Source organism: Bradyrhizobium sp. Bra78 (assembly GCF_024519855.1).
In the GTDB taxonomy this organism is placed as follows: Bacteria; Pseudomonadota; Alphaproteobacteria; order Rhizobiales; family Xanthobacteraceae; genus Bradyrhizobium; species Bradyrhizobium japonicum_G.
The window spans coordinates 193207-248668 of sequence record NZ_JALJRE010000005.1 but is presented as its reverse complement, the minus strand read 5'-3'; the positions used below and the strand labels follow the sequence as shown (position 1 = coordinate 248668).

The window sequence follows — 55462 nt, the reverse complement described above, 5'->3', positions numbered from 1 at the left end:
CCGGCTTCCGCGCGAAAGTCTGCAGCCTGTTACCGGTCGTGTGGCCCGATACGTCGATGAGGATGTCGACATTGTCGGCCTGAATGCGATCGGCGAGCTCGTCGTCCGAAAGCCCCCAGGCGTCAACCCAGACGTCCGCCATTGGCTTGAACATGGCGGTATACTCGTCCGCTCCCGGCCAAGTGTAATAGCAGATGATTTCAAATTTCGTGTGATCGTGATGGCGCAACACCGGCAGCAGAGAGAGCCCCGCCGAGTGCTGCCGGAATTCGGCAGCGACATAGCCGACAACAATCCGCTTTTCCGGATCGAGCGGCCGCTTCGGCAGCGTCCGCCGCGGCAGCTTGGAGCCGATCAGGTCCCACCAGTCTCGTCGCACCGCCTGCTGGACCACGAAATCGGCTTCCTCGCGGTAGTCCTGCAGGAAGATTTTTCCCCTGATCGCATCGCCATAGTCGGGCCTTATCGCCAGCGCGCGATCGAGATATTCGATTGCGGTGTCCATCTCTCCCTGGTTCGAATACGCGAAGCCCATCAACGCCAACCCAATTTCGGAGCGCGGATTTCGCTCGATCAAGGTCGTTGCGGCCGCGATCGCCTGCGCGGTCTTTCCGACGACGAGGCAGGCCTGCGCCTTGCCCCGGAGGGCTAGTTCGAGCTTGGGCGAGATCGCAAGTGCCGCCTCGAAATCCGCAAGTGCCTGCTCCACGCGCTGCAATTCGTAGCTAAGCCGCCCACGCTGAGCCAGGATTCGCGGCGAGCCGGGCTTGATCGCGAGCGCCATGGCAAGCTTGGCTGCCGCATCGTCGTGGTGCCGGAGTTCCATGCTGACCATGCTGTTGCCGACGATTGCCTCGGCATGGCGCGGCTGAAACAGCAGGGCGCGCTCGAAACTTTCCCTCGCGCGCTCGACTTGTCCAAGCAGGATCTCGATCATGCCCCGATTGCAGAACGCATCGGCATAGTCCGGCTTCAACTTGATGGCGCGTTCGTGCAGCTCGAGGGCCTGCCCATACAGCCCCAGATGCATCAGCGTGTTGCCAAGATTGGTCAGCGCGACCGCGAAATTCGGCTTCAGCGCGATGGCTCTCTCCTGGCACCGCCGCGCCTCTTCGTAATTGCCGAGGTCGAAATGCACGGTAGCGAGGTTGTTGTGGGCATCATGCAGGCGCGGATCGAGTGCAATCACGCGCTCGAGCAGCTCTTGCGCCTCCTCCAGTCGCCGGCCGTCATGCGCGCACATGCCGAGCAGGTGCATGGCGTCGACATGATCTGGAAGCGCTTTCAGGATCTCACGGCAGAGCGCCTCGGTCTCCGCATATTTACCCTGGCCATAGGCGCTTGCCGCGGCGGAGAGGACGGCATCCACCTGCTTCTTCAACTTCTTCTGCAATCGCGCGTTCTGGAACGCGCGCGCGCCGGCGCTGCTCTGCAAGGTTGCTCTCCGAAGGGTGACCCGGGATGAGTCTAACTGATTCGCAAGCCTTCCCGGCCGGTCGGCAGGACCGGCGGCACCCCCGGAATTTCCCGGTGCTCAGTGCAGGATCTGGCTCTGGAACAGCCGACCGGCCTACACAGCATCTCCGCCTTCCGGGGCCGCGGCACAATAGTCGCGCCAGAACTTGCGATAACCCGCTTCGACCTCGCGCGTGTAGCGTTCGACGTTGCCGGCGGGCGAAGCTGCGATCCGAGCCGGCAACTCCGCGCGTAACTTCGCCAGATGGTCAGGCTGCGCTGCGTATTTGCAGGCGATTGCAGCATAGCCCTCGTCATCCCCGGCGACCCAGTCGTCGAGGCCGACGGCGGCCACGATGGAGCCGCTGGCGCGCGACGAGGAACCGTTGCCGAGCTTGGCGACGACCGGAACACCAGCATAAAGGGATTCCCAGGTGCTGATGCCGCCGTTTTGCGGGAAAGTATCGAGTGAGATGTCGACATTCGCAAACGCCAGCAGATGCTCGCGGCGCGAGGTCGAGCCCAGGCAGATGACGTTCTCCTCGGCAATGCCCTCGGCCGCGAACCGCGCGATCAGCCTGTCGCGCAGCAATGCATCGTCAAGCAGCCCGTGCTTGATGACGATCTTCGATCCGGTCACCTCTCGCATCACTTTCGACCAGACGCGGATGGCCTCGTCCGAAATCTTGTAGATGCGGTTGAACACGCCGAAGGTCACATGGCCGTTGCGGACCATGGGAAGCTCCGATGGGGGCATATCCATAATCGGCTCGATCGTGATCAGGCACGGCAGATCATGGACCTTTTCGGCAAGCAGATGGCGCGCCGATTCCGGAATGAAGATTGGATCGGCGAGCACGTAGTCCATGGTCTGAAGGCCGGTCCCTGTGGCGTGTCCAAAACCCGTGACCTGGATGGGGGCCGGCTTGCAGGCGAAAACAGGAAGCCTGTTGCCGGTCGTATGCCCGGACACGTCGATCAGAATATCGATCCCGTCGGACTGAATACGATCGGCCAGTTCGTCGTCCGAAAGCTGCCCGGCATCGACCCAGACGTCTGCGAGAGACTTGAATCTCTCGGTAACCTCATCCTGCAACGGCCAGCAGGAATAGCAGACGATCTCGAACCTGGCATGATCATGATGGCGCAGCACCGGGAACAGAGCGAACGCGGCCGAGTGGTTCCTGAATTCGGAAGCGACATATCCAATCACGATCCGTTTGTCCGGATCGAGCTTGCGGGGCGACAACGCCCGTTGCTTCAGTTTGGCGCCGATCGCATCGCCCCAGGATCTTCGCACCGCCTGCTGGACCACGAAATCGGCCTCCGGCAGATAATCCAGCAGGAAGATCTTGTATCCGATGGCATCCGGATAGTCCGGCGAGATTTCCAGCGCCGCGTCGACGTGCGCGAGCGCCGTCGCGATGTCTCCCTGGTTCACGTAGCAGGAAGCCAGAAGCGTCATTCCGATGTCGGATCGCGGATTTTCCTCGAGCATGGTCTTGACCGCCGCAATCGCCTGCGCCGTGTTTCCCAGGAGAATGTTGACTTGCGCCTTCCAGCGCAGCGCGAGGTCAAGCCTCGGCGATTGCGCCAGCGCCGCATCGAAGTCCGCTGCCGCCTGCTCGTGCCGGGACAGGATCAAATTGAGCCGTCCGCGCTGCACCAGAATCCTCGGTGAACCTGGCTTGATCGCGAGCGCTGCCGCGAGGGCGGCCGCCGCCTCTTCGTAGTGCCGGAGCTCGATGCACACCATTCCCTTGCCGGCGATCGCTTCGGCATGACGCGGCTGAAACAACAGGGCGCGATCGAAACTCGCCTCGGCGCGCTCGAACTGACCCATCGTCAGCTCCGCCATGCCACGATTACAAAATGCATCGGCATAGTCCGGCCTCAGATGAATGGCGCGGTCGTGCAGTCCGATCGCCTGCTCGCCGAGGCCCATGTGCAGCAGCGTATTGCCGAGATTGGTCAGGGTGATCGGACAATTCGGCTTGAGCGCGATGGCCTTCTCCTGGCTTGCGCGGGCGGCCTCAAATTTCTGAAGATCGAAATAGACGATCCCGAGATTCCCATGGGCGTCGGGCGAGCGCGGATCGAGCGCAATCGCGCGCTCCAGCAGTTGTCGCGCCTCCTCCAGCCGCCGGCCGTCGTACGCGCGCAGGCCGAGCAGGTGCGTGGCGTGGAAGTGATCCGGAACTTCCTGCACAATCTGGCGGCAGAGTGTCTCGGCCTCCGCGTACCTGCCCTGCCCGAGCGCCTGAATCGCGACGGCCATAACGGCGTCCGCCTGCTTCCTCAGCTTCTTTTCCAAGCGCGCGTTCTGGTATGCGCGCGCGCCGACACTACCCTGCAAGGTCTCTCTCCGGAGTATGGCCCGAAGAGAGACTGGCTGATTCGCATGGTGCCAAGCTGACCGGTCAGTTAGACCGGCGATTCCAGCGAATAGCCGGTGCTCACCGCAAAATCTGGCTCAGGAACAGTTTTGTGCGGGCGTGTTGCGGGCTGGCAAAGAATTCGTGCGGGGTGTTGGCCTCGATGATCTGGCCGGCATCCATGAACACGACGCGGTTGGCGACCTCGCGGGCAAAGCCCATCTCGTGGGTCACGACCAGCATCGTCATGCCCTCCTCGGCGAGGTCGACCATGGTGTCCAGCACCTCCTTGACCATCTCGGGGTCGAGGGCCGACGTCGGCTCGTCGAACAGCATCACCTTCGGGTTCATGGTCAGGGCGCGCGCGATCGCGACGCGCTGCTGCTGGCCGCCGGACATCTGCCCCGGAAACTTGTTGGCCTGGTGCGGAATCTTGACCCGCTCCAGGAATTTCATTGCGGCCGCCTCGGCGTCCTTCTTGGGGATGTTGCGTACCCAGATCGGCGCCAGCGTGCAATTGTCCAGCACGGTCAGATGCGGGAACAGGTTGAAGCTCTGGAACACCATGCCGACTTCGCGGCGCACGGCATCGACATGCTTGAGGTTCGGCCCGAGCTCGATGCCGTCAACGACGATCTCGCCTTCCTGAAACTCCTCGAGCGCGTTGATGCAGCGGATCAAGGTCGACTTGCCCGAGCCCGAGGGGCCGCAGATCACGATGCGCTCGCCCTTGTGGACATCGAGGTCGATGTCGCGCAGCACGTGAAACTCGCCGTACCATTTGTTCAGGCCGGAAATCTTGACGATGGGGTCGGACATGGTGAGCTCGATCAGTTGCGGCGGTGAGCATTGAGGCGGTGCTCGACAAAAAGCGAGTAGCGCGACATTCCAAAGCAGAAGATGAAGTAGATGATGCCTGCGAAGGCGAAACCGGTGAACGCGGTCGACGGCGTCGACCATTTCGGGTCCGAGAACGACGCCCGGAGCGAGCCCAGCAGGTCGAACAGAGCCACGATCGAGACCAGCGAGGTGTCCTTGAACAGCGAGATGAAGCTGTTGACGAGGTTCGGAATGACGTGACGCAGCGCCTGCGGCAGCACGATCAGCGAGGTCGTCTTCCACCAGGACAGCCCGAGGGCCGCCGCGGCCTCGCCCTGCCCGCGCGGGATCGCAGCCAGCCCGCCGCGGACGTTCTCGGCCTGATACGCGCCGGTGAACAGCGCGATGCCGATCAGCGCGCGCACCAATCCGTCGATCGTGAAATTGCCGGGCAGGAACAGAGGCAGCATGTAGGTCGCGAAGAACAGCACGGTGATCAGCGGCACGCCGCGCCAGAACTCGATGAAGGCGATCGAGAAGATCCGGATCAGCGGAATGGTCGAGCGACGGCCGAGCGCCAGCGCGATGCCGATCGGCAGCGAGGTGACGATGCCGGTGACGGAGACCACTAGCGTCACCAGCAGGCCGCCCCACAGATTTGTCGAGACGACCGGCAATCCGCCGTGGTCGAGACCCATCAGTTTGATCACGATCGCAATGGCGACGAAGGTGGCGATGCTGGATGTCAGCGCCCGCCCGCCGGTGCGAACGCCGCCGCCGAGAACGAAGGCGATCAGGGACACGATCGCGGCCGTGATGGCGAAATCGGCCCAGACCGACTGTCCCGTCCCCTGGAGCTGGTCGCGGAGCCAGGTCAGCGGAAAGATCAGCCAGTAGATCGCGGTACCGACCAGCACGATCAGATTGCCGGCCACCCACAGCAGCGGCCCGATGGCCGAGCTCTTGCTGAGAGCGAGCACGGCCCGCCCCGCGCCGATGATACTGTCGTCGAACAATTGCAGCAGGCCGGCCGTCCAGCTCAGGCCGAAGCCGGTGATGCCGCCGCCGTACAGCAGAAAGAATGCAACCACCGGAAAAGCGAAGAAAAACAGGCCGGCGTTCAGTCCTTTCGACGGCAGGCGCGGAATCAGCAACGGCAACAGCAGAACCGCCGCCAGGACGAGCGTGAGGTTGACCCGCCAGCGTTCGGCCTCGGGATAGAAACCGTAGATCAGTTGCGGCAGCTTGGCCTGGATGTAGGGCCAGCAGGCACCGACGGCAAAGCCGGCGGTCTCGGTCAGGCATGCCGTGCGATCATGACCGGTCCAGACCGCATCGACCATCAGGAACTTGACGCTGGGAATGATGGTGAACCACAGCAGCAGGGCGCCGACGATCGTGAGCAGGATATTGGTCGGCGAGTTGAACAGGCGCGTGCGCACGAGGCCGATGAAGCCCGTGGTCTTCACCGGCGCGGGACGCTCATTGAGAAGGTCCTGGCGGACGAAACTGGACGAGGTGATATCGCTCATGCGCCGAGGCTCCGGCTGACGCGCCAACCGTAGACGCTCATGACGGCGCTGGTGAGCAGCGAGATCAGGAGATAGACGCCCATCGTCATGGCGATGATCTCGATCGCCTGCCCGGTCTGGCTCAGCGACGTGCCGGCGAACACGGAGACGAGGTCGGGATAGCCGATCGCGACCGCCAGGGAGGAGTTCTTGGTCAGGTTGAGATACTGGTTGGTCAACGGCGGAACGATCACGCGCATCGCCTGCGGCACGACGATCAGGCGGAGCGTGGTGCCGCGGCTCAGGCCCAGCGAGGATCCGGCCTCCATCTGGCCGCTGTGGACGGAGAGGATGCCCGCGCGCACGATCTCGGCGATGAAGGAGGCCGTGTAGGTCGACAAGGCCAGCGTCAGTGCCACGAACTCCGGGATGATCCGCGAGCCGCCGGCAAAATTGAAGCCCTTGAGCTGCGGCAGCTCGAAGCTGAAGGGCAGACCGAAAATCAGCATGGTGACGAGCGGAAGGCCGAACAGAAGGCCCAGCACGTAGGGCCAGATGCGGATCACCTGGCCCCGCTGGAACAGCGCCCGGCGTGCATGGACGCGGAGCGCCAGCGAAGCCACGATGCCGAGCGCCAGCACCACAACAAACGCCTCGAAGCCGCTCTCGCCGATCGGGCGCGGGATGACGAGACCGCGATTGCTGACGAAGGCAAGCCCGAACAGCGAAATGCTTTGCCGCGGATTGGGCAAGGCCGCGAGCACCGCCAGGTACCAGAACAGGATCTGGAACAGCAGCGGCAGGTTGCGAATGATCTCGACATAGAGCTCGCCGATGCGCGACAGCAGCCAGTTGGGCGACAGCCGGCACAGCGCGACGATGAATCCGATCACGGTGGCAAAGAAGATGCCCACCACCGAGACCACGAGCGTGTTGAGGAGCCCGACCACGAACACGCGCAGGAACGTGTCCGAGCCGGTATAGGAGATCAGGGTCTGGTTGACGTCGAAGCCGGCATTGTTCCTGAGGAAGCCAAACCCTGCGGCTATGTGCTGGTTCTCGAGGTTGGCGCGGGCATTGGAGACGATTTCATAGGCAATCCAGCCGAGGACCGCAGCGAAGACAAACTGGACGGCGATGCCGTTCCAGCCTGTCTTGCCGCCCAGCACGCGCCTGATCTTCAGCGCGATCTGGGTCGGCGGTTTTCGGGCCTCGGTGCTCATCGCCGCTATCAGGCGGGATCAGCGGATCGGCGGCGCGTACTGGAGACCGCCCTTGTTCCAGAGATTGTTGAGGCCGCGATTGATGGCGAGCGGCGAGCCGGCGCCGACGTTACGGTCGAACACCTCGCCATAATTGCCGACGGCTTTCACGATGCGCACCACCCAGTCCTTGGTCAGTCCGAGCTGTTCGCCGAAATTGCCGTCGGTGCCGAGCACGCGCTTCAGCTCCGGGTTTTCCTGCTTCGCCTTCTCGTCGACGTTCTTCGAGGTCACGCCGAGCTCTTCGGTGGTGATCATTGCGAACAGCGTCCATTTCACGATGTCGAACCACTGGTCGTCGCCGTGGCGAACCATCGGCCCGAGCGGTTCCTTCGAGATGATTTCCGGCAGCACCATGTGATCGCCGGGGTTGGCGAGCTTGAGGCGGTTGGCGTACAGGCCCGACTGGTCGGTGGTGAAGACGTCGCAGCGCCCGGCCTCATAAGCCTTCACGGTTTCGTCGTTGGTGCCGAACGCGATCACCTCGTACTTCATGTTGTTGGCCTTGAAGTAGTCGGCGAGGTTCTGCTCTGTGGTGGTTCCGGTCTGGACGCAGACCGAGGCGCTGTTGAGCTCGAGCGCCGAATTCACCTTCAGCGACTTCTTCACCATGAAGCCCTGCCCGTCATAATAGGTCACGCCGGTGAAGTTGGCGCCGAGCGAGGTATCGCGCGAGAGGGTCCAGGTGGTGTTGCGCGACAGCACGTCCACTTCGCCGGATTGCAGCGCCGTGAAGCGGTCCTTGGCGGACAGCGGCACGTACTTGACCTTGGTCGGATCGTTGAAGATCGCGCCCGCGATCGCGCGGCAGACGTCGACGTCGAGGCCGGTCCAGTTGCCCTTGTCGTCGGGCGAGGAGAAACCAGGGAGGCCCTGGCTGACACCGCAGGCCAGCATGCCGCGGTCCTTGATGGTCTTGAGCGTTTGGGCATCGGCGGCTTGGGCGGAGAGGCCGGCGGCGAGAGCAAGAGTGAGAGCCAGGGTTACGCGTTTCATGGGCTTTGGGCCTTTCAAAGTCGTCTCAAGGTCAGGAACGTTATCTTTGGGATCGTCTCTGCCAGGGCTAGCCGTATCAAGACCAGCCTTGCAAGAGTCATGCTGGAAACCTTGCCGAACACCCGCCGATCCAGGGAGGCCACACCTTAATCCCCGCCGAGAGGCGCCCGCCGCTTATGGCTATGGCGCAAGGTCCGGTCAGGCGATGGATCGAAGGTCGCAGCAGGCCCCTCAACATGCGGCGACTGAATAGCACCTGCGCATCACAGAACGACTGGCGAGCCGGGTCAAGGGGTTGACGGGACTCTTCTGTGATCTGTTATTAACGAGGACGGCCTCCGGCCGGCCCGCAAGGTCGCCTCGCGCCAAGCGGAAACGCGGTTTTGAAAGCAGACGCATGGATTCCTCGCACCCCACCGAGCAGCAGGCCGAGACCCGGCTGGTCACCTCCGGCCGCGACACCAAGGCGCAGAAGGGGTTCGTCAATCCGCCGGTGTTCCACGGCTCGACCGTGCTCTATCCGACCGCCGAGGACCTCCATGCCCATCGCGGCGAGTTCACCTATGGCCGCCACGGCTCCCCCACCACCAAGGCTTTCCAGGAGACGCTGATGGCGCTGGAGGGGCCGCAATGCGCCGGCGTCGGCATCGTGCCGTCGGGCCTGTCGGCGATCTCCACCACCCTGCTCTCGGTGCTGAAGACCGGCGATCATCTCCTGGTCTGCGACAACGTCTACCGGCCCTCGCGCAATTTCTGCAACGCCATGCTCGCCCGCCTCGGAATCGAGACCACCTATTTCGATCCGATGATCGGCGCCGGCATCGACAGGCTGTTCAAGCCGAACACCCGTGCGGTGCTGGTGGAGGCGCCGGGCTCGCAATCGTTCGAGATGCCTGATATCCGCGCCATCGCCGAGATCGCGCATGCGCGCGGCGCGCTCGTCATCGACGACAACACCTGGGCGACGCCGCTCTACCACCGCTCGCTCGAGCAGGGCGTCGACATCAGCATGCAGGCCGCGACCAAATATATCGGCGGCCATTCCGACATCATGTTCGGCACCGTCTCGGCCAACGCCAAGGCGTGGCCGATGGTGGCCGAAGGCATCCGCCTGCTCGGTGTCTGCGCCGGTCCGGACGACGTCTTCCTGGCGCTGCGCGGCCTGCGCACCCTGTCGGTACGGCTCGCGCAGCATCATCGGTCCGGGCTCGACATGGCGCGCTGGCTCGCAGCCAGGCCCGAGGTCGCGCGCGTGCTGCATCCGGCACTCGAAACCGATCCGGGGCACGCGATCTGGAAGCGCGACTTCACGGGCGCCTCGGGCCTGTTCAGCATCGTGCTGAAGCCGGCGCCACGGGAGGCCGTCGACACCATGCTGAACACGCTCAAGCTGTTCGGCATGGGCTTCTCCTGGGGCGGCTTCGAGAGTCTTGCGATTCCCTTCGACTGCGACGGCTATCGCACCGCGACCAAGTGGGCGCCGGGCGGCCCTACCCTGCGTCTCCACATCGGGCTCGAGAGCACCGACGACCTCAAGGCCGATCTCGACCGCGGTTTCGCTGCCCTCAAAGCGGCAATGTGAGCCTGCTCACAAGGCATTCCGCCTGAGGACGCGGCACCGCGTCCCGGGGAACGCGCAGCCGCCCAAGGGCGTTGACGCCCACGCGCCAACAAAGGGTTGATCCGCTGAAATTTGGCGCTAGCCTCACCAATCGACTCCAATCCGGACACGGAGCATGGGAACGTTGGTTCTGCTCGATCTGATGGGCGGCGTGGCGCTGTTGCTGTGGGGCCTGCACATGGTCCACAGCGGAATTCTGCGCGCCTTCGGCCCGGATTTGCGGCGGCTGCTCGGCAGGGCGCTCGGCAACCGCTTCAACGCGTTCGCCGCCGGCCTCGGGCTGACCGCGCTGCTCCAGAGCAGCACCGCGACCGCGCTGATCACCAGTTCGTTCGCAGCAGAAGGACTCGTCAGCCTCGCCGCCGCACTCGCCATCATGCTGGGGGCCAATGTCGGCACGACGCTGATCGTGCAGGTGCTGTCGTTCAACATCGCAGCCATCGCGCCTGTCCTGTTCGTGCTCGGGCTGGTCGCCTTCCGCTCCGGTCCGCGCTCGCGCATCAAGGACATTGGCCGCGTCCTCATCGGCCTCGGCCTGATGCTGCTGTCGCTGCACATCCTGCTCGACACGCTGGCTCCGGCCGAGAACGCGCCCGGCGTCCGCGTCATCATGTCGGCCATCACCGGCGATCCCATTCTGTGCATCGTGATCGCCGCACTCATCACCTGGGCCGTCCATTCGAGTGTCGCCAGCGTGCTCTTGATCATGTCGCTGGCCTATTCGCAGTTCATCACGCCCTATGCAGCGCTGGCCCTCGTGCTCGGCGCCAATCTCGGCAGCGCCATCAATCCCGTGTTCGAGGGCGCCAGGCGCGACGATCCCGCCAGCTATCGCCTGCCGCTCGGCAATCTCGTCAACCGCGTGGTCGGGATTGCGCTGGTTCTGCCGTTCCTGAACGGGATCGCAGCGCACATGCACGCATGGCAGCCGGATCTCGCCAGGATGACGGCAGCCTTCCACATCGCCTTCAACGTCGGCACCGCCGTCATCTTCATCGGGCTGCTCGACACCATGTCCCGGCTCCTGACCCGGCTGCTGCCCGATCGGGTCCAGGAAGACGATCCGGCCCGGCCGCGCTATCTCGACGAGAGCGCACTGGAGACGCCGTCACTGGCGCTCGCCGATGCCGCCCGCGAGACGCTGCGGATGGGCGACTTCGTCGAGGTGATGCTGCGCAAGGTCATGGCCGCGATGATGACGGGCGACCGCACCTTGGTCGACCAGGTCACGAAGATGGACAATGTGGTCGACGGCCTGGATGAAGCCATCAAGCTCTACGTGACGAAACTTATGCGCGGCAGCCTCGACGAGAGCGAGGGACGGCGCGCGATGGAGATCATCTCCTTCGCCATCAATCTCGAGCATATCGGCGACATCATCGACAAGAGTCTGAGCGAGCTTGCGACCAAGAAGATCAAGCGCCGTTTCCAGTTCTCGGCCGAGGGCGCCGACGAACTCGCCGCCTTCCACAAGCGAACGATGGAATCGTTGCGGATCGCCTTCGGCGTCTTCATGTCGGGCGATGCCAACGAGGCAGGCAAGCTGCTGGTGGAGAAGACCACGCTGAAGAACGCCGAGCTCGCCGCCGTCGAGCACCATCTCGACCGCCTGCGCGAGGGCCGCCCCGAAACCATCGAGACCACGTCGCTGCACCTCGACGTGCTGCGCGACCTGCGCCGGATCCATTCGCACATCTGCTCGGTCGCCTATCCCGTGCTGGATGCCGCGGGCGAGCCGTATCGCAGGACTGAGACGGAGACCGCCGCCCTGCCCGCATCGGGCGCGGCGTCGGCGCTGCCGCGCTAAGGTTCCTGGTCAGCGCTCCAGCGTTTTCGACGTGCGGCCGCGGTTCTTCCAGATCAGCATGATGTTGCGGACGTAGATGATGGTCGCGAGCGACTGTCCGAGGATGATCACTGGCTCGCGCTTCACGACGCCGTAGACCAGCGTCATCAGCCCGCCGCCCATCGAGCAGAACCAGAACGCCACCGGCACCACGCTGTTGCCGGCCCGCTCGCTCGCGATCCACTGCACCAGGAAGCGCGCGGTGAAGAACAGCTGCGCGACGAGGCCGAATGCCAACCAGAAATCGAACTTGGCGACGAAGACGTCGTAGAAATAATTGCTCAGCGCCTGACCGTATTGGATGATCATGCCGTCACCTCAGTCACATCCGGTGTCGGCTTCTTGCGGCGGATCAGCCACCACACGCCGGCGAGATCCATGATGCCGATCCACAATCGGTCGAAGAAACCGTAATTCGACACGCCGGAGTGGCGCGGCCGGTCGATCACGTCGACATAGGCGATCTCGTGGCCTTCCCGGCGGACCAGCGCCGGCAGGAAGCGATGCAGGCCGTCGAAATAGGGCAGCGCCAGAAAGACGTCGCGACGGAACGCCTTCAGTCCGCAACCCGTGTCGCGTGTGCCATCGTTCAGGATCGCATTGCGGACCTTGTTCGCCACGCGCGACTGGAATTTCTTGAAGCCGGTGTCCTTGCGCCCGACCCGCTGGCCCGCGGCGAGACCGACATGGGCGCCCTTCTCCACCGCCGCAATCAGGTCGGGCAGGAAGGCCGGATTGTTCTGTCCGTCGCCGTCGAGCGTCGCCACGATCGCCCCGCGCGCCGCACGCACGCCGCTGCGCACCGCCGCCGACTGACCGCCTGACCTGGCATGGCGAAGCTGGCGCAGATTGTCCCGCTGCTTCATGATCGCGCTGAGCCGTTCGCCGGTCGCGTCGGTCGAACCGTCATTGACGTAGATGATTTCATAGGCCCAGCGGCCGTCGAGCGCCGCGCCGATCTCCGCGATCAGGGGAGCGATGTTGTCGGCTTCGTTGCGCACGGGAACGACGATGGAAACCGCAGGCTGGGAAACCGAAGGCTGGGACGACGACAAATCGAAAGCTCGTGGTTGGAATTGGCCTGCCCCTGGGGAACCGGGCGCCCCGGCAGGCAGCCGCTTTTATGGGGCGGATGGCCCGTGGGCAACCCTTTTGAGGCCGCCCGAGACCGCCCCTGCAAGAGGCACAATGGTGCCGTCGGCACGGATCGCAAAGCCGAGCCTCCGGGCCGCGAACCAGTAGCGCACCGCCATGGCGCCGACCATGCCGACCAGGGCGCCGGCCACGACGTCGCTGGGATGATGCGCGAGCAGCACCAGCCGCGTCAGCAGGATCACGATTGCGTAAGTGAACATGAACACGCGCAGGCGCGGCCACAGTGCCGAGACTGCAAACGCCAAGGCGAACGCCGTCACGGCGTGGCCCGACGGCAGGCTGGCATAAGCCCCCGTTCCCTCGAACGGGATGAAGTTGAACGGATTGGGCTTGCCTCCGACGAACGGACGTCCGCGGCCGATGAGATATTTCAGTATCTCGGCGACGAACACGGACAGGGCAACAGACAGAAACATGAACTGGAGCCGCGTGCCGAGGCCGAGCAGCAGCGTGCGGCGGGTGCCGTGCAGCCCGGCCGCAACGAGCGCAACGGTCACAAGCGCAATCCCGAGCACGATGAGCACATTCTCATCCTTGCCGAAATCGGTGAGGATGCGGATCGGCCACAGAGAGGGCGTCCCGCGCGCCGGCATCAGCTGGATCTCGGTCTGGTCGAACGCGAGCATCAGCGCGACGATCAGGGCCGCGCCTGCCGCGCTGAGCCACAATGAATGCCGCGCCAGCTTTCGCGCGGCTTCGGCGCGGCGCGAATGCGAGGGCGAGCGGACAAGCTGCGCCAGCGCACGCCCCGCCACGGCGAGCAGTTGCGCGGGATAGCCCGGGCGCTGCGCGATGTCGGTCGTACCGGGCATCCTACTCGGTGCCTTCCGAGCGGAAGATCGAGATCGAGATCGCGCGTCCCTGCGAGAAATTATAGCCGTCGATGCGCGTGCCGACCTTGTAGCGCAGCCCGATCGCCTCGGCGCGCTGCGCGAAGCTGCGTTCCGAACGCTGCTCGATCAGCGCAAAACGGCAACTTCCCTGCCGCAGGAAATCCGCCGCGCCCGAGCCGTCGGTGAGCAGCGTCTGCGTGCCCGTGAGGAACACGAGGCTCGGCTCGTGATAGCCGGCGGCGGCGGCCTTCGGCCCGACACAGGTGACGTTGCGAAGGGCGCGCGCGACCTCGATGCTCGGAAACAGCGGCGTCAGCGACGGCAGTACGATGCCGTAGACCACGACCGCCAGCATCAGGGCTGCGACCAGCGCGTTGAGGACCGAGCGTTCCGCGCGGTTGTTGTCGTAGAGCCACCAGGCGAACAGACCGAAGATCAGCGAGGCCGCGATGAACGGCCAGGCGACGAAGGCCGGCTGCCGCGTCAGCACGACCGCGCCGACCACGGCGATGATCGAGCCGAGCGCCGGGATCGCAAACCACCAGGCCGAGCCGCGCATCAACCAGGATCGCGACAGCACGCTCCGCTCCATCGCGCCGACGGTGAGGATCGCGATCGCCGGGTACAGCGGCAGCACGTAATGCGGCAGCTTGGTCAGCACCGCCTCGAACACGATCCAGGACGGAACCAGCCAGGCCAGCAAGAACTGCGCGCCCGGCTCGCGCCGTGCACGCCAGACCGCCGGCGCCGCCATCGCCGCGAGCGGCGCGCCGGGCCAGAACGTGACCCAGAACAGCACGAGGTAAAGGCCGGGCGGCGCGCCGTGGGATTCCTGGGCCCCTAACTTGCTCAGCATGTCGCCGCCGACGGAATCGGCGAAGAAGGCATCGCCCGCGCGCCAGAAGATCGCGACGAACCAGGGCAGCACCAGCACCAGCATCCACATCAGGCCCCAGAGCGGGCGCAGCTTCCACAGCCAGGAGGCATCGCGGTCCTGGATCGCGAGCGCGACGATGGTGAGCCCTGCGAACATCAGGATCAGCGGGCCCTTGATCAGGATGCCGACGGCGAGCGCGGTCCAGAAAATCGCGGGCCAGCTCCACGGCGGATGGGTCTCGTCCTCGGCGCGCTGCCACGACAGATAGGCCCGCGCCATCGCTCCCATCGCGGCAGTCACGCACAACAGCAGCATCGCGTCGGTCTTCGCAAGCCGCGCCTCGACGCCGAGCAGCACGGAGGCGCACATCAGGAGCGCGGCCAGCACCGCGGCGCGCCGCGTGACGAAGCCGAGCGCCGCCCAATAGGTCATCAGCACGGCGCCGATCGCACCGATCAACGACGGCAGCCGATAGACCCAGATGCGCAACTCGGCCTTCGGCAGCTTGAGCGCCGAGGCGGCTTCAACCGCAGCCGATTGCAACCAGTAGATGCCGACCGGCTTCTTGTAGCGGACGTCCTCCTGGAAGCGGATGTCGACATAGTCGCCGCTCTCGACCATCTGCTTGGTCGCCTGGGCAAAGCGCGCCTCGTCGCGATCGACAGGTGGAATCGTGAAGAAGCCGGGCAGGAACAGCAGCAGCGCGCACAGCAGCATGAAACCGACGGCGCGGGCATGGCTGGCCGTGACGATGTCGAGCATCGACACGAGCCGGCTGCCCGGATTGACGGGCGATTTCGGCTCGCGGGGCGCTCCAAAACGAGGGCTGGGATAGGTCTCGGCCATTGGTTCCGCTTACGCTGAAACCGCCATCGCCACAACCGCTTAAGGCAAGGTCATTGAATTCGAATGACAACTGTGTCCGCGGCGCCAGTGGCATCAATCACGGTCAGCCGCGCAAAGCCGGGACCGGGTGGATCGACCAGCCGCTGGCGGCGTCCGTCGATCTCGCCGAGCATCGTTCCGTTAACCATGACGGTCATGGGCAGGACGCCGCCCGCGACCTTCACGGGCATGGCTGCGCTCCCCTCGCCGCGGGAGCGATCGACGTCGATCCGCGAGCCGTTCAGCGGGAACTGGATGTGCAGCGCCTGCTCGCTGCCGGTCCGCACCAGGTCCCCGACCGGACGGAACCGTTTCAGCGGCAGCGGCAGCTTGGCGTTGCTGGCAACCAGCGTTCCCCTGGGCGGCTTCGGCAGCGGGGTCAGCGTCTTGCCGGTCCGGGCGAAGGCGTCGAACAGGATCGGCGCTGCAGCGACGCGTCCGATCAGGCCGGGAACCGGCGCGCCGTCGGGACGGCCGACCCAGACGCCGATGGTCATGCGCCCGTCGAACCCGACCGACCAGGCGTCGCGGTAGCCATAGGACGTACCGGTCTTGAAGGCGATGCGGTTGTGGGCGGCATTCTCCGGCGGCGGGGTGCCGAGAAGGACGTTGCCTACCTGCCAGGCCGCGACCTGGTCGAGTAGCCGCAGCGGCTCGCGGTCGTCCCTGCCGGTCATGATTTCGCGCAGTGGCCTGGTGGTGCCGAGCCGGGCGAAGCCCGCATAGAGTTGGGCGAGATCCTGGAGTGTCACGCCGACGCCGCCAAGGCCCATGGCAAGCCCCGGCGCCTCGTCCTTGGGCAGCACCAAGTTGCCGCCGGCCTGTCGGAGCCGCGACGCCAGCCGGCTCGCGCCGACGCGGTCGAGCAGCACGATCGCCGGAACGTTCAACGACATCTGCAGCGCCCTCTTCACCGGCACGGTGCCCTGGAACGTCATGTCGAAATTTTCCGGCGCGTAGGAGCCGAAGCGGACCGGCCGGTCGTCGATCAAACTGTCGGGATGAACAAAGCCGTCCTCGAAGGCGAGCCCATAGATGAACGGTTTCAGCGTCGAGCCCGGCGAGCGGATCGCGCGGGTCATGTCGACCTGCCCTGCCCGGCTCTCGTCGAAATAGTCGGCCGAGCCGACATGCGCGAGCACATCGCCGCTCTCGTTGTCGACGACGATGATGCCGACCGAGATGTTCGTACCCAACGCAAGGGCGCGGTCGTGCGCGAGCGGCTCCAGCACCTTCTGCAAGTTCGCGTCCAGCGTCAGCTTGATGATTGGCGCGTCCTTGACCGTCGCAAGCGCCGCATCGGAGGCATGCGGCGCCAGGATCGGCATCGGTTTGCGCAGCTTCGGCACCGGTACGAGCCTGGCCTGGTTCGCATCATCGAGGCTGATCTGGTGTTCCTCGACCATGCGATCGAGCACGCGGTCACGGGCTTTATGCGCGGCCTCGGGATGGCGATCGAGCCGGCGTGTCTCCGGCGATTGCGGCAACGCCACCAGCAGCGCGGCCTCGGCCAGCGACAGTCGCTTCGGCTCCTTGCCGAGATAGGCGATCGAGGCGGCGCGAATGCCCTCGAGATTGCCCCCGTAGGGCGCCAGCGCGAGGTAGAGATCGAGAATTTCGTCCTTGTTCAGCGTTCGCTCGATCTCGATCGCACGGACCATCTGCCGCAGCTTCGCATAGAGCGAACGCTGCCGCCGCGGCTCCATTAGGCGCGCAAGCTGCATGGTGATGGTCGAGCCGCCCGACACGATGTGACCGCGTGTCGCGAGCTGCAACGCGGCGCGCCCCAGCGCCAGCGGGTCGAGACCGTTATGCGCGTAAAAGCGCTGGTCCTCATAGGCAAGCAGCAGTTTCAAATAGGTCGGATCGACGTTGGTCTTGGCCTCGACCGGCAGCCGCCAGCGGCCGTCGGCCATGGCGTAGGCGCGCAGCAGCTTGCCGTTGCGGTCGACGATTGTGGTGGACACCTGGCGCGCTTCGTCGAGCGGCAGCGGGCCGAGGGAGTAGACCCAGCCGACGAAGGCGCCGATGGTGAGGACGAACGTCAGCGCGGCGGCCGAGAGGGCACGCATAACACCGCGCCCTGCTCCGCAGCCGCCCTTGTCTACCTCACTCATCGTGCCATCACTCACTTCGCAGCCCGCACCTCGACAGTGCCCGTTCCGGTGCGGCCGTAACGCGAGGGGTTGTACATGTCCTCGACATAGGCCTGCGGCAGCACGTATTTGCCGGGCGAGACAACGCGCACGACATAGGCGACGGTGAAGACCGCCTTGGAATCCGAGGCACGGTCCACCGCCGCGGTGAAGCGATCGTCGCGGAACTCGGTATCCTCAGGCTCCTCGCCGTCCTCGATCCAGTCCAGCGTGCCGCTGTCACCCGACGACACCAGCTTCGGATTGTCGATCTCGAGGCCCGCCGGCAGATAGTCGGACACCATGATGTGGCCGTACTCCGGCTTGGCCTCGGTGATCTTCAGCACCACGGCGAAGCGGTCGTTCTGCTTGACCTTGCTGATGTCGGCGGGCTTGCCTCCGAGCGTGAAGTAGCTGCGCTCGATCTTGAAGCCGTTCGACGCCGCCGGCTCCGGCGTCACGGGCGAGCCCGACACCGAGACCACCGCCTGCACCGGCGCGTCGCCGGTGTTGGTGATCTTCAGCGGCTTGCCGTCCAGGGTCGCTGCCTTGTAGCTGCGGTAGAGCGCGGTCTTGACCGGCTGGCCGTCGACCTCGATCGAGAGGTTTTCCTTGGCCAGCGCGCGCGCCGCCAGCACCAGCCACGCATTCTCCTGCGTGGAGGTGTAGGGCGTCAGCCCGCGCGCGGTCTCGACCCGCGACACCGCCTGCGTCAGCGTCGCCTTCGGCGCGTTGCCTTCGCTGGCCAGCGAGACCAGTGCCGCCGCATCGCGAAGCTGCGAGCCGTAGTCGGTGCGGCCGAATTCGAGCACCGGCTTGGGCGCGAGCGAGTCGAGTGCCGCGCCATAGACCCGCTCCGCACGGTTGCGGTCGCCGACCAGCGCCAGCGCCGCCGCAAGCTGCGACTTCGCGATCGGCGTCGCGAGGTTGGAGAGCTTGGTGTCGGCGAGATAGCGGAGATCGCCGATCGGCGCCGCGCCATTGCGCGCGAGCACGTAGAGGCCATAGGCGAGGTCGCGGCCGCCATCCTTCTCCGGCTCGTTGCCGTTGACCACCGAGTTGCGGATACGATCCAGCGCGTTCTTGAACAGCACGTCCGGCACCACAAAGCCCTTTTCACGGGCGCGGGTCAGGAAGTCCGTGACATACGCATCCAGCCAGGCATCGTCGCCGCCGGCCGACCACAGGCCGAACGAACCGTTCGAGCCCTGGCGCGCCAGCAGCCGCTCGATCGCATCGCGGATGCGCTGGTCGACTTCGGTGTCCATGGCCAGATGCGCGCCGGCCGCGAGGTCGTTGACATAGAGCAGCGGCATGGCGCGGCTGGTGATCTGCTCCGAGCAGCCATACGGATAGCGGTCGAGCGCTTTCAGGATCGTCGCCGCATCGAGCGCGGTCGACAGGCTCGCCGAGACCGAGACGCTGCCGGTGCCCGGGACGAGGTCGCCGAACATGTCCGACGTCAGCGTCAGGCTCTCGCCCTTGGCCAGGGTCCGGATCGAGCGCCGCGCCAGAACCTGCGTCGCCGCCTTGACGTCGAGCGCATAGTGCCGCGCCAGTGCCAGGCCATTCGGTCCCTTGATGTCGACGTCGAGCGTCGCCTGCCCCGCCGCGGTCGCATCGATGGCGAGCGCAAACGAATTGCGCTGCTTGGCGGCGAGCTTGACCGTGGTCGCGGGATTGCCGGTCATCTTCACCGGGCCGCCCGCCTTCACGTTGATGACGTAGTCGCCGGCTTGCCCCTCGACATTGTCGATCTCGAGATTGACCGTGCCGTGGTCGCCGTTGAGCAGGAAGCGCGGCAGGGTCGTGGTCAGCACCACGGGATCGCGGATCACGACATCGGTGTTGGCGCGGCCAACCTTGGTCGCGGTCCACGCCACCGCCATCACGCGCGCGGTTCCGGCGAACTCCGGAATGTCGAAGGCTACCTCCGCGGTGCCGTCGGCGGCGACGGTCACGATGCCCGAATAGAGCGCGAGCGGCTTTTGCGCGGGCGGCGAGCCCTGCAATTCGCCAGCGCCGGCATCGCCGCCGGACTTGATCTGTCCGCGCGTGCCGGACATGCCGTCAATGAGCTGCCCGTAGAGGTCGCGGATCTCCGCGCTCAGGCGGCGCTGCCCGAGATAATAGTCGTCCGGCGCAGGCGGCTTGTAGCCGGTGAGATTGAGGATGCCGACGTCGACCGCGGCGATGACGATCTTGGCGTCCTCGCCCGGATTGAGCCCGTCGAGCTTGACCGGGATCTTCAGCATCGCGTTCGGCCGGATCAGCGCCGGCGGCGTCAGCTTCACCTGCAACGTGCGGGTCTGCTTGTCGATGCCGAACCATTTCAGCCCGATCGCCCGGCCCGGCATGCGTTGCGCAGCCGCATCGAGCGGTCGGCGCAGCGTCGCCACCACATAGGCGCCGGTGCCCCAGTCCTTGCCGACCGGAAGCTTGACCTGCGCGGTGCCTTCCTTGACGTCGATGGTCTGCGTCGTCAGCAAACGGTCGCCGAGCACGTTGACGGTGAGCTTGCCGGCGCTGCGGACGTTGACCGACACGGTCATGGTGTCGCCCGAGGCATATTGCGGCTTGTCGATCGAGGTCTCCAGCAGGTCCGGCGTATCGGCGCTGCCGTCGGAATACCAGCCGACGTCGAACTGCACCGAGGTCACCGGGCCGTCGGCGTCGTTCGACTTCACGTCAAGCCGGTAGCGGCCGGGCTGAGGATTGAGAGAAACGCGCGACGGCTTGTCGGCGGCAATCGTGACCTCGCCATCAGAGACGCGCGAGGTCGACTTGACCGGCTCGTATTCCCAGTAATTGTTCTGGCGGTACCACTGGTAGCGCGACTCCATCTTCAGGAGCTCGTAGCGCAGGCCGTCACGGCGAAGCGTCTGGCCCTCGGGCGAGACGAACACGACGTCAAATTCGGCCTTGTCACCCTCGGCGACGTTCTTGTCGCCGAACAGCGGCTTGATGCCGATCATGGCGGTCGCGGGCGCGACCGGCAGCACGATCTTGCGCTCGACGGCGCGCCCCCCCGTCTCGACCATGCGGACGAAGATCTGCGCCTCCTGCGGACGCGTCGAGGCCGGCTGCTTGTCCAGCATCACCGGGAAGGTGGCAACGCCGTTGGCGTCGGACTCGGGCAGGTTCTCCAGCGGCGTGCGCTCGTTCGAGGTGGTCTCCTCGTCGGCGACGCCGAACTGGTAGCCGGCAAAACCCGGACGCTCGCTCGCGGGCGCGACCAGCATGTCGCCTTCAAGCTGGAGGCCCGAGGCCGGCGCGCCATAGAGGAAATGACCGTCGGCCTTAAGCTCTACAGGAGCGTTAGCTTTGATCAGCTTGTCCTTGGCGGACAAGTCGAATTCGATCCGATCGGGGACGTAATCCTCGACCATGAAGGTGGTCTCGCCAACCGACGAGCCCTTCGGGTCGGTGAAGGCGCGCACCCGCCAGGTCCCGGTCGGCACGGCCGAGTTGAGCGGCACGGACAGTGTGCGGCCGCCGGCGCCCTGGTCGGACAGCACGGCACGGCGGAATTCGACGCCGTCGGGGCGCTCGATCACGAGGGTCAGCGGCCCGCCGGTGACGGCATTACCCTGCCCGTCGCGCAGCAGCGCGGTGAGATAGACGGTCTCGCTGGAGCGGTAGACGCCGCGCTCGGCATAGACGAACGCATCGGCGCCCACAGGCACCGCGCGGCCCGAAACACCGCGGTCGGACAGATCGAAGGCGGAGGTCCTGAGGCTGAGGAAGGCGTAGTCGGCCTTCTCGCCCGTGACCGTGAGCATCGCAGGCGACAAGCCGCCCTCGCCGCGCGCGAGCCCCGCCTCGAACAGCACGTGGCCAGAGTCGTCGGTCTTGCGGGTGGCCAGGATCTCGTTGTTGCGGGCGAGCAGCCGAACCTCGGCCTTGCCGACCGGATCGGTCGAAGCCAGCGAATTGACGAAAACGTGGATGCCGTCATTGCCGGAATAGGCTGTGGCCCCGAGATCGGAGACGATGAACCATTGGGTGGCGAGCTGATAATCGTCGTCCGAGCCCGGGCCCTTCGCGGCGGCCGTCATCACGTACACGCCGGGCTGGAGCTCGCCGAGCGCCTGGTCGACGGGGAATGCGGTGGTGACGTCCTGGTTGAGCGTCATCGCAGTCGCAAGCTCGCCGGTCCAGACCTTGACGCCGCGCTCGCCGCCGAGATCGCTGAGCTGATATTTCGACAGCGTCTTCTGGAAGTCGCTGTCGACCACCGTGTTGATCAGATTGCGGTCGCCGATCCGGAACACGTTGATGTTGACCGCAGGCGTGTTGACGCTGACCACGGGAATGCCGCGCTGGCCGGTCCGCGGCAGCACATAGGCGCGGCTGGTGAAGCGCACGAAAGGCTTGCGGTCGCGCACATAGACGTTGAACTCGGCCGATTTCGGCAGCCCCTCCTTCACCGTGGACGGCAGTCCTGCGCGCAAATTGATGTTGTAGCGCTCGCCGTGCTTCAGCCCGTCGACGCAGAGCTGCTTGCCCTCGGCTGACAGCGCCGGCTTGTCCTGGCCCGCCAGGGCGAGATACGGCGCGAAATCCGTCCGCTTTGCGAGTTCTTCCGAGAACTGGAAGCAGGCGCGCGGGCTGGCCGAGTCCGAGTCCACGGTATAGTCGAGCAGGCGGAAGCCGTGCTCGTCGCGCATCTTCTCATATTGGCCGCGGACGTCGGCGACCTCGCGCATGTCAAGCGACAGCCGCAGCGCATCCAGCGCCGGCCGCCACAGCTTGCGCTCCGCCAGCGACTTGCCGAGCACCGCGAGCGCGTCGGCCTCCTCGCTCGCGTTGCCGGCGCGCTGATAGGCGATGTAGGCGGCGGTCGAGGCACGCTCCAGGAGGAACGTCTGCTCGCTCGAGCTTTTCGGCGAGATCTGGAAAATGACCTTGGCGAGCCGCAGCCAGTTGCCGGTATCTTCAGGCGTGGTGGCTGCGATCTGGCCGAGCACCGACAAGCCGGTCCGGAAATCACTGCGCCGGAATGCGGCGTCGGCATCCGTACGCAGTGTCGCGTTGGTCTTTGCGACGGGGCCCGCCTCGCTCTTGATCTGGGCCTCCAGCTTGATCGCGGAATCGGCGAGGTCGTCGCGCTTGAACGCCTTGTCAGCAGCCTGCGCTGAAACCAGCCCAAGGCAAAGCGTTGCGCAGATTGTGACGGCGCGAACCAGACCGATCATGACGGAAAACTCCAGGAAGCGCGGACGAACGCCGCGTCAGGCAATGAAATGCGCGGAAAGGTGACGGACTCAAGGCGATGGAACCAGGATAGCAAAACGTCGCATGCGCCATGGCAAGCCAAGCCCAGAGGAGACCGATCAAGATACCGCCGCGCACGCCGTCCTGATGGCGCAGCAACACCCGACCAGTCGACCGGCGGCCGTGTCCCGGAAGCTGACCAGCGCCCCCGGCGATGTGATCCATCGTCCAGTACGCTGCCGCTCAACCCGGCACCCTGACACGCTACCGTTCCGCTTTGTCGCGGCTTTGAGCAAAACGGTTCGGTTCAGGCTTGGCGAAACGTCAGATTTTTCATATGTGGCGTGATAGAAGACCGGCAGGCGGTAGCCGAGGCCGGCCCAGCGACGGTCCCATAGCTCAACTGGATAGAGTAGCGGATTTCTACTCCGCGGGTTGCAGGTTCGAGTCCTGCTGGGATCGCCACTTCATTTTGCCCCTCCAGTACTTTCAATGGGTTGATCGTCAATTTGGCTCACCGGTTTCGAAGGTGAGCCAACACTTGTTCCGGAAATGATCTTTGCAGCGGCACTTTCGGCGAGCTTTATGCGGTTAGCCTCTTCGATGTAGCGCTGCGCTTCGCCGATCGTCTTCCAGCCAAACCAAGCCATCAGCTCTGGAGCGGGATCGACCGAGTATATGACCAGCATGGCCTGGTTTCATTGGCACGTGGAGCTTGGCGACTATTCAGCAGATTGGGGACGATCAGTCAGACGATGATTTGGATTTTGCGGAACGGTGATCCGGAAGAGTTGGGTTTCGAGGGACTCAACCCGTCGGGCCTTCACCGTGTTTCCATGCGCACTTGTTTTCGGCGCAGGCTATCCCCTCTTGAATGTACGGCACGTACTCCGCCCGAACCGATCGGCCTACAGGTTCCGGAATTCCTATAACCTTTTCCTTGCAGGATAGCAGACTGGAAACTGCCAAATCCCACCTGCCGCACTCGATCGCGGCAAATCCCGTATACAGAAGGCGTTTTGGAGACCCCTTCTTGCCAAAATCCCAGACGCCCTCAAGACCGATGGCATCTTCATCTTCCAGGAAGGTTCGCAGCAACTCTCCTGAGTCTTCGAATCGCTGGAAGAACGGAATAGCGTTATTATTGATGGTATCAAGGACGTCCTGCACGACCCCATCGTCGCCCGCACACCAAATCCTAGGAGCTTTATCTGCTCGTTGCGATCTTTCGTCCCGGATCGATAGACGGACTTGGCCGAAACCCTTTTCAGGTTGGAATCCGTCTGTTAGCGCATGTCCAGCGCGTGGCAGGAACGGGAAGAGGCAGCTCGGCTCGAGACCGAACGACCCCAGCGGCACCCGCCACTTTTCGCTGCGCGCACGCGGAATCACATCGAACTTGAGAACATCGAATTTGAGATTTGTGCGTCGCCAAATAGTCGTACCCTTTCGACCAATAAAGCCGGAAGGAGCAAGTTCCTGCTTACATAACGTTACAATTTCAGTCGAGGTTCTTTCTGGCATCATTCGCGATAGGCCTTATCTTTGGACATCACATTGGCGCGCTCATTTGAGACTGCGAATAGCCGAATCGACCGCCCCAACTACTCCTCCGATTGCTACCGCGTCACCTTGACTGAGTATGTTTACTCCAAGGTTATTGATGCCGGGGAGTAATTTTTGTTCAACCGCACCACTGTTAATCAATCCCTGGATGAGGGACACGTCGGTGCTTTCACGAGTGAATACCTGCACTGGGTTAAAGCCATTTGCAGCAGAATAGTTCGCATAAGAGGAAATCTGTGCTGCGTCCCTTGCGCCGATTGTAGCGACATTCTTTGCCTCCTGGATACCGTTAGTGCCGAGAATGTCTGGGAAAAGCGTCTGTCCGCCAACCCTGATTCCCACACGGGCGTCCGTTGCACCGATCGCCTCCTCACCTAATCGCCCGAGATACCGCGCTTTGGCGATGCCCGAACCCGCTTCAGCGAGCTGGTATGACCTGCTCCCCTGTTTGCCCTCGTTTATAAGTAGAGTCTGTTCTGGTTCTGCCCCTGAGTGGGGCGGGTTGCAAACTCGGTCGGTGTGAGCCCGTTGAGGCTCGTGTGCGGTCGGTTGGTGTTGTAGTCGATCCTCCATTCCTCGATGATCCGGCGAGCCTCGTTGAGATTTGCAAACAGGTGCTCGTTCAGGCACTCGTCGCGCAGGCGGCCGTTGAAGCTTTCGACAAAGCCGTTCTGCATCGGCTTGCCGGGCGCAATGTAGTGCCACTCGATCCCGAGTTCTTCCTGCCAGGCCAGGATAGCATTTGAAGTGAACTCGGTGCCGTTGTCGCTCACGATCATGCGTGGGCAGCCCCGGCTTTCAATGATGTGGCCAGCGACTGCATCGCCTTAAATTGCTCATAAGTGCAACAACGCGCGGCGCGATGGATCATCACACACCCATCAGGTTCTATAGTTCGAAGATCTGCAGCCAGCGCGAAGAAGATTGCACTGCTCGAGCAGCGACCAACAATGTCGGCCACGACGCGCCATTTATGCCGCAGCAAGGCTTCTGCGATCCGCAGCGCGTCGTCTGCCCGCCCGCCAGCACAATCAATGCGGACGCAGATGGTTCGATCTTGAGCATCGTCGATCGCCTGCAGATTCGCCGCCGTGTCTCCGAGACGCAATTGAAAGTCTGATCACACGACATTGCGGGCCAACCGGCTCTTCCGGCGGCTCGTCGTATTGCGTCCCTCCCATTTTCTCTGGCGTCGACATCATGTGCATCAAATTTCCCCCACCGCGAAGCGCGCAAGAACTACTGCTGGAGCTGTAATTTACGGAGCAACCTTCGCTGCAGTCGGGGTTCAAGTACCGAGGCCGTTAGCTAGGGGTTGTTGGGCATGGTCCTGCCCCCATTGAACTGCACCTTGGTATCGGACGCGGTTCTTTGGCATGTCGCCTGCCGGGAGCTCGCAAAGCCAAAAAAACCCGTCGGCTAGAAGCACGCGCCTTAGATTTCCATTCTGCGCATAGCTTCGCCCTTTCCCTCCCTCCGGTATTGCTTCCGGCAGGCCACTGACGAAGTGGAGCCCATCATGTTGATGAGCTAGGTACTCGTTTCCCTTTGGCATCGCGCCCACCACATTGTCCCTGCGGTGCTACCTGAGAGCTTTTTTGGGCGCTCTCGCAGATCAGGTCGGTGCGGGTGGTCATCCCGTTGACGACATGTTCTGCCTCTCGACCCTCACCCGGGGATGCCGGGTTACCGTATGGTCGCAGGTCGCAATGGGCACAGCGTTGCCTGCACTTTTTGGTTTCCGTTCGCGCGAAGGCGTGTGGCGTCCGGCTCGCCGCTGCAGTTTGAGAGCGCAGCACTCTGCGGTCATCATTAGCGGGGCAAAGAACTTCGCCTTCCGGCGGCGGGGACATGGCCGATCTCGACCCGTCGCTATTCTCACGCTGATTGCCAGTGGTGTGTTGGTGGCGCCGGGACCTCCGAGCGGACAGCCCTCGTCCACACCAATGCCAAGCAGGCGTGGTGGTGACATCAGCGCGCGCGCGCCGAACCGTTTCTCAGATAGCCCCGGGTACGCGTCCGACTTGAAGTCGACGTTTCCTCGGTATAATTGGAACTTGCTGCAGCGTTATCGGAAGTCGAATTGGCCCTCGCACTGGCGGTGCGGGGGCTTCGTCTTTTTGGAGGTGGGTCGACCACGAAGGGCGGGCTCTTTGAGCTGCTGCTGGAGACCGAGATGGTCGTGGTGGGGGCAACCTTGGCGCTGGTGATATCGGACGCCCTCCCCAGCAGCCCGGCCGAGACAGAGCTCCCGGGGGCCAGGGTCTTGTATCCAACACGTCCGGCCAAGCCGTCCTGATCGCGCAGGGAGGCGTTAGGGCTTTCCGGTAGTGGGATAGCCTCCCCCTCGGAATAACGCTTCTGAGCGCCGACCGCCGACGAGGAAAAGGCCTTCCAACGAGCGAAGCAGGTCTTGGTCTCATCAACCGTCAGCTTGGCAGCTTCCTTGAGTGTGGCTCTAAGCGCCCAAGCGGCGCTGCCTCTCCTCCAGCCGATCAGCACCGAGCTGGGCTTGAAGCCGGCCGAGATCAGCGCCCGGGCGGCGTCTAAGAAAGGCTGTCTGCTCAGGCAGAGAGCTGTGCCATCGGCCAGTTCAGCTCGGTAGCGGCCGTGACGGCTCGCGGGGACCAAGTAGATGTTGATCTCCTGGCATGGACTGACTGGTGAGCCAGCGTCCGAAATTCCACTTAGTTCGCAATTCTGCTCTTTAGGCTGGTGAGCCAGGTTAAGTGATTGATTTGGGTTGGTATGTCCGTTCTGCTGGGATCGCCACCCCCCAATGCCTTACGAATCTGTCGCACTTCAAGAACGCGTGCGCAGGCCTATCCGGAAGACGTGAGCGTCCTACCTATTCAGCATGCAAAAGAGCCGTCGAAGGGTCTTGTGATGCCGCTATCGGATTGGACGAGAATGGCCATCACAGCCGGAGTTGCCGTCGTCGCAATGTCTTTCCTGGCGATCGACGCGACCGTCGATTCCCGCGGGATCGCAAAACGCCTCGAAGTGGCGCAAGCGTCGATTATGAATGTGGCGGCGAGCCAGCACCAACTGGCTTTCGCCGTTCGGTCGCTGGCGGGCGGCAGCGACCAGAATCGCCGTTCGGCCGCGGGTCGATCATGCATCCAGCGTCACGAGCATCGGCCGCAACCGGTAGGCATCGATCGCGGCGTTTGACAGCAACAGTCTTCGCCTTTCTCCACGCAGCATCATGCGGTCGATCCTGTTCAGGATGAACCGGGCCGCCTCCCTGTGCTCACCGGTGAGCAGGCCGGATTGGTCGAGATATTTCCAGGCGATTTCGAAGGATTGTGCGCGTAACTCGGGGTCGGTCATGGCCGCTCAACGTCGGCGATGAACGGACGTTCCTACGTGCGGGCCGCCAATGGCTCTCCCGGCCCTCTTCAATAGTGTCGACAACGCAATTGAAAGACGTGGAACGAACCCGCGATCGGCGCGTTGGACGGGGGACTGAGTGGTGCCGATCTGCCAGCCCCGGTCGGCTCTGGAGACCCCCGTGCTTGTCCCCCGAGCACGGGTTTTCTCGTGAGCACGGCCTGTCTCCCAAGCGCGTGCGCTCAGTCCGCCCGTTCCTCGCGCCGGTCGCGGGCCAGTTGATGCCAGGCCAAGGCCAATTGGATGAGACGTTGCCTGTCGGGGCCTTCGGCTGCCACGGCGCGCTTCATCGCTGACTCGGCTTCCTTCTGTGGGTCGTACTCGGTACACATGAGCCTGATTCTAGCCGTCCGATCTGGACAAGCGCATGGCAATTTCGCCCGTATGAATGCGGGGTAAATGCCTTGCACGGGCGGAGTTGCACGCGCGATCCCATCTTGCGCAGATGCCAAAGAACCTGCGCGATGATCGTCGCGAAAATTCGGGTTTTCCCTTGCGCGAAACGGAAGCGGGGAAGCCGCGAACGGCGCGATCGTTTCCGGATATTTTCCGCACGAAGCGGTGAGGCCGGCGCATTGGGCGCGATCTGTGAAGTGCGTCACAGCCTGCGCCCCGCCGCTCCGCTAAACAGTCCCTCGACGCTCCCCAGGAGAGCGAGATGGCATGGGAGGTGTATCCCGTCATGACACGAGAAGCCGCGGCCGATGTTGACGTCCGCACGCAACGAGAAAGGTCCGACCTGCTCGGCATCGCGTGTCTTGCGACCATCGGTATCGTGATGCTGGCCTGGATCGCAGGCCTGGTCTGGGCCGCGATGGCGTTCTTCAGCTGGCTGGTGTCCTGACGCGCGGGGCGATCAGTCCATTCAATTGATGGCCAGCCGACGACCGGCGCCAAAACGAAAAAGAGGCGGGCCTTTCGCCCGCCTCCTCTTCGTTTCAGGTGCTGCCTGATACGTCAGTAACACGCGCGGGGATCGGCCTGCACATACTGGCCGCTCGGATAGCGGTAGTAACAATTGCCCTGGGCCAGATAGTAGCCGGGGCGCGAGGCCGCCGTGGCGCCGGCAATGGCGCCGGTGGCACCGCCGATCACGGCACCCGCGGCCGCGCCCGTGGCGTTGCCAGAGATCAGGCCGCCCAGCAAGCCGCCGACGATGGCTCCGCCAAGCGCGCTCGCGCCGGGATCAGCCGGTGGCGGAGGCGGCGGCGGTTCGTAGGCGACCGGAGGCGGCGCCGGGGCATAGGCCATCGGCACGTCGTCGTAATAATCTTCCGAGATGTAGGCTGGCGGGCCCTCCATCCGTTGCGGATAATAGTACCGCACACCGCCAACATCCCACCACCAGCCGGAGCGGCCGTTGTGGACCTCGTGGCGCCAGCGTCCGCCGTCCCAGGCGAGATTGCCGCGATAGGCGTGGCCGCCCCAGTCGCGTGCCGGTGCGGGCCCCCTGGCGTAATTGCGTCCGGGCGGCGGACCGCCTGCGTTGTGCGGGCCAGGACCTGCATGACCGGGGCCGCCGGCACGCGGCTGGCCGCCGGGCTGTAGCGCAGGCCGGGCCGCCTGCTGCGGCGGCGGGCCCTTGCGCATGTTCGGATTGTTCTGGGGTGGCGCGCCTGCGCCCTGACCTTGCGGCGGCTGGCCGTCGCGCCTTGGCGGCCCTGAATCCTGAGCCTGCGCCGAGACGGCGAGCAAGGACATGGCCGAAACCAAGGGAATGATGATCTTCATGCGGCTGGACGCACTCATGCGTGCTTGACCCCCTACTCTCGCGAATGCCGTGGTCCATGCGCGATAAGCGATTCGGCTCGCGCTGGGCTGATGCCGGCGGACATAACTGACCTGCCTTGATCGGTTAAGTCCCATTACAAATGATTAAGATCACGGCATTTTTTCGGCCCAAGGCCTGCAGAGGGCAACGTCGGAGCGGTCCTAACGGGCCGGCTCGATCACGTTGCAATTGCTCCGCCCGGACGCCAGGCAGTCCTGCATCTTGCTGGCGGCGGTGAGGTCCCGGGCCAGCCACCAGCCGACGCCCAGAATCACGATCGTGATGATCAAGCCGGCGATCGCGCCGCGACGGTTGTCACCGGATTGAGGTTTTGCAGGGGATTTGGGCTTATCGCCCGCTTCGGGCTTGGGTTTGAGATTGGAGACGGGCTTGGAGTCGGGCTTGGACATGGCTGACCGATCACAGGGGCGAGCGGGCTCTATCACCTCTGCGGCCGGGGGTCACATCCCGCTCAGCCCCTCCCGTTCAGCCTCGGGTCTGCCGGATCGCATCCTTGCGCGAGGTTTCGACCGCGGGGATCGCCTCGCGCACCCGCGGCGCGCAGGTCGTGAGCACGAACGCGGTCTGGGTGCACTCCCAATCGGCTCCCAGGACGGCACTTTCGATCGGCTGCGGACCGGCGAGCAGCAGCGCGGTGCCGGCCATTGCTGCCACCGCGACGGCGATTGCGAGCGCCTTCAGGCTCAGTCTGGAAATCGTCATACCCGTGCTCCGCGTCTCGTAGCGAGCGGACGCTAGGTGCCGCTCCGTGTGCCCCTTATGAGGGACATCACAATTCGGCAGTTTTTCGGGGCTACGAGAGATCGTCGGGGGAGCGATTTTTCGTCTACCTGATCGGCTGCGATTATGGGTGGCGTTGCGACGCGCATCGATGTACACGCTTGAGCGTCGCGTGGCGCCTGCTATGCCCAGCCGACGTACCAACCGCAGTGATGTAGGATCGGAAGCGAGGAAGACAAGGCTCGTCGATGAGTGGATTCAGGGAACCCGGTTTCGCAGACCGGCAAAAGGCGGCGCAAGACGCGCGCAAAAATCTTTTGAACAAATTCAAGTCGCAGCCCGGGGTCGACGATCCTCTGGTCGCGGCGAAGCGTGCCGAGCGCGAGGCCCTCGCGGCCAAGCGGGCCGAGGCGAAGGCTGCGCGCGAGGCTGAAAAGGCCGAGCAGAAGCGTCGCGAGGAAGAAGCCAAGGCCGAGGAAGCTGCACGCATCGCGCGCGAGGCCGAGGAAGCCGAAGCCAAGGCGGCCGCGATGGAGGCCGAGCAAAAGGCCAAGCGCGACGCCCGTTACGCTGCCCGCAAGGCCAAGCGCAAGTAACGTTCAGCAAGTAATGTTCAATTGAATTTGAACTGAGACATCACTTCGGGGCGGTCCACGCGACCGCCTCCGGAGCTTCGCGAACGCGCGTCTGCCTCTCGCAGACGGCCTCGAGGATGGTAGAAGATCAGTTCTTCTTCATCATCCCGTCGTCCTTCTTCATCCCGTCCTTCGACATGTGGTCCTTCTTCATGCCGTCGTCCTTGGACATGGTGTCCTTCTTCATGCCGTCCTTGGCCATGGTGTCCTTCTTCATCATGCCGTCGTCCTTGCCCATCTTGTCCTGAGCAAAGGCGGCCGGCGACAGCGCGAGGCCAAGCGAGAGAGCGGCAGCCGAGACGCCGAGCGCGATGCGGGTGCGAATGGTCATGAGTGATCTTCCCTTCGAGATGATGTTTGTCAGCGACGGACGCCGCTATCCAGACTCGACGGATCGACACGCGGCGTTGTTACGCCGTCGCCGATGAATTTCTGCTTGCCGGCTGCCGTCCATCGATCGGAGGAGTTTCGTGTTTCCGACGCGATCAGACGTGTGCAGCGCAGCAAGGCCGGGACTTGCCGCGGCATTCGGTCTCGAACTATCAGATGAGAGAAGTTCGGGTGAAAGACCGGCTAGGATAGGCCTCTGCGCCGGTCTCATGACCTATTCAAATCAACATCCAACAAAAAAACCGTCCAAGGGGATCACACCATGCTCACGCGCCGTCACCTGATCGCGACCGCCGTCGCCGCACCCGCAATTCTCCGCTTCGGCACCGGCACCGCGCATGCCGCGACCACGCTGAAAATATCGCACCAGTTTCCAGGCGGCACGATCGACAAGGGCGATTTCCGCGACCGGCTCTGCCGCATGTTCGCCGCCGAGATCGCCAAGCGGAGCAATGGCGATCTCGCTGCAGAGATCTATCCGAACTCCTCGCTGATCAAGACCAACGCGCAGTTCTCCGCGATGCGCAAAGGCGCACTCGACATCAGCCTCTATCCGATGCCCTACGCCGGCGGCGAATTGCCGGAGACCAATATCGGCCTGATGCCGGGCCTCGTGACCACCTACGACCAGGGCATGCGCTGGAAGAAGGAACCGGTCGGCAAGGCGCTGACCGACTTCCTCGCCGACAAGGGCATCATCCTGCTCACCTGGGTGTGGCAGGCCGGTGGCGTCGCCAGCCGTTCCAAGCCGATCGTCGCGCCGGAAGACGCCAAGGGCCTCAAGGTACGTGGCGGCTCGCGCGAGATGGACATGGTGCTGCAGACCGCCGGCGCCTCGGTGCTGTCGGTGCCTTCGAACGAAATCTACGCGGCGATGCAGACCGGCGCCTGTGATGCCGGCATCACCTCCTCGACCAGCCTGATCTCGTTCCGGCTGGAAGAGGTCGCGAAGTCGCTGACCTCAGGGGCCGGCGCATCCTACTGGTTCATGCTCGAGCCGCTGATGATGTCGAAGGCGATCTTCGACAAGCTGCCGAAGAACCAGCAGGACATCCTGCTCGCGGTCGGCACCGAGCTCGAAGCCTTCGGCCGCAAGGGCGCACAGGACGACGACATCGAGGTCGCCAAGGTCTACGAGAAGGCCGGCGCCAAGGTCTCGGCGCTCGATGCCGCGACCGTCGGCAAGTGGCGCGACATCGCCCGCGACACGGCGTGGAAGGACTACGGCGCCAAGACCGCGACCGCGGCGAACCTGCTCAAGCTCGCCATCGACGTCGCGGCATGAGCCACGGTCCGCTTCCGGATCGTGACGTACACGCGAACGCTGCCGCAAGGACAGGCCTTGCGGCGGCGGTCGATCGCGGTCTCGCCATCCTCAACAGCATCATCGTCGTGTTCGCCGCGATCGCGCTGGTCGGGGCCTGCGCCATCCTGAGCTACAGCGTGCTCAGCCGCGCCTTGTTCAAGGCCGCCAATTACTGGCAGGACGAGGCCGCGGTGTTTCTCCTGGTCGGCGCCACCTTCATGACGGCCGCCTATGTGCAGCAGAACCGCGGCCATATCGGCATCGAGGCCTTTGTCGGTCTGCTCTCGCCGCTGGCGAACCGGATCAGGCTCTGGCTGGTCGATGCCGTAACGTTCCTGTTCTGCGCCTTCTTTGCCTGGAAGTCCTGGACGCTGGCGCATGAAGCCTATGTCGACGGCCAGGTCTCGAACTCGATGTGGTCGCCGCCGCTGGCCATCCCCTATTCGTTGATGGCGCTCGGCATGAGCCTGCTCTGCGTTCAGATCCTCGTGCAGCTTGCGCTGCCGTTCGCAGGAGCCCGGCGTTCATGAGCGTTTTCGGTATCGGCCTCGCTTACGGGATTGCGACGCTGGTCGCGATGTTTTCGGGCATGCCGATCGCGTTCGCACTCGGCGCGGTCGCGGTCGTGTTCATGGGCATCTACATGCCATCAGCCTCTCTCGATACGGTGACGCAGAACGTCTACGAGGAGATGGCCTCGATCACGCTGCTGTCGATCCCGCTCTTCATCCTGAAGGGCGCGGCGATCGGCAAGTCGCGCGCTGGCCAGGATCTCTATTCGGCGCTGCACGCCTGGCTGCATCGCGTGCCCGGTGGGCTCGGCGTCGCCAACGTATTCGCCTGCGCGCTGTTTGCCGCGATGGCCGGCTCCTCGCCCGCGACTTGCTCGGCAATCGGCTCGGCCGGCATCCCCGAGATGCGCAAGCGCGGTTATTCCGGCGGCTTTGCTGCCGGCATCATCGCCGCCGGCGGCACGCTCGGCATCCTGCTGCCGCCGTCGATCACCATGATCCTGTTTGCGGTCGCGGCGGAAAAATCGCTCGGGCGGCTCTTCCTCGCCGGCATCGGCCCCGGCCTGCTGCTGGTCTCCCTGTTCGGCGCCTATGCCGTGATCCGCTTCCGCCGCGAATATGCCGCGGCCGAAGCGATCTACAAGAACGGCGGACCAGAGGCTGCGATCCTTGCCCGCGACGAGTACACTCTGGCCGAACGCTTCAGCGTGCTGCCGCGCGTGATACCCTTCGTGCTGCTGCTGACCGGCGTCATGATCGCGCTCTATGGCGGCTACGCCACGCCGTCGGAGACCGCCGGCCTCGGCGGCCTGCTCGCGCTGGCGCTGATCGCCGCCATCTACAGCGTGTGGCGGCCGAGCGACCTCGCCCCGATCATGAAATCGACGATCCGGGAATCGACCATGCTGATGATGATCATCGGCATGTCGCTGCTCTATTCCTACGTGATGAGCTATCTGCACATCTCGCAATCGGTCGCCGAATCCATCGTCGCGATGCACCTGCCGCGCTGGGAGTTGCTGTTCGCGATCCTCGTCATGGTCGTCGTGCTCGGGTTCTTCCTGCCGCCAGTCTCGATCATTCTCATGACCGCGCCGATCATCCTGCCGCCGCTGCGCGCCGCCAATTTCGACATCATCTGGTTCGGCGTAGTCATGACCATCGTGATGGAGATGGGCCTGATCCATCCGCCCGTCGGCCTCAACATCTTCGTCATCCGCAACGTCGCGCCCGACATCCCGCTCAGCGAGGTGATCTGGGGCACGCTGCCGTTCGTCCTGCTGATGATGCTCGCGGTGCTGCTGCTCTGCTTCGTGCCGGGAATCTCGACCGCGCTGCCGGATCTGGTGATGGGGCCGGACGGGAGCAGGTGACGCCATCTCCGCCGCCATTGCGAGCGTGGCGAAGCAATCCAGGGTTCTTTCTGCAGTGGGATTCTGGATTGCTTCGCTACGCTCGCAATGACGAGGGCTAGGAAACAGCCCGCTTCCGCTTCGCATTCAGTGCGGACGCCACGCGGCTCACGGGCGGCTTGCCCAGCACGCCGCCGATCTCGTTGGTCGCCGCCAGCAGCCGGTCCATGTCCACGCCGGTCCTGACGCCCATGCCTTCGAGCATGTAGACGACGTCCTCGGTGGCGACGTTGCCGGTCGCGCCCGGCGCGTAGGGGCACCCGCCGAGGCCGCCGGCGGCGGCGTCGATGACGCGGACGCCCTGCTCCAGGCCGGCGTAGAGATTGGCAAGGGCCTGGCCGTAGGTGTCGTGGAAATGCATCGCGAGTTTTGTCGCGGGAATGTTGGAGGCAACCGCGCGCAGCATCTCCTTGGCCCTGGTCGGCGTGCCGACGCCGATGGTGTCGCCGAGTGAGATCTCGTAGCAGCCGAGCTCCCACAGCGTCTTCGCGAGATCGGCCACCGCCGTCGGTTTGATCTCGCCGTCGAACGGGCAGCCCAGCACGCAGGAGATATAGCCGCGGACCGGCACGCCATCGGCCCTGGCGCGCGCGAGCACCGGCTTGAACCGCTCGATGGATTCGGCGACCGTGCAATTGATGTTGGCCCGCGAAAAGCCCTCTGAGGCCGCAGCGAACACGGAGACCACTTTCGCGCCCGCGGCGCGCGCGGCGTCGTAGCCCTTCTCGTTCGGCACCAGCACGTGAAATTCGGCGCCCTTCACGTGGGCAACGCCGCGCAGCACGGCATCCGAGCTCGCCATCTGCGGGATCGCCTTCGGCGAGACGAAGGCTCCGACCTCGACGGTGTCAAGCCCGGCCGCAACCAGCGCCTCGATGAAGGCGATGCGGACCTCGACGCTGACGGGCGTCTTCTCGTTCTGGAGGCCGTCGCGCGGCCCCATTTCGATGATGCGGACGGGATCGCTCATGTCACTCTCCGGAAGGCTCGACCACGGCGAGCTCGACACCCTCCTGCACGATATCGCCGACCTTGCACTTGATGGACTTCAGCACGCCGGCATAGGGCGCCCGCAGCGTCTGCTCCATCTTCATCACTTCCAGGGTGAGGATCGGCGCACCCTTGTCGAGCCTGGCGCCCTCCTCGGCCAGCACGGCGACGACCGTGCCCGGCAATGGAGCTGCGATCTTGTCTTCGCCGACATACTCCTCGCTCTCGCCGCCGAACGGGTCGACCCAATGCAGGTCGAACCGGCCGTTGCGCGTGCGCAAATAGAGCTCATGGCCGTCGATCACGGCTGTGACCGACGATCTGACGCCGTCGAGCGTCAGGTCGAAGCCGCCGTCCTTGGGCACGACTGCAAAGGCAAGCTCCCGTTCGCCGATCACCAGCGTCGACGGTCCGCTGCCGTAGTTCAGCGCAACCTTCTGTTCGGGCCCGTGCCCGACACGGAAGGAAAAGCTGCGCTGGCGGCGGCCGACCGGCATCCAGCCAAAGGTCTGCCACGGCGAATCCGCGTCTCCTTGAGCGGCCTGCCGCTCGTCGTTGATGACGGCGGCCACCGCGGCGCAGAACTCGAGCTCGCCAGGCGCCGGCGAGGCCTGTGTCAGGACCGCCAGCTCGCGCTCGATGAAGCCGGTGTCGATCGCGTTCGCCCTCACCTTCGGATGCGTCATCAGCGCGGACAGGAACGGGATGTTGGTGACGATGCCGCGGACGTCGGACTCTTCCAGCCCGCGGTTCAACCGCTCGATCGCGACGTCCCGCGTCGGCGCCCACGCGATCATCTTTGCCAGCATGGCGTCGTAGTAAGGCGAGACGGCATCGCCCTCGCCATAACCAGCGTCGATGCGCAGGCCGCCGCCTTCCGCCGGCAAGCGCCATGTCGAAATTTTTCCGACCGAAGGCATGAAGTTCTTCGTTGGGTTCTCAGCGTAGACGCGCGCCTCGACGGCATGGCCGTTGAGCCTGATCTCGTCCTGCTTCAGCGGCAACGCCTCGCCGAAGGCGACGCGCAACTGCCATTCGACGAGATCGATCCCGGTGATCAGCTCGGTCACGGGATGCTCGACCTGGAGGCGGGTGTTCATCTCAATGAAGAACACGTCCTTGCCGTCGGAGACGAACTCGATGGTGCCGGCGCCGACATAATTCACGGCGCCCGCCGCTTTTCGCGCGGCGGCGCAGACGGCCTCGCGCTGGGCAGCATTGAGCGTCGGCGACGGCGCCTCCTCGATCACCTTCTGGTGCCGGCGCTGCAGCGTGCATTCGCGCTCGAACAGCGACAACAGATTGCCGTGGCTGTCGCCGATCACCTGCACCTCGATATGCCGGGGATTGTCGACATATTTCTCGATCAGCATGCGGTCGTCGCCGAACGCGGCCTTGGCCTCGCGCTTGGCGCTGACGATCGCAGGCGCAAGCTCATCGGCCGACCGCACGATCCGCATGCCGCGGCCGCCGCCGCCGGCCGACGCCTTCACGAGTACGGGGAAGCCGGCCTTCTCGGCCGCCTTTGCCAGCGTCGCCTCGTCCTGGGCCTCGCCGTGATAGCCGGGCACCAGCGGCACGCCCGCCTTTTCCATCAGGGCCTTGGAGCCGGACTTCGAGCCCATCGCATTCATCATCCCGGCGGTCGGGCCGACGAAGACCAGGCCCGCATCGAAGCAGCCTTGCGCAAACTCCGCATTCTCGGACAGGAAGCCGTAGCCGGGGTGCACGGCCTCCGCGCCGGTCTTCTTCGCGGCGTCGATCAGCCGCTCGACATTGAGATAGCTGTCACGGGCCCGCGCGGGCCCGAGCAGCACGGCCTCATCCGCGAGCGCGACATGCATCGCGTCGCGGTCGGCCTCGGAATAGACCGCGACGGTGCGCAGGCCCATGGCGCGGGCGGTGCGGATGACGCGGCAGGCGATCTCGCCGCGATTGGCGATCAGGAGCGTGCGAAAACGGCGGTAGAGCTTTGAGCGGTCCATCGCATCACATCCTGAACAGGCCGAATGTCGTCGGCTCGATCGGCGCATTCGACGCCGCCGAGAGGCCAAGGCCGAGCACGAGGCGGGTGTCGGCCGGGTCGATCACGCCATCGTCCCACAGCCGCGCGGTCGCATAATACGGATGCCCCTGGCTCTCGTATTGCGCGCGGATCGGGCTGCGGAACGTCTCTTCGTCTTCCTTCGACCAGCTATCGCCCTTGGCCTCGATATTGTCGCGGCGGACCTGGCTCAGCACCATCGAGGCCTGCTCGCCGCCCATCACCGAGATGCGCGCGTTCGGCCACATCCACAGGAAACGCGGTGAATAGGCGCGGCCGCACATGCCGTAATTGCCGGCGCCATAAGAGCCGCCGATCACGACGGTGAATTTCGGCACCGAGGCGGTCGCGACCGCCGTCACGAGTTTCGCTCCGTCGCGCGCGATGCCGCCGGCCTCGTATTTCTTGCCGACCATGAAGCCGGTGATGTTCTGCAGGAACACCAGCGGAATGCCGCGCTGGCAGCACAGCTCGATGAAATGCGCGCCCTTCAGCGAGCTCTCGCTGAACAGAATGCCGTTGTTGGCGATGATGCCGACCGGGTAGCCCCAGATGTGGGCGAAGCCGCAGACCAGCGTCGTGCCGTAGAGCTTCTTGAACTCGTCGAACTCGGAGCCGTCGACGAGCCGTGCGATGATGTCGCGCACGTCGAACGGTTTTCTGCCGTCAACGGGCACCACGCCATAGATCTCCTCCGCCGCAAACAGCGGATCGCGCGTCGGATGCATGTTGAGGTTTGGCCGCGTCGACGGCTTGAGCGTACCCACGATGCGCCGGGCGATGCCGATCGCATGGGCGTCGTTCTGGGCGTAGTGATCGGTCACGCCCGACTGGCGCGAATGCACGTCGGCGCCGCCGAGCTCTTCCGCGGTGACGACCTCGCCGGTTGCAGCCTTCACCAGCGGCGGGCCGCCTAGGAAGATGGTGCCTTGATTGCGCACGATGATGCTCTCGTCCGACATCGCGGGGACATAGGCGCCGCCGGCCGTGCAGGAGCCCATCACGATCGCGATCTGCGGAATGCCCTGCGAAGACATCTGCGCCTGATTGTAGAAGATCCGGCCGAAATGGCGCTCGTCAGGAAAGATCTCGTCCTGCAGCGGCAGGAAGGCGCCGCCGGAATCGACCATGTAGACGCAAGGAAGGTTGTTCTGCCGCGCGATATCCTGCGCACGCAGATGCTTCTTCACCGTCATGGGATAATAGGTGCCGCCCTTAATGGTGGCGTCGTTGGCGACGATCACGCATTCGCGGCCCGAGATGCGCCCCACTCCGGTGACGACGCTCGCCGAATGCACGTCGCCGCCATAGAGGCCATAGGCCGCGAGCGGCGACAGCTCCAGGAACGAGGTCCCGGGATCGACCAGCAGGTCGACCCGCTCGCGCGCCAGCATCTTGCCGCGCGAGGTGTGGCGGTTGCGCGAAGTCTCGCCGCCGCCACCGGCGACCTGGCTCAATTTTTCGCGCAGGTCCGCGACAAGGGTGCGCATGGCCTCGGAATTGCGCGCAAAGTCCGATGAAGACGTGTCGATGCTGGAATGGAGCGGCATGGAGGTCCCGCGTTTTCTGGTGATCTGGTGAGGGCCGCGAACAGGTTGGACCCATTTCGCGGCAATTCCAATTGCGTGAAGGCTTAAGCCGTCTCGGCCATCAGTTCGCGGCCGATCAGCATGCGGCGCACCTCCGAGGTGCCGGCGCCGATCTCGTAGAGCTTGGCGTCGCGCCAGAGACGTCCGACCGGAAATTCGGACGTATAGCCGACGCCGCCGAGCGCCTGGATCGCCTCGCCCGCCATCCACGTCGCCTTCTCCGCGGAATAGAGGATCGCAGCCGCAGCGTCCTTGCGCAGCGTCCGCGCATGGTTGGAGCGGTCGCAGGCCTTTCCCACCGCGTAGACATAGGCGCGCGTGGCCTGCCACGTCGCGTACATGTCGGCAAGCTTGCCCTGCATGAGCTGGAAGTCGCCGATCGGCTGGCCGAACTGCTTGCGCTCGTGCATGTAGGGCACCACCGCGTCCATGCAGGCCGCCATGATCCCGAGCGGGCCACCCGACAGGACTGTGCGCTCGTAGTCGAGGCCCGACATCAGCACCTTGACGCCCTCCCCCACCTTGCCGAGCACGTTCTCCTCCGGCACCTCGCATTCGTCGAAGAACAAGGGATAGGTGTTGGAGCCGCGCATGCCGAGCTTGTCGAGATGCTGGCCGTGGGTGAACCCCTTGAAACCCTTCTCGATGAGGAAGGCGGTCATGCCGCGCGGTCCCGCCGCCGGATCGGTCTTGGCATAGACGACCAGCACGTCGGCATCGCCGCCATTGGTAATCCACATCTTGGAGCCGTTGAGCACGTAGCGGTCGCCGCGCTTGTCGGCGCGCAGCTTCATCGAGACGACGTCGGAGCCGGCGCCCGGCTCGGACATCGCCAGCGCGCCGACGTAATCACCGGAAATCAGCTTTGGCAGATAGCGCTCGCGCTGCGCGTCGTTGCCGTTGCGGCGGATCTGGTTGACGCAGAGGTTGGAATGGGCGCCGTAGGACAGCCCCACGGCCGCGGAGCCGCGTGAAATCTCCTCCATGGCGACGATATGAGCGAGATAGCCCATGTTCGAGCCGCCATATTGCTCCGGCGCGGTCATGCCGAGCAGGCCAAGGTCGCCAAGGCGCTTCCAGAGGTCGGCCGGGAACAGATTGGCCTTCTCGATCTCGGCGGCGCGCGGGGCGATCTCCGCCTCCACGAAGGCGCGCAACGTGTCGCGCAGCATGCTGACGTCTTCGCCCAGATCGAAATCGATGCTCGGGATGTTCACGGCGATTCCTCCGTATTTTGGTCACCGAACCTAGCGGGGTCTTGGCCCTCTTGCGGTCGAAAAGGTTGCATTTTCCGCCAAACTTGGCGAGGATTTTCCCTGGGGAGTTTCGATGCCTTTTCAAGCCGCCACCGCAATCCCGCGCCGCGCCGTGACCCCCGCCGCCTTCGTGCGCGGCGTGGTTGCCGCCTATGAGCGATATGGCCGCGATCCCGCGGAGGCGCTGAGCCGGGGCCAGGTAACGCCAGACCTTGTCAATTCTCCGGATGGGCGGGTCACGGCGGCCCAGTTCGAGGCGCTGGCGGGCCATGCCATGCGCGAGCTCGACGACGAGGCGCTCGGCTGGTTCTCGCGCCGGCTGCCCTTCGGCACCTACGGCATGCTGTGCCGCGCCTCGATCACGGCGCCAACGCTGGAAGTCGCGCTCAGGCGCTGGTGCCGGCATCATCGCCTGCTGACGGAGGACGTGCTGCTCGATCTTTCGATCGACGAGGAAACCGCGGTCGTGTCGATTAGGGAGCTGCGCGACCTCGGGCCTCTACGCGAGTTCTGCCTGGTCACCCTGCTCCGCTACGTGCTCGGCTTCTCCTGCTGGGCGGTCGATTCCAGGATCGCGCTTCGCACGGCGGAATTCCCGCATGCCGAGCCCGGCCATGTCTCGGTCTATCCGACCATCTTTTGCAGGAACCTGAGCTTCGATGCGGACCGCGCCCGCATCGTCTTCGACAAGCATTATCTCTCGCTGCCGCTCACCCGCAGCGCGGCCGATCTCGACAACATGCTCAAGGGCGCGTTGCGGTTGACCGTGCTGCCCTACCGCCGCGACCGGCTGCTGGTCGAGCGCGTCCGCCGCGTGCTGCGCAATGCGCGCGGACGCAGCCTCGGCGCCGAGGACGTCGCGAGCGAGCTGGCCCTCTCCACCCGCACCATGCACCGGCGCCTGCGCGAGGAAGCGACATCGCTGCGCGGTCTCAAGGAGGAGGCAAAGTTCGAGCTCGCCAAACAGGAATTGATGCGCGGCCGCACCCCGATCAAGCGGATCGCGGAGATCGCCGGCTTCCGCAACGAAAAGAGCTTTTCCCGCGCCTTCCGCACCTGGACCGGCACCTCGCCGAGCGAGTTTCGCGGCAGGTATCGGTGAGGCGAGCGAGCGCGCCGCTATCCTGCCGACGCCGCCATGATGCCCTGCAACGGCAGCGGCACATCTTTCGCCACCCCCAGCACAGGGAAGCTGCGAACGTTCTTGACGTTCGGCATCGCGGCGAAATGCAGCAGCTGCTGGCGCATGCTCTCGACGCTCGGCGCCACGCATTTCAGGAGGTAGTCGGTGTCGCCCGAAATCCGCCAGCACTGCTGGATGCGCGGGATCGCTGCGATCGAGTTCTCGAACGCCTCCAGCACCGGCTGGGCCTGGCTGCCGAGCTGGATCGAGACGAACGACACCACCTCATAGCCGAGCAGCCGCTCGTCGATGACCGCGCGCACCGCCCGGATCACGCCGCGGCTGAACAGCGATTTCAGCCGCCGCACGCAGTTGGGCCCGGACACACCGACGCGAAGCGCCAGCTCGTTGTTGCGAACCCGCCCGTCCTGCTGAAGCTCGGAGAGTATCTTCAGATCGACACCGTCGAGCTGGTCACGCCCCGCCATAGCCCACCTCGTCATAGCCCTTGAGGGCGGGCAGCGAAGCACGCGGCGGAATTCGTGCCAACCACCTTGGGCGCGCACAGGGCTGGAATAGCGGGGCCGGGCCCTCAGGATAAGGTCGCGTTGCGCAGCGAGATTTCTGACCCTCATGTTGAGGAGCCCGCCAAAGCGGGCGTCTCGAACCATGCAGGCCGCGCTGGTCCGTCAACCTTTCGCTGTCAGGAGCACCGCTCCCAAAACGCGAATACCCGGGACAAGCCCGGGCATGACGTGCCGACAGAATGTGCCGCCCCTCAATGCGTCCAGGGCTCGCCGCGACGGAACGAGAAATTGTCGGCATAGGCGGCCGGGCGTCGCACCGATTCCTGCGGCTCGATCACCTGGTAGGCGATGCCCTTGCGTTCGCAATAGGCGACAGCCTCGTCCTTGCTGTGGAAGCGCAGCGTGATCTGCTGCTTCATGTCGCCGGACGAGGTCCAGCCCATCAGCGGCTCGACCGCACGCGGCTGCTCGGGCTCGTAGTCGAGCTGCCATTCCTTGGTCTTGGACCGGCCGGATTGCATCGCGTTCTTGGCGGGCTTGAAAATGCGTGCGGTCATGGTCGTCCGGGCCTCTTCGTCTTTTCGTTCGATTTCGATGCGTCACGGTGGCAGTTGGTGGAAACCGCGGGCATAGTATAGAGACGCCTTTCAGGAACTGTTCAGTGATTCCGGCTCCCGGGCGCCCTGCTTATGGGTATAGTCATTATGCTGCACCGTGACAATTGCGTACCCGCCTTCCGCGCCGGGATCCCGCCCGGCGGACCTGCCTCGCCGACATCAGCGTATCCGTCCCCTCCGAAAGCTTCCGTCGCATGTCCTTCCTGAACATCAACGCCACGCTCCCGGAAAAGGGCCGTGACCTCAGGCTCGACCTGTTTCGCGGCGTCGCAAACTGGGCGATCTTCCTCGACCATATCCCGGACAACGTAGTGAACTGGATCACCACCCGCAATTACGGCTTTTCCGACGCCGCCGACCTGTTCGTCTTCATCTCCGGCTACACCGCCACCTTCGTCTATGCGCGGATGATGCTGGAGCGCGGCTTTCTCGTCGGCGCCACGAGGCTGACCAAGCGGGTCTGGCAGCTCTATGTCGCCCACATCATCCTGTTCGTGATCTACATCGCCTCGATCAGCTATCTGGCGCTGCGCTTCGGCGATTCCGAGATGATCAACGAGTTCAATGTCGCCGGCCTCGTCGACAACGCCACCGAGACGCTGCGCCAGGGCCTGTTCCTGCGCTTCAAGCCGCTCAATCTCGACGTGCTGCCGCTCTACATCGTGCTGATGGGCCTGTTTCCGCCGGTGCTGTGGTTCATGCTGCGCAAGCCCGATTTAACGATGGCGCTGTCGATCGTGCTGTGGCTCTCTGCGCGCCACTTCGGCTGGAATCTGAACGCCTACCCGGCCGGCCAGTGGTACTTCAATCCGTATTGCTGGCAGGTGCTGTTCGTGTTCGGCGCCTGGTGCGCCATGGGCGGTGCGCAGCGGTCAGGGGCGGTGATCAACTCGCCGATCACGCTGTGGCTTTGCCTTGGCTATCTCGCCTTCGCGCTGCTCATGACCATGGCCGGCCGCTTCCCGACCCTCGGCGGCATGTTCCCGGAATGGCTGTTCTCGGCCTTCAACCCGAACGACAAGACCAACCTGGCGCCCTACCGCTTCATCCACTTCGTCGTGATCGTGATCCTGGTGATCCGCTTCCTGCCCAAGGATTGGCCGGGCCTGGAGTGGAGGATATTCGATCCGGTGATCGTGTGCGGCCAGCAGTCGCTCGCCGTGTTCTGCGTCGGCGTGTTCCTGTCCTTCGTCGGGCATTTCGAGCTGTCGATGAGCTCGGGCTCGCTGTTCGCGCAGATCTTCGTCAGCGTCGCCGGCATCGCGATCATGACGACGGTGGCCTATTACATCTCGTGGTCGAAGAAGCAGGACAAGCCGCTGAAACCGCCGCCGCCCAAGCCGGCTGCCGCGAAGGCCGCCTGAACCGGGAACGTCCGGGCGTGCCGTTTCGATGCCCCTGTCGGTTCGGCCGTTCATCCGAGATCGGGTTGACCTGCGTCAACCAAAGCCGGCACCGGCCGACCTAGTGTTGCTGCGACTCGTATCGCCGCACCGATGTCGGCGGCTTCCTCGGACAAGGCCAAAGCACATGCCCTCTCATTTTCACGCCGTGGTGTGGATCGACCACTCGCAAGCCCGGATCTTCCATCTCGGCCTGAGCGGCTCCGACGAAATCACGCTGCATCCGCAACTGGCGACGCGTCATCTCCATCACAAGGCCAATGTGACCGGCAGCGGCCATGCCGCACCCGACAAGACGTTCTACGCTGATGTGACCAAAGCCCTCGCCGATGCCGGCGAAGTCCTGATCATCGGCCCGGCGAGCGCGAAGACCGAACTTGCCAGTCACATTCGCGCCCATGCTCCCGATGTCGCCAAGCGGATTGCCGCAGTGGAAGCGGCCGATCATCCCTCCGACAACGAAATCATCGCCTACGCGAAACGTCACTTCAAAGTGCCGCTGCCGCGCGTGCAGGCACCAACCTGAAAGCGGGATGACGATCTTTCCTTCAGGCGGCTTCGCTGTCGTACTCGGTAAACTTCTTGTAGATCCAGTCGCGGCCGTCGTGGCGGCGCCAGACCTTGCCGACCACGAGCTGCCCGTTGATCGAGCGGCGCGGCACGATCACGGTCCAGAGGTGCCAAATCTCGGTCCAGCTCGACTGCTGGCCGACGGTTCGGACGTTGCGATCGAAAGACATGATGCAGAACTCACAAGATACGAGCGCCGCGACGAACCGTGATCTCGTGTGAGCACAGATTTCAGGCAGCCCATCGCGCGAGCCGGAACGATCTGATAACAGCCGCCGAAGCGGCCGCAACAACCGCTCGCCCTTAACCTAACCGATCAACCTTACTTGTTGTGGCCGAGCGGCGAGACCGGTTGTAAGCCGGCGCCAATTTTTCTACACTGGATGCACGATTTGAGAATGAGCGCGCCGTTTTGAGGGCGCGCGGTGATTTTTTAGCCGACACGAATTTTGAAAAATATTGACGGGCTGGGGCGACCACAATGTATTTGCAATGTGCATGTCTGCGCCTGGCGCTGCGATCGACCCCGCATGCGCCGCTCGCAAAGACGCCGCCGAAGGCCGCCAACGACAATCAATTGGTCTGGCCGTTCCTGCCGTTTCCATTCGGCTGGTACGCCACGAACTGATCACCGGAGCATGATCGGATCTGATTGCATCAGAACCGAAGCACTGGATTTTTGGCTTGAAGCGTCTTGTCGACGCGAACCGCTCTTCGCCTCGCTCGAAAAGCGCAACGCCGCGCAAGCGTAATATCATCGCTTGGCGGCGTCCGTTTAGGCATTGGGCGCTGAAATCCCCAACACTCATTTGTCTATGGCGACGCCCAAAGGTTCGATGAAGTTTTCGAATTCTGCGCCCGCCGCTCCGCCCCAATGCCTTGAAAAATCGCGCAGAAGTAGCGCTGTGCAGAGGATGAGCGTCGAGGCTTAGGAGGCTTCGGGCATCGGTTTGCCGGAGTTCCTGGAAGCGCAGCAAGCCGCGTGCCCTGGCCGGCGCTCAGCTTCGCTCAGACGTCCGTGTTTGCGCCGGTGCTTGCGCTGGCGCTGGACGCAGCCGGGGCACTGGCGCCGATCGTGCCCTGGGCGTTGTAGGTCTGCCCCGCCTGCTGATCCTGACTGCCTTGCGCGCTGGTCGAGGTCTGGACCTCGGTCGTGCCGTCGGAATAGGTGATCGTCGTGGTGGTGATGCCGCCAATGGTGGTGGAGACCTCGCTGACGATGCTCTTGGCCGAGCCGCCACCGCCTCCCGATCCCGAGCTTCCGCTCGCCGATTGCGCGGACGACGTGGCCGATGTCGAGGACGACGTCGCCGATGTCGATGAAGCCGCGGAGGACGTCGTCGCCGCGGTCGACGGGGCCGTCGTCACCGACGCACTGGTTGAAGCAATCGCACTGACCGACATCGAGACCTCGCTCGGGGAAACACGGGCGCAGCGCGATGGCGCGCCTTGTCCTCTTTCAACGCAGCGGGCCCGCCAAGCAGGCGCAGGAGACGCGAAAAATTCCTTTGCTGCGCATTTCCGGCCGACCCGCCGGCAACCTTTTACTGCGCAGCGTGTTGCAGCTTTTTCCCACCTGTCCGTGCATCCGAAGGCATGCTCCATCAACGCATGCGCGCCTGCAGGGACAGCCAACCGTCTCACGTCCGTGTGAGCTGGAGCGCGGCCAGTGAATTTTAGCGAATGCGCAGAGACCAACGAAGAGCAGGCCGCAAGGCAGGGGGACGCTGTGAGCCAGGTTGATACGACCGAGAAACTCTCCGAGGTGCCGGACGCCGGAAGCTCGCTGTTCGCACTCTGCGGGCTCGGCGTCGCCGGGATCGTCATGCTGGGCTGGATCTGCGCCCTCGCCTGGGTCGCCTGGCGCCTCGCCGGTTGGCTGTGGTTCTGAGGCGTCCCAAAGGCCCGAAGCATCAGGTCGGGACTGGTCGGGGCAGCTGGATTCGAACCAACGACCTGCAGTACCCAAAACTGCCGCGCTACCAGGCTGCGCTATACCCCGAATGTCCGGCGAGCCCCGTCGATACACGCTTCCCAAAGCGCCAGCAAGCTTCCTAAACGCGCCAGCAAGGCTCGCAGCGCCCTCGCCGCCGGCCCTATTTGCCGCCGAACAGCGGGTGGCCGACGCGGTCGCCGACGCGGATGCCGTATTTCTGCGCCGTCCCCGCCACCACCTCCAGCACGGCCCGCGCGGGCCCCCGGGACGAGATGATCTTGGTCGACAACGGCTCGGTGCTTTCGGCGATGCGCAGGATGCGGCCGTCGGCGCGGATGAAGATCATGTCGAGCGAGACATAGGTGTTCTTCATCCACATCGACACTTCCTGCTCGGGATTGAAGTCGAACAGCATGCCTTTGCCGTCCGCCAGTTCCTTGCGGTACATCAGGCCGGTCTGCTTCTCCTCCTCCGTCGTCGCCATCTCGACCGAGAACACCTGCACACCGTTCCTGGTGACGATCTCGAGCGGCTGGAAGCTGGCGGCGCCGGCGACGGCCGTGCCGGCGATGACCAGGATGACGGCAAGCCAGCCCTTCGCAATGGCGAAGGCGGCCTTTCGATCGAAATTCATGGATAGCTCTCGAGGCGTGGGACTGACCAGTCCATACGTGGCGGTCGCCGGAAAAGCCAGAGGCGCGCCGGCCGGCCAGCGCGCCTCTGCTCACGATTGCGGGAATTGGCGAGCTAGTGGGAGGAAACCGGCGATCCCGTCTCAGGATGGATCTCGGCCGCCATCATGCCCTTGGAGCCGGGCCCGAAGCGGACCAGGACATACTGGCCAGGCCGCAGTTCGGTCATGCCGAAGCGGCGCAGCGTCTCCATGTGCACGAAGATGTCGGGTGTCCCCTCGCCGCAGGTCAGGAAGCCGAAACCGCGCAGCCGGTTGAACCATTTCACCTGGGCCCGCTCCAGCCCGCTGGTCGCGGTGACCGTGACATGGGTGCGCGGCGGCAGCATCTGCGCCGGATGGATCGCGGTCGATTCGTCCATCGAGACCACGCGGAAGGCCTGGTAGCCCTTGGCGCGCTGGATGCACTCGACGACGATGCGGGCGCCCTCGTAGGCGGTCTGGAACCCGTCGCGCCTAAGCACGGTAACGTGCAGGAGGACGTCCGGCCAGCCATTGTCCGGAACGATGAAGCCGTAACCCTTCGAGGCGTCGAACCATTTGATGACGCCGTGAACCTCGACGAGGTTGGCGCTGCCCTCACCAAGCCCGGTGAAGGGACTGAGCGCGCTGTCGCGACCACCGCCGTGATCGCCCACCGCGGGAACTCCGACCTTCTTGGACTCAAATCCGTCCGACGACCCCATAACCCCGGACCCCACACATTCCATGCAACCCGCCTGAATGGCGGCGTCGAATCACGCGTCTTTGGAGAATCTTGAGAATGTCTTCCCAACTCGACGCGACGCGAATCTTTCGACTCAAAAGATAACACTCCCGGTTGCGAGGCATAGACAAAAAAGAGATTCGCCGGAACCTATGAACAGCTTGCACAGCCGCGAATCAAATTGATGCCTCAATTTCCGACAAAGGGCCCGAGCGTTTCGCCAATGTCGTGGCGGATCACGAGGTCGGCGATGTCGTCCTGCTCGGTCGGCTCGCGGTTGATGATCACCAGACGTGCACCTGAGTTCTTCGCCATCATCGGAAAGCCCGCCGCCGGCCATACCACCAGCGAGGAACCGATCGCGATGAAGAGGTCGCAGGCCTGCGACAGCGCGGTCGCACGCAACATTTCATCCTCGGGCATCATCTGGCCGAACGAGATCGTCGCGGTCTTCACCGGCTCGTCGCACGCGGTACAGTTGGGCGCAGCGCCCTCATCCTCGAAACGGCGCTTGACCCAGTCGAGCGGATAACCCTGCCCGCATCCGATGCAGCGCGCATGAGTGGTGTTGCCGTGGAGCTCGATCACGTGGTCGCCCGCAACGCCCGAAGCCTGATGCAGATTGTCGATGTTCTGGGTGATGATGGCGGGAACCTTGCCGGCGCGGTAGAGCGAAGCCAGCGCGCGATGGCCGCGTCCGGGCCTCGCCGCCGCAAACACCTCCTCCATCGCGAAGCGCCGGCGCCAGGATTCGTCGCGTGCTGACTGGCTGGCGACGAATTCGTCGAACGGGATCGGGCGGTTGCGTGTCCAAATTCCGCCGGGCGAGCGGAAGTCGGGAATGCCGCATTCGGTCGAGATGCCGGCGCCGGTGAACGGCACGATCCGTTTCGCTTCGGCGATCATGTCGCCGAGCCGTTCAACGCCGCTGCGAAGGTCCGATGCAATCAACGCGGCCTCCCGATGTGTTCGTGCGCTAGCTGCAATGCGCGCAAGTGACAAGATTGTTGACGCTCTTATCCACCGCGGCGCAAGACGTGGTCGGCAATTTTTTCCGACCTTCGCTTATCACAATCCTGCAATGCCGCCTCCCCATTGACGCCCCAATCAGAAGCGCCAATGCATGTGTTGACGCGACTCAACGTGATTGCGGCGGCAGTGCTTGAGTTCAGCAGTGCACATACTCACGTGTAGAGGGGATTTGACATGACCGAAGACGAACAACGCAAGATCCGCGAACGCGAAGAGATCGCCGCCCGTGTCGCCGCCTTCCGTGCCACGCAGGAAAAATTCAAGCGCGAGCGCGACGAATATTTCGTCTCGACGCTCGACAATGCGCGCAAGGTGGAGCGGCCCTCGCTCTGGCCGTAATCCACCGGGATCAATACGCGTGAAAAAAGCCCGGAGCGTTGCTCCGGGCTTTTCATTTGTTCCGCCGTTACTCTTCGGCCGTTACCAGTGACGGTAATAGTGGTGGCGGCGATAGTACGGTCCGTCGCCGTAATAGGCGTACGGGCCGGGGCCGTAAGCGTAGGCGGGACGGCCATAGTAGCCGTATCCCGGGCCGTAGCCGTAGCCATAAGGATGGGACGCGGCAACCGCGCCCGCGGTGATCGCGCCGGCGGCGAGGCCGAACGCAAGGCCCGGACCGATGCCGCGACCGCGCGCCTCGGCCGGCGCAGGGGCCGCAACCGCGGTCACGCCGACGGCTGCAACGGTAGCCAGAACTGCCAGTGTCTTCTTCATCATTTAAACTCTCCTCCTTCGCATCTCGCAGGGACAACGCGCCCCGACTGCGATGGTTGCGCGGGCGCGGAACCCGGGCCGTCGAAAAAATGTCGAAACGCAGGGAACGAAAGCGCGTTCGGCAAATTGCATCTTCAAGTGCGGAAGCCTCCGCCATCCGGTTGAGGCAACAGCACGAAGACCCCGTCAGCATCTCCGCGGTGCTGGCGGGGGTTTTGGTTTCACGGTGAAGCAATGGCAGCCGCCGACCATTGCTGCCAGACGGGGCCGATGCCGAGGAGGAGACATTGCCGATATCCGCGTTGCTGGCCCGTATCCGCAGGCTCGTTCCAAAATCGCGCGACCAACATTACGACGAGATCGTCCGCAATTTCGGTGTCGGCGCGTTGCGGCCGCCGCCGATGCCGATGAGCGACGGCGAACTGGCGCGGGCCATCGCCGAGTTCCTGAAAGAGCAGCCGTCCAGCAAATCCGTCGCCACCCTGGGCCGGAAGCTCGACCCCTCATCTCCGCTTTAGGCGGCCTTTGGAGGCGCCCTTGCGTCGGTTCGGGGAACGTGCGCGGCGGGCGCGCGTTGAGCTTGCCATCACGACAAGAGGCGCGACATGCCCGTTTGGCTCGAAATTTTGGTCAATCTGTCCGGCTATGCCGGCTTCGTCGCGCTCGCGACCCACGGCACCGCGTGCTGCGAGACCTCCGCAGACAATCGCATCCACAATCGTATTCATGGCGACGAACGCTAGAGCGTGATCCGGAAAAGTGCGAAGCGGTTTTCCGAAAAGATCATACTCAAACAAGAACCTCAAGCGCGATGACGATTCATCCCAATTTCATCGCGCTTTAGTTCGCGTGCGGCGCCTGGCCTGCCGTGCGCACCAGCCTGTCGGCCTTGACCGCGACGCGGGTGTCCTCGAGCTGCGGCCGCAGCGAAAAGCTGATCACCACGAAAGCGAGACAGAACAGCGTGCCGACGACGGCGACGCGCCGGTAGGTGTGGCGGTCACCCTGATAAAACGACGGTTCTGAAAAAGGTGTCATGAAAGCTGCCTTGAAAGTTTTCTTGGCAAATTGTCTTCTTGGCAAAATCGTTTGGTCTCTTGCCAGACACACCTATCCCAACCCGCGCCAGGTGCAACGCGATTGGGCTTTTAACCTAACCGAATAGGGTTATCGGCTTCCCGGCAAGCTTCCGTTAGGAGCTGGGCAAGGCGTCGTCCGATCCTCACAGGCGCGGCAGCAACGTCGCGCCAAAGTCGGGGCCCGCCATCGGCCGGGTTTGTTCCAGCTTCGCCTGCATTTCGTTCTCAAAGAACGAATCGGAATCCAGGAAATCGGCCCGACGCAACGCTTAACAATTCGTTCGCCTGCAAACGAATGCTGCCGGCGAACGCCGCAAAGCACCTGGCGTCGCGACAAGCCCGCGATTACTCCGTGTCGCTGGGCCGCGGTGATGGCTGCGGCACTTGCGGCACCGACGGTCTGGCTTTGCGAAGGCGCGGATGCCTGTCGTACCAGAACACTTTTGCGATCTCGACGAGAAACCAGCACGGATCCATCTCGCTCTCCGTTCTTGCTCTTCAAGTCCCGCTTGCCTGGCCTCATTGCGTAACGAGGACGAGAAGACGGGACCGTGCGAAGCATCACGGTGCAGGTTTGGAGCAAGCGTCCCGCATCGAGACAGAAGCCACGGCTTGTTCTGCATCCGACTCCATTTCGTTCGCGAAGAACGAATCGGAGTCGAAAAATCAGCGGAGCGTGATTCCTAACGATCGGTGAAAGCGCGGCGCCGCGTCCCTGCTATCTGGACTGCGACACGCTTGCCGATTGCCGTCGAGATCCAGCGAGGCCCGATCACGCCGCCTGTTTCGCCGCCGTATCCTTCTCCGAAAAATCCTTCTCCGAAAAGCATTCGAGGATCTGGATGCGCAGCTCTTCGGCGGCGGGGCCTTCGACCTTCCTGAGTTGATTCCAGAGCCTGATGACTTCGCGTTGTTTCTCGACGGTCATGGTCACCTCCACAAGAGATGACCAGACTAGAACAAAATGGGAACAAAAAGTCCAGTCCCTCCTGCGAAAATCCACCGGCGCATCACCGCGGCGCTTTTCGATGCCGGGAATTTCAGCGCCCGGTCACATGGCCGCCCCACCTGGCGCACATGCTCAGTCCCGGCGATGCGGTTGCTTTTTGGATTTTCAACCTTAAGTTCGGGGTACCGCTGGCGGCCAGGCGCTGAAATCCCAACGCTGCCAGCTGGAAGAGCCCCGTGCGCAAGCGCGGGGTTTTTCTTTTTCGCGGTCTTGCCTGCTGCGAACGTCGGCAGCCTAAGCGAGCGCGCATTTGCGGGAACGCACCGCCGCCCTGCCCGTTACTTCCTCCGGAGCGAGGGACCGTGGCCAAAAAATACTACGCCGTCGAGGTGGTGCGTCAGATCGAGGAGACCGTGGAGATCATGGTCGAAGCGCCGGACGAGGCCACTGCACATGATGCCGCGCTCGCACATTTGAAAGCGCGCGGCTCCGAATATCAGTGGCTCAATCCCAAATGCGATTTCGTCGTCTGGCGCGAACGCCAGGTCGACCCGCCCGCGATCATCGACGTGTCGGTGTAGCCGGAGCAGCGGCGGGAACGAACTCTTCCGTCTTGCGTTGTCCGGCCGAATGAAGTGGTGCCGGCGGCTGTGCGACGCGGCCGATCGGCTTGAAGAACCCCGCGGTCAAAGCGGGGTTTTTCTTTTGCGGGTCTTCTTGGAGGCGCGGCCGGGGTTTTCCGTGGCTTGTGCCGGGGCGTCGTGACGACGTTCGGCATTGCGATCGCCGAGCACCATCCCTTCTTCAGCTGCTGAAGCGATGGCAGGGGGGCGGTTGCTACGGGGTCGTCAGACCGGCAGATTGTCGGTCATCCCCGGCGGCACCTCGGCCCCGCTCGGTCCGCTCGGCGAGAAGCTCCTTCTCGGCCTGGTACCAGAAAGTGTCCATCCGCCCCGGGGGCTCACCGGCTGCAGTCCAGAGGTGATAGGCGCGGTTGCGGATGTCCTCTTCGCTTAAATCGGCCATGTGCTTTCTCCCTTTCGGAAGCAAAGCCTACAACGCCCGGGAGTTCCCTGTCCCCCCTCTTCAGCATCGGCCGGCACTCGCTGCGGCGCTTCCCGCAAGGAAGCCGCCGCAACGAAAACGCTGGCGGCTTAGACGGAGTCCTTGGCCACCTTGAGCGGCGAGGCCTTCACCGACTTGCTCGCCGGCTTCGCCGCGAACTGCATCGGCTCCTTGGTGAAGGGATTGACGCCCATGCGGGCTTCGGTCGCAGGCTTGTTCACCACCGACATCTTCACGAAGCCGGGAATGACGAACTCGCCAGACTCGTTGAGCTCCTTGTAGCCGACCGTCGCCATGTACTCGATCACCGACTTCACGTCGTTCTTCGACAGCTGCGTGCCTTCGGCAATAGCATCGATCAATTGGGTCTTCGTCATCTTCGCCATGTCTGAATTCCTTTGAATTGGTGCGCGCGAGCATGCTCCGCTGAGGACGCGGCCGGACCGCGGAGGCGCGCTTCTGATTCATGCCAACTGTCATGAAGTGCGGGGCTTAGAACCCATCGAGGCCTAAAACGCAAGCAGGGGTTCGGCGGGGGAGCCGGAGGATCGTCCGAAAAGGGCCGCTTCCTGGGCCGTTTTCCTGTTGAACCATTTTCGCTCTGGGGCGTCTAACTCTTTGAAGTCCCCAAGCTTCACCCCATCAGAGAGCCCCGCTTTCCCCAGGCGGGGCTTTCGCCTTTGCCGGGGCCGGCGGCGCTTCCGATCGGGCGTGACAAAAGGTCAGTGCCGGGCCGCCGGGATAAGGACCACCACAAGGCGGTTCTCTTTTCACGCCATCTCCCCCATAATGCAGCATGGCAAAAACAAAAGTGACCTTCAAAACCGTCCGGATCGCAGACGGCGAGTGGAAAATCGTGGCGGATTATCCGGACAGCGAAGCACGCGAAATCAAGGGCTTCACCAGCAAGGCAGATGCCGACGACTGGATCAACGGCGACCGCAAGATCGCCTGGCTCCGCTCCCAGGGCTACGCCAAGTGAATCGCATCAAGTAACTCGCGCCGAGTGACCCGTTGATCCCGCCCAAGGGACTCACCTCGTCGTGAAACTTGTGGCTCGGCCTCCCATTGTTGAGACTTCAGTAACCCAACGCCGCCAAGCTCTCTTCAGTATCGTTGCGTTGGAGTACCTGACAGTGCTGGATTTTGACGAGCTGCGTGAACTCGCGGCCGATGTTCGCGTTTTCGTCGACATCGCCGAAGACAAGGCCGAAGCGCTTCGCGCCGTCATCGCGGCTTACGACGTCGTGCTGGCGATCTTCCCGGCCAACGAAGGCATGGGCCTCCACGTCATCAAGGGCCGCGAGATCCTGGACAGGATTGCAGGATCGCGGACCCATGTGATGTACAGCCACACGGCCATCGCGGTTCCCGATCTCGAGCATGCGGAAGTGCTCAAGCTGCTGACGACCCCCGTCGAGCAACGGATTGCAGCGTAGATTGCAGACGGCGCCCTGATCGCCCGCACCGCTTCCCGCAAGCCGGCGCGGTCATCTTGCGCGTGCATCACAAAGATGGGCACGCAGGAACGGTCAGTTTTGACGCGCGTTGACAAATCTCCAGCGAAGGAGAATGTCATGAGCGTCGAAGGTAAGGCGAAGGAAGCGGCCGGCTACGTCAAGGAAGAACTGTACGAGCACGGCAAGTCCCCCGACAGCCAGAAGAAGGCCCAGGAGGGGCGCGACCTCAGGAACGAAGGCCGCGTCGAAGGCGGCAAGCCGCCGAAGACGACGAAGCCCGGCACCGGTCACTGAACCCGATTTTTGAAGACCGCCCCTGGCCATGCCAGGGGGCGGTTTTTCACCTCGGCATGGCGGCGTTTTGAATCTGTCGTCAGCAGGGTCGCAGGCAACACCGGGCGATGCGACGGTGCCGAAGCTGACCGCCGAACTATGCAGCCGCCTTGTTCGACCGCCGCTCGAAAGCCGTGATGGCCCGGTTCGTCAGCATCAGTCGGCGATGCTCGCCGTTGCGGACCATCTCCTCGACCGTCGTCGAGAGAAAGCGGCCGGTGAATGCGGGGTCGCTGATTTGTCCCGTGCGCTCCAGATAATTCCAGGCGATCTGCACGGTGTGTTCGATGAGTTGGGACAGGTTCTCGCTCATGCAGAACCTACGCGTGGCCGCGCCGCCGGTTCCAAGAAACCAGGACATAGAGTCGTGTCTTACCGCGGAACTGAAGAAGACGATGCGGCAGGGATCAATGGCCGATCCCCGCCTCCCGCAGGATCACCAGAGAAGACGCGCCCCCGGGTGCTAATCCGCTTTCCTAATTATCGCACTTGCCGGGATTGGCGCTGCACCAGCGGCTCACCGCGCTGCTGTCCCAGCCACGCGCCTTGTTGACGGAGACGCACTGGTCATATGTGCAGGTCTTCCCTTTCGCGGGTGCCTTGGATTGTTTTTGCTGGGCAACGGCCGGGCCGGCCGCGAGCGCAATGGCCACCGTCAAAGCAAA

At 64.0% G+C, this 55462-nt stretch carries 58 protein-coding genes, 2 tRNA genes and 1 pseudogene (1 of these 61 cut by a window edge); 20 read left to right on the top strand and 41 right to left on the bottom strand.

The features are described from left to right. From OC450_RS14250 to OC450_RS14225, 6 genes are all read right to left on the bottom strand, one after another. Positions 1-1435, bottom strand: the 5' portion of a protein-coding gene (locus tag OC450_RS14250; RefSeq protein ID WP_211385780.1) for a tetratricopeptide repeat protein. It extends 806 nt beyond the left edge of the window; 1435 of the gene's 2241 nt are visible here — the first part of the coding sequence; its start codon is at positions 1433-1435; its stop codon lies beyond the left edge, outside the window. 135 nt (positions 1436-1570) lie between these two features. Beyond that, on the bottom strand, positions 1571-3811 hold the full coding sequence (locus tag OC450_RS14245) for a tetratricopeptide repeat protein (protein WP_211385779.1): 2241 nt from the start codon (positions 3809-3811) through the stop codon (positions 1571-1573). A 100-nt stretch (positions 3812-3911) separates the two neighbouring features. Then, positions 3912-4649, bottom strand: coding sequence for an amino acid ABC transporter ATP-binding protein (locus tag OC450_RS14240; protein WP_211385778.1), 738 nt, complete (start codon positions 4647-4649; stop codon positions 3912-3914). 11 nt (positions 4650-4660) lie between these two features. Further along, a complete protein-coding gene (locus OC450_RS14235) occupies positions 4661-6181 on the bottom strand; it encodes an amino acid ABC transporter permease (protein ID WP_211385777.1) in 1521 nt (506 codons plus the stop codon). Then, entirely contained in the window at positions 6178-7383 is a 1206-nt protein-coding gene (locus OC450_RS14230; protein ID WP_211385776.1) for an amino acid ABC transporter permease, read from the bottom strand. Before OC450_RS14230 ends, OC450_RS14235 begins: the two co-directional genes overlap by 4 nt. 18 nt (positions 7384-7401) lie before the next feature. Continuing rightward, positions 7402-8418 carry an amino acid ABC transporter substrate-binding protein gene (locus OC450_RS14225; protein WP_211385775.1) on the bottom strand — a complete coding sequence of 339 codons (1017 nt, stop codon included), beginning with the start codon at positions 8416-8418 and terminating at the stop codon, positions 7402-7404. Positions 8419-8815: 397 nt separating this feature from the next. Between OC450_RS14225 and metC the strand changes: the two genes are divergently transcribed. Continuing rightward, positions 8816-10000 (top strand): cystathionine beta-lyase, encoded by a 1185-nt coding sequence (gene metC / locus OC450_RS14220; protein WP_211385774.1) that lies wholly within the window; start codon positions 8816-8818, stop codon positions 9998-10000. A 154-nt stretch (positions 10001-10154) separates the two neighbouring features. Then, the gene (locus OC450_RS14215; RefSeq protein ID WP_211385773.1) at positions 10155-11846 is read left to right on the top strand and encodes a Na/Pi cotransporter family protein; all 1692 of its coding nucleotides are present in this window, start codon (positions 10155-10157) and stop codon (positions 11844-11846) included. A 9-nt stretch (positions 11847-11855) separates the two neighbouring features. Here OC450_RS14215 and OC450_RS14210 read toward each other — a convergent pair whose 3' ends face one another. The 6 genes from OC450_RS14210 to OC450_RS14185 form a co-directional block, all read right to left on the bottom strand. Next, a complete protein-coding gene (locus OC450_RS14210; RefSeq protein ID WP_211385772.1) occupies positions 11856-12194 on the bottom strand; it encodes a lipid-A-disaccharide synthase N-terminal domain-containing protein in 339 nt (112 codons plus the stop codon). Next, positions 12191-12940 carry a glycosyltransferase family 2 protein gene (locus OC450_RS14205; RefSeq protein ID WP_262048092.1) on the bottom strand — a complete coding sequence of 250 codons (750 nt, stop codon included), beginning with the start codon at positions 12938-12940 and terminating at the stop codon, positions 12191-12193. The genes OC450_RS14210 and OC450_RS14205 overlap by 4 nt, the downstream gene beginning before the upstream one ends. Positions 12941-13006: 66 nt before the next feature. Continuing rightward, positions 13007-13852 (bottom strand): phosphatase PAP2 family protein, encoded by an 846-nt coding sequence (locus OC450_RS14200; protein ID WP_262048091.1) that lies wholly within the window; start codon positions 13850-13852, stop codon positions 13007-13009. A gap of 1 nt (position 13853) precedes the next feature. After that, on the bottom strand, positions 13854-15596 hold the full coding sequence (locus OC450_RS14195) for an ArnT family glycosyltransferase (RefSeq protein ID WP_256809437.1): 1743 nt from the start codon (positions 15594-15596) through the stop codon (positions 13854-13856). A 50-nt stretch (positions 15597-15646) separates the two neighbouring features. After that, positions 15647-17752, bottom strand: coding sequence for a penicillin-binding protein 1C (pbpC, locus tag OC450_RS14190; protein ID WP_262048090.1), 2106 nt, complete (start codon positions 17750-17752; stop codon positions 15647-15649). Between the two features lie 11 nt (positions 17753-17763). Beyond that, complete coding sequence (locus OC450_RS14185; RefSeq protein WP_262048089.1) at positions 17764-22968, bottom strand: alpha-2-macroglobulin family protein; 5205 nt, start codon at positions 22966-22968, stop codon at positions 17764-17766. A 407-nt stretch (positions 22969-23375) separates the two neighbouring features. Between OC450_RS14185 and OC450_RS14180 the strand changes: the two genes are divergently transcribed. Continuing rightward, a tRNA-Arg gene (locus OC450_RS14180) sits at positions 23376-23452 on the top strand. A 2-nt stretch (positions 23453-23454) separates the two neighbouring features. Here OC450_RS14180 and OC450_RS14175 read toward each other — a convergent pair. The 6 genes and pseudogenes from OC450_RS14175 to OC450_RS14150 all read right to left on the bottom strand — a co-directional run bounded on the left by OC450_RS14175 (position 23455) and on the right by OC450_RS14150 (position 27886). Continuing rightward, a complete protein-coding gene (locus OC450_RS14175) occupies positions 23455-23676 on the bottom strand; it encodes a hypothetical protein (protein WP_262048088.1) in 222 nt (73 codons plus the stop codon). Positions 23677-23794: 118 nt separating this feature from the next. Continuing rightward, positions 23795-24514, bottom strand: a complete 720-nt coding sequence (locus OC450_RS14170) for a hypothetical protein (protein WP_256808141.1) — start codon at positions 24512-24514, stop codon at positions 23795-23797. A 39-nt stretch (positions 24515-24553) separates the two neighbouring features. Continuing rightward, on the bottom strand, positions 24554-24895 hold the full coding sequence (locus OC450_RS14165; RefSeq protein ID WP_262048087.1) for a hypothetical protein: 342 nt from the start codon (positions 24893-24895) through the stop codon (positions 24554-24556). Positions 24896-25011: 116 nt separating this feature from the next. After that, positions 25012-25359, bottom strand: a pseudogene (locus OC450_RS14160) (integrase core domain-containing protein); the annotation flags it as partial. Then, positions 25329-25661: an ATP-dependent Clp protease proteolytic subunit gene (locus tag OC450_RS14155; protein WP_262048086.1), complete on the bottom strand. Its 333-nt coding sequence runs from the start codon at positions 25659-25661 to the stop codon at positions 25329-25331. The gene OC450_RS14155 and the pseudogene OC450_RS14160, both read right to left, overlap by 31 nt. A 2006-nt stretch (positions 25662-27667) precedes the next feature. After that, entirely contained in the window at positions 27668-27886 is a 219-nt protein-coding gene (locus OC450_RS14150; protein ID WP_256808132.1) for a hypothetical protein, read from the bottom strand. A 718-nt stretch (positions 27887-28604) separates the two neighbouring features. Here OC450_RS14150 and OC450_RS14145 point away from each other — a divergent pair. After that, the gene (locus OC450_RS14145; RefSeq protein ID WP_262048206.1) at positions 28605-28790 is read left to right on the top strand and encodes a hypothetical protein; all 186 of its coding nucleotides are present in this window, start codon (positions 28605-28607) and stop codon (positions 28788-28790) included. Positions 28791-28903: 113 nt separating this feature from the next. On the opposite strand, the gene OC450_RS14140 is transcribed toward OC450_RS14145, so the two are convergent. The 3 genes from OC450_RS14140 to OC450_RS14130 all read right to left on the bottom strand — a co-directional run bounded on the left by OC450_RS14140 (position 28904) and on the right by OC450_RS14130 (position 30440). Further along, the gene (locus OC450_RS14140) at positions 28904-29695 is read right to left on the bottom strand and encodes a hypothetical protein (RefSeq protein ID WP_211385763.1); all 792 of its coding nucleotides are present in this window, start codon (positions 29693-29695) and stop codon (positions 28904-28906) included. Positions 29696-29878: 183 nt separating this feature from the next. Then, positions 29879-30127, bottom strand: a complete 249-nt coding sequence (locus OC450_RS14135; RefSeq protein ID WP_211385762.1) for a hypothetical protein — start codon at positions 30125-30127, stop codon at positions 29879-29881. A gap of 76 nt (positions 30128-30203) precedes the next feature. Next, positions 30204-30440, bottom strand: coding sequence for a hypothetical protein (locus OC450_RS14130; RefSeq protein WP_211385761.1), 237 nt, complete (start codon positions 30438-30440; stop codon positions 30204-30206). A 266-nt stretch (positions 30441-30706) separates the two neighbouring features. Here OC450_RS14130 and OC450_RS14125 point away from each other — a divergent pair, with 266 nt between their 5' ends. Then, positions 30707-31054 (top strand): DUF6481 family protein, encoded by a 348-nt coding sequence (locus OC450_RS14125; RefSeq protein ID WP_211385760.1) that lies wholly within the window; start codon positions 30707-30709, stop codon positions 31052-31054. Between the two features lie 127 nt (positions 31055-31181). Here the strand turns inward: OC450_RS14125 and OC450_RS14120 are convergent, their stop codons facing one another. After that, entirely contained in the window at positions 31182-31424 is a 243-nt protein-coding gene (locus tag OC450_RS14120; RefSeq protein WP_256808129.1) for a pentapeptide MXKDX repeat protein, read from the bottom strand. A 321-nt stretch (positions 31425-31745) separates the two neighbouring features. Here OC450_RS14120 and dctP point away from each other — a divergent pair, with 321 nt between their 5' ends. The 3 genes from dctP to OC450_RS14105 are packed head-to-tail and all read left to right on the top strand — an operon-like array spanning position 31746 to position 34674. Then, positions 31746-32768, top strand: coding sequence for a TRAP transporter substrate-binding protein DctP (gene dctP, locus OC450_RS14115; RefSeq protein ID WP_211385758.1), 1023 nt, complete (start codon positions 31746-31748; stop codon positions 32766-32768). Continuing rightward, on the top strand, positions 32765-33319 hold the full coding sequence (locus OC450_RS14110) for a TRAP transporter small permease (RefSeq protein WP_211385757.1): 555 nt from the start codon (positions 32765-32767) through the stop codon (positions 33317-33319). Before dctP ends, OC450_RS14110 begins: the two co-directional genes overlap by 4 nt. Further along, the gene (locus tag OC450_RS14105) at positions 33316-34674 is read left to right on the top strand and encodes a TRAP transporter large permease (protein WP_211385756.1); all 1359 of its coding nucleotides are present in this window, start codon (positions 33316-33318) and stop codon (positions 34672-34674) included. The genes OC450_RS14110 and OC450_RS14105 overlap by 4 nt, the downstream gene beginning before the upstream one ends. A 97-nt stretch (positions 34675-34771) precedes the next feature. Here OC450_RS14105 and OC450_RS14100 read toward each other — a convergent pair whose 3' ends face one another. The 4 genes from OC450_RS14100 to OC450_RS14085 form a co-directional block, all read right to left on the bottom strand. After that, the gene (locus tag OC450_RS14100) at positions 34772-35683 is read right to left on the bottom strand and encodes a hydroxymethylglutaryl-CoA lyase (protein ID WP_256808128.1); all 912 of its coding nucleotides are present in this window, start codon (positions 35681-35683) and stop codon (positions 34772-34774) included. Position 35684: 1 nt separating this feature from the next. Beyond that, entirely contained in the window at positions 35685-37688 is a 2004-nt protein-coding gene (locus OC450_RS14095) for an acetyl/propionyl/methylcrotonyl-CoA carboxylase subunit alpha (protein WP_262048085.1), read from the bottom strand. Positions 37689-37692: 4 nt separating this feature from the next. Further along, on the bottom strand, positions 37693-39297 hold the full coding sequence (locus tag OC450_RS14090) for a carboxyl transferase domain-containing protein (protein WP_211385753.1): 1605 nt from the start codon (positions 39295-39297) through the stop codon (positions 37693-37695). A gap of 83 nt (positions 39298-39380) precedes the next feature. Beyond that, complete coding sequence (locus tag OC450_RS14085; RefSeq protein WP_211385752.1) at positions 39381-40553, bottom strand: isovaleryl-CoA dehydrogenase; 1173 nt, start codon at positions 40551-40553, stop codon at positions 39381-39383. A gap of 112 nt (positions 40554-40665) precedes the next feature. Here OC450_RS14085 and OC450_RS14080 point away from each other — a divergent pair, with 112 nt between their 5' ends. Next, positions 40666-41694, top strand: a complete 1029-nt coding sequence (locus tag OC450_RS14080) for an AraC family transcriptional regulator (RefSeq protein ID WP_211385751.1) — start codon at positions 40666-40668, stop codon at positions 41692-41694. 17 nt (positions 41695-41711) lie between these two features. Here OC450_RS14080 and OC450_RS14075 read toward each other — a convergent pair whose 3' ends face one another. Together OC450_RS14075 and OC450_RS14070 are read right to left on the bottom strand one after the other, a co-directional pair. Further along, complete coding sequence (locus OC450_RS14075; RefSeq protein WP_211385750.1) at positions 41712-42203, bottom strand: Lrp/AsnC family transcriptional regulator; 492 nt, start codon at positions 42201-42203, stop codon at positions 41712-41714. 290 nt (positions 42204-42493) lie between these two features. Next, positions 42494-42799 carry an ETC complex I subunit gene (locus OC450_RS14070; RefSeq protein WP_211385749.1) on the bottom strand — a complete coding sequence of 102 codons (306 nt, stop codon included), beginning with the start codon at positions 42797-42799 and terminating at the stop codon, positions 42494-42496. Between the two features lie 254 nt (positions 42800-43053). On the opposite strand from OC450_RS14070, the gene OC450_RS14065 reads away from it, so the two are divergent. Together OC450_RS14065 and OC450_RS14060 are read left to right on the top strand one after the other, a co-directional pair. Continuing rightward, complete coding sequence (locus OC450_RS14065) at positions 43054-44223, top strand: OpgC domain-containing protein (RefSeq protein ID WP_256808121.1); 1170 nt, start codon at positions 43054-43056, stop codon at positions 44221-44223. A 166-nt stretch (positions 44224-44389) separates the two neighbouring features. After that, complete coding sequence (locus tag OC450_RS14060) at positions 44390-44788, top strand: translational machinery protein (protein WP_211385747.1); 399 nt, start codon at positions 44390-44392, stop codon at positions 44786-44788. A gap of 22 nt (positions 44789-44810) precedes the next feature. Here OC450_RS14060 and OC450_RS14055 read toward each other — a convergent pair whose 3' ends face one another. Beyond that, positions 44811-45002: a hypothetical protein gene (locus tag OC450_RS14055; RefSeq protein ID WP_211385746.1), complete on the bottom strand. Its 192-nt coding sequence runs from the start codon at positions 45000-45002 to the stop codon at positions 44811-44813. 311 nt (positions 45003-45313) lie between these two features. Here OC450_RS14055 and OC450_RS14050 point away from each other — a divergent pair, with 311 nt between their 5' ends. Further along, entirely contained in the window at positions 45314-45460 is a 147-nt protein-coding gene (locus OC450_RS14050; protein WP_211385745.1) for a hypothetical protein, read from the top strand. Between the two features lie 380 nt (positions 45461-45840). Here the strand turns inward: OC450_RS14050 and OC450_RS14045 are convergent, their stop codons facing one another. Next, positions 45841-46236, bottom strand: coding sequence for a hypothetical protein (locus tag OC450_RS14045; RefSeq protein WP_262048084.1), 396 nt, complete (start codon positions 46234-46236; stop codon positions 45841-45843). Between the two features lie 325 nt (positions 46237-46561). Here OC450_RS14045 and OC450_RS14040 point away from each other — a divergent pair, with 325 nt between their 5' ends. Further along, positions 46562-46723, top strand: coding sequence for an RNA-binding protein (locus tag OC450_RS14040; protein WP_256808117.1), 162 nt, complete (start codon positions 46562-46564; stop codon positions 46721-46723). 34 nt (positions 46724-46757) lie between these two features. Here the strand turns inward: OC450_RS14040 and OC450_RS14035 are convergent. From OC450_RS14035 to OC450_RS14020, 4 genes are all read right to left on the bottom strand, one after another. Then, a tRNA-Pro gene (locus OC450_RS14035) sits at positions 46758-46834 on the bottom strand. Between the two features lie 94 nt (positions 46835-46928). Next, positions 46929-47402 (bottom strand): DUF192 domain-containing protein, encoded by a 474-nt coding sequence (locus OC450_RS14030; protein ID WP_211385742.1) that lies wholly within the window; start codon positions 47400-47402, stop codon positions 46929-46931. Between the two features lie 113 nt (positions 47403-47515). Next, entirely contained in the window at positions 47516-48145 is a 630-nt protein-coding gene (locus OC450_RS14025; RefSeq protein ID WP_211385741.1) for a cold-shock protein, read from the bottom strand. A gap of 209 nt (positions 48146-48354) precedes the next feature. Further along, the gene (locus OC450_RS14020) at positions 48355-49116 is read right to left on the bottom strand and encodes an SIR2 family NAD-dependent protein deacylase (RefSeq protein WP_262048083.1); all 762 of its coding nucleotides are present in this window, start codon (positions 49114-49116) and stop codon (positions 48355-48357) included. Positions 49117-49371: 255 nt separating this feature from the next. Here OC450_RS14020 and OC450_RS14015 point away from each other — a divergent pair, with 255 nt between their 5' ends. Continuing rightward, positions 49372-49536: a hypothetical protein gene (locus OC450_RS14015; protein ID WP_007610153.1), complete on the top strand. Its 165-nt coding sequence runs from the start codon at positions 49372-49374 to the stop codon at positions 49534-49536. A gap of 81 nt (positions 49537-49617) precedes the next feature. Here OC450_RS14015 and OC450_RS14010 read toward each other — a convergent pair whose 3' ends face one another. Continuing rightward, positions 49618-49911: a hypothetical protein gene (locus OC450_RS14010; RefSeq protein WP_211385820.1), complete on the bottom strand. Its 294-nt coding sequence runs from the start codon at positions 49909-49911 to the stop codon at positions 49618-49620. Between the two features lie 287 nt (positions 49912-50198). On the opposite strand from OC450_RS14010, the gene OC450_RS14005 reads away from it, so the two are divergent. Further along, positions 50199-50429, top strand: coding sequence for a hypothetical protein (locus OC450_RS14005; RefSeq protein ID WP_211385739.1), 231 nt, complete (start codon positions 50199-50201; stop codon positions 50427-50429). A gap of 87 nt (positions 50430-50516) precedes the next feature. After that, positions 50517-50654: a hypothetical protein gene (locus OC450_RS14000; protein ID WP_211385738.1), complete on the top strand. Its 138-nt coding sequence runs from the start codon at positions 50517-50519 to the stop codon at positions 50652-50654. A 97-nt stretch (positions 50655-50751) separates the two neighbouring features. Here OC450_RS14000 and OC450_RS13995 read toward each other — a convergent pair whose 3' ends face one another. Both OC450_RS13995 and OC450_RS13990 read right to left on the bottom strand, forming a co-directional pair. Then, positions 50752-50949: a hypothetical protein gene (locus OC450_RS13995; protein WP_256808110.1), complete on the bottom strand. Its 198-nt coding sequence runs from the start codon at positions 50947-50949 to the stop codon at positions 50752-50754. 813 nt (positions 50950-51762) lie between these two features. Continuing rightward, positions 51763-51918, bottom strand: a complete 156-nt coding sequence (locus OC450_RS13990) for a hypothetical protein (RefSeq protein WP_211385736.1) — start codon at positions 51916-51918, stop codon at positions 51763-51765. 383 nt (positions 51919-52301) lie between these two features. Here OC450_RS13990 and OC450_RS13985 point away from each other — a divergent pair, with 383 nt between their 5' ends. Continuing rightward, complete coding sequence (locus tag OC450_RS13985; RefSeq protein ID WP_211385735.1) at positions 52302-52520, top strand: hypothetical protein; 219 nt, start codon at positions 52302-52304, stop codon at positions 52518-52520. 256 nt (positions 52521-52776) lie between these two features. Here OC450_RS13985 and OC450_RS13980 read toward each other — a convergent pair whose 3' ends face one another. Continuing rightward, positions 52777-52965: a DUF2934 domain-containing protein gene (locus tag OC450_RS13980; protein WP_372703278.1), complete on the bottom strand. Its 189-nt coding sequence runs from the start codon at positions 52963-52965 to the stop codon at positions 52777-52779. Between the two features lie 128 nt (positions 52966-53093). Further along, on the bottom strand, positions 53094-53390 hold the full coding sequence (locus OC450_RS13975; protein ID WP_007591377.1) for an HU family DNA-binding protein: 297 nt from the start codon (positions 53388-53390) through the stop codon (positions 53094-53096). Between the two features lie 410 nt (positions 53391-53800). Here OC450_RS13975 and OC450_RS13970 point away from each other — a divergent pair, with 410 nt between their 5' ends. From OC450_RS13970 to OC450_RS13960, 3 genes are all read left to right on the top strand, one after another. Beyond that, positions 53801-53986, top strand: a complete 186-nt coding sequence (locus OC450_RS13970) for a hypothetical protein (RefSeq protein WP_211385734.1) — start codon at positions 53801-53803, stop codon at positions 53984-53986. Positions 53987-54140: 154 nt separating this feature from the next. Next, positions 54141-54443, top strand: coding sequence for a hypothetical protein (locus OC450_RS13965; RefSeq protein ID WP_262048082.1), 303 nt, complete (start codon positions 54141-54143; stop codon positions 54441-54443). A gap of 138 nt (positions 54444-54581) precedes the next feature. Continuing rightward, positions 54582-54758 (top strand): hypothetical protein, encoded by a 177-nt coding sequence (locus OC450_RS13960; protein ID WP_262048081.1) that lies wholly within the window; start codon positions 54582-54584, stop codon positions 54756-54758. A 136-nt stretch (positions 54759-54894) separates the two neighbouring features. Here OC450_RS13960 and OC450_RS13955 read toward each other — a convergent pair whose 3' ends face one another. Together OC450_RS13955 and OC450_RS13950 are read right to left on the bottom strand one after the other, a co-directional pair. Next, on the bottom strand, positions 54895-55158 hold the full coding sequence (locus OC450_RS13955; protein ID WP_262048080.1) for a hypothetical protein: 264 nt from the start codon (positions 55156-55158) through the stop codon (positions 54895-54897). Positions 55159-55273: 115 nt separating this feature from the next. After that, the coding region (locus OC450_RS13950) for a hypothetical protein (RefSeq protein WP_262048079.1) at positions 55274-55462 on the bottom strand (189 nt) is incomplete at its 5' end.

Bases quoted from the DNA above. Each gene is read 5' to 3' on its own strand.
- OC450_RS13970 (WP_211385734.1), top strand. From the start codon at position 53,801: ATGGCAAAAACAAAAGTGACCTTCAAAACCGTCCGGATCGCAGACGGC.
- OC450_RS14025 (WP_211385741.1), bottom strand. From the start codon at position 48,145: ATGGGGTCGTCGGACGGATTTGAGTCCAAGAAGGTCGGAGTTCCCGCG.
- OC450_RS14240 (WP_211385778.1), bottom strand. From the start codon at position 4,649: ATGTCCGACCCCATCGTCAAGATTTCCGGCCTGAACAAATGGTACGGC.
- OC450_RS14050 (WP_211385745.1), top strand. From the start codon at position 45,314: ATGTATTTGCAATGTGCATGTCTGCGCCTGGCGCTGCGATCGACCCCG.
- OC450_RS13960 (WP_262048081.1), top strand. From the start codon at position 54,582: ATGAGCGTCGAAGGTAAGGCGAAGGAAGCGGCCGGCTACGTCAAGGAA.
- OC450_RS14170 (WP_256808141.1), bottom strand. From the start codon at position 24,514: ATGATGCCAGAAAGAACCTCGACTGAAATTGTAACGTTATGTAAGCAG.
- dctP (WP_211385758.1), top strand. From the start codon at position 31,746: ATGCTCACGCGCCGTCACCTGATCGCGACCGCCGTCGCCGCACCCGCA.
- OC450_RS14175 (WP_262048088.1), bottom strand. From the start codon at position 23,676: ATGCTGGTCATATACTCGGTCGATCCCGCTCCAGAGCTGATGGCTTGG.
- OC450_RS14125 (WP_211385760.1), top strand. From the start codon at position 30,707: ATGAGTGGATTCAGGGAACCCGGTTTCGCAGACCGGCAAAAGGCGGCG.
- OC450_RS14150 (WP_256808132.1), bottom strand. From the start codon at position 27,886: ATGACCGACCCCGAGTTACGCGCACAATCCTTCGAAATCGCCTGGAAA.
- OC450_RS14060 (WP_211385747.1), top strand. From the start codon at position 44,390: ATGCCCTCTCATTTTCACGCCGTGGTGTGGATCGACCACTCGCAAGCC.
- OC450_RS14000 (WP_211385738.1), top strand. From the start codon at position 50,517: ATGCCCGTTTGGCTCGAAATTTTGGTCAATCTGTCCGGCTATGCCGGC.
- OC450_RS14140 (WP_211385763.1), bottom strand. From the start codon at position 29,695: ATGAGTGCGTCCAGCCGCATGAAGATCATCATTCCCTTGGTTTCGGCC.
- metC (WP_211385774.1), top strand. From the start codon at position 8,816: ATGGATTCCTCGCACCCCACCGAGCAGCAGGCCGAGACCCGGCTGGTC.
- OC450_RS14095 (WP_262048085.1), bottom strand. From the start codon at position 37,688: ATGGACCGCTCAAAGCTCTACCGCCGTTTTCGCACGCTCCTGATCGCC.
- OC450_RS14105 (WP_211385756.1), top strand. From the start codon at position 33,316: ATGAGCGTTTTCGGTATCGGCCTCGCTTACGGGATTGCGACGCTGGTC.
- OC450_RS14100 (WP_256808128.1), bottom strand. From the start codon at position 35,683: ATGAGCGATCCCGTCCGCATCATCGAAATGGGGCCGCGCGACGGCCTC.
- OC450_RS14080 (WP_211385751.1), top strand. From the start codon at position 40,666: ATGCCTTTTCAAGCCGCCACCGCAATCCCGCGCCGCGCCGTGACCCCC.
- OC450_RS14130 (WP_211385761.1), bottom strand. From the start codon at position 30,440: ATGACGATTTCCAGACTGAGCCTGAAGGCGCTCGCAATCGCCGTCGCG.
- OC450_RS14110 (WP_211385757.1), top strand. From the start codon at position 32,765: ATGAGCCACGGTCCGCTTCCGGATCGTGACGTACACGCGAACGCTGCC.
- OC450_RS14065 (WP_256808121.1), top strand. From the start codon at position 43,054: ATGTCCTTCCTGAACATCAACGCCACGCTCCCGGAAAAGGGCCGTGAC.
- OC450_RS14120 (WP_256808129.1), bottom strand. From the start codon at position 31,424: ATGACCATTCGCACCCGCATCGCGCTCGGCGTCTCGGCTGCCGCTCTC.
- OC450_RS14230 (WP_211385776.1), bottom strand. From the start codon at position 7,383: ATGAGCACCGAGGCCCGAAAACCGCCGACCCAGATCGCGCTGAAGATC.
- OC450_RS13995 (WP_256808110.1), bottom strand. From the start codon at position 50,949: ATGACACCTTTTTCAGAACCGTCGTTTTATCAGGGTGACCGCCACACC.
- OC450_RS14045 (WP_262048084.1), bottom strand. From the start codon at position 46,236: ATGTCGGTCAGTGCGATTGCTTCAACCAGTGCGTCGGTGACGACGGCC.
- OC450_RS14135 (WP_211385762.1), bottom strand. From the start codon at position 30,127: ATGTCCAAGCCCGACTCCAAGCCCGTCTCCAATCTCAAACCCAAGCCC.
- OC450_RS14215 (WP_211385773.1), top strand. From the start codon at position 10,155: ATGGGAACGTTGGTTCTGCTCGATCTGATGGGCGGCGTGGCGCTGTTG.
- OC450_RS14030 (WP_211385742.1), bottom strand. From the start codon at position 47,402: ATGAATTTCGATCGAAAGGCCGCCTTCGCCATTGCGAAGGGCTGGCTT.
- OC450_RS14195 (WP_256809437.1), bottom strand. From the start codon at position 15,596: ATGGCCGAGACCTATCCCAGCCCTCGTTTTGGAGCGCCCCGCGAGCCG.
- OC450_RS13980 (WP_372703278.1), bottom strand. From the start codon at position 52,965: ATGGCCGATTTAAGCGAAGAGGACATCCGCAACCGCGCCTATCACCTC.
- OC450_RS14225 (WP_211385775.1), bottom strand. From the start codon at position 8,418: ATGAAACGCGTAACCCTGGCTCTCACTCTTGCTCTCGCCGCCGGCCTC.
- OC450_RS14185 (WP_262048089.1), bottom strand. From the start codon at position 22,968: ATGATCGGTCTGGTTCGCGCCGTCACAATCTGCGCAACGCTTTGCCTT.
- OC450_RS13955 (WP_262048080.1), bottom strand. From the start codon at position 55,158: ATGTCCTGGTTTCTTGGAACCGGCGGCGCGGCCACGCGTAGGTTCTGC.
- OC450_RS14055 (WP_211385746.1), bottom strand. From the start codon at position 45,002: ATGTCTTTCGATCGCAACGTCCGAACCGTCGGCCAGCAGTCGAGCTGG.
- OC450_RS14145 (WP_262048206.1), top strand. From the start codon at position 28,605: ATGGCATGGGAGGTGTATCCCGTCATGACACGAGAAGCCGCGGCCGAT.
- OC450_RS13975 (WP_007591377.1), bottom strand. From the start codon at position 53,390: ATGGCGAAGATGACGAAGACCCAATTGATCGATGCTATTGCCGAAGGC.
- OC450_RS13990 (WP_211385736.1), bottom strand. From the start codon at position 51,918: ATGACCGTCGAGAAACAACGCGAAGTCATCAGGCTCTGGAATCAACTC.
- OC450_RS14210 (WP_211385772.1), bottom strand. From the start codon at position 12,194: ATGATCATCCAATACGGTCAGGCGCTGAGCAATTATTTCTACGACGTC.
- OC450_RS14200 (WP_262048091.1), bottom strand. From the start codon at position 13,852: ATGCCCGGTACGACCGACATCGCGCAGCGCCCGGGCTATCCCGCGCAA.
- pbpC (WP_262048090.1), bottom strand. From the start codon at position 17,752: ATGAGTGAGGTAGACAAGGGCGGCTGCGGAGCAGGGCGCGGTGTTATG.
- OC450_RS14235 (WP_211385777.1), bottom strand. From the start codon at position 6,181: ATGAGCGATATCACCTCGTCCAGTTTCGTCCGCCAGGACCTTCTCAAT.
- OC450_RS14070 (WP_211385749.1), bottom strand. From the start codon at position 42,799: ATGACCGCACGCATTTTCAAGCCCGCCAAGAACGCGATGCAATCCGGC.
- OC450_RS14075 (WP_211385750.1), bottom strand. From the start codon at position 42,203: ATGGCGGGGCGTGACCAGCTCGACGGTGTCGATCTGAAGATACTCTCC.
- OC450_RS14090 (WP_211385753.1), bottom strand. From the start codon at position 39,297: ATGCCGCTCCATTCCAGCATCGACACGTCTTCATCGGACTTTGCGCGC.
- OC450_RS14015 (WP_007610153.1), top strand. From the start codon at position 49,372: ATGACCGAAGACGAACAACGCAAGATCCGCGAACGCGAAGAGATCGCC.
- OC450_RS14010 (WP_211385820.1), bottom strand. From the start codon at position 49,911: ATGAAGAAGACACTGGCAGTTCTGGCTACCGTTGCAGCCGTCGGCGTG.